A 56358-nucleotide genomic window follows, 5' to 3' on the forward strand; every position below is an offset into this window, starting at 1 on the left:
GACGGATCACGCGTTCCTTCGTGAAACGCCGTGGAACCGGCTTTGCCGGGCCGCTGGCGTTGCCCCCTGCAAGGGGGTTGGCGAAGCGACACGAAGTGCGCGAAGCCTGGGGGTGTGCCATATCAAGAGCTCTTGCGCACCCGCAGATACCACTCGCAGAGCAGGCGCACCTGCTTGGCGGTGTAGCCCTTCTCCACCATGCGCGTCACGAAGTCCTCGTGCTTCTTCTGCTCGTCGGCGCTGCTCTTGGTGTTGAAGCTGATGACCGGCAGGAGTTCTTCGGTGTTGGAGAACATCTTCTTCTCGATCACCGCGCGCAGCTTCTCGTAGCTGGTCCACGCCGGGTTGCGCCCCGCGTTGCCGGCCCGTGCGCGCAGCACGAAGTTGACGATCTCGTTGCGGAAGTCCTTCGGGTTGCCGATGCCTGCAGGCCGCTCGATCTTCTCGAGTTCGGCGTTGAGCGAGGCGCGGTCGAACACTTCGCCGGTGTCGACGTCGCGGAACTCCTGGTCCTGGATCCAGTAGTCGGCGTAGGTCACGTAGCGGTCGAATATGTTCTGGCCGTACTCGCTGTAGCTCTCCAGGTAGGCGGTCTGGATTTCCTTGCCGATGAACTCGGCATAGCGCGGCGCCAGCAGCTCCTTGATGTAGCTGATGTACTTCTGCTCGACCTCGGGGGCGAACTGCTCGCGCTCGATCTGCTGCTCGAGCACGTACATCAGGTGCACCGGGTTCGCGGCCACTTCGGAGCTGTCGAAGTTGAAGACCTTGGAGATGATCTTGAAGGCGAAGCGCGTGGAAACGCCGCTCATGCCCTCGTCGACGCCCGCGTAGTCGCGGTACTCCTGGATCGACTTGGCCTTGGGATCGGTGTCCTTGAGGTTCTCGCCGTCGTACACCTGCATCTTGCTGAAGGTGCTGGAGTTCTCGGGCTCCTTCAGGCGCGTGAGCACCGAGAGCTGGGCCATCATGCGCAGCGTTCCCGGCGCGCAGGGTGCCTTGGCGAGCGACGAATTGCGCACGAGCTTCTCGTAGATCTTGATCTCTTCGGAGGCGCGCAGGCAGTAGGGCACCTTGACGATGTAAATCCGGTCGAGGAAAGCCTCGTTGTTCTTGTTGTTGCGGAAGGCCTTCCACTCGCTCTCGTTGCTGTGCGCGAGCACGATGCCGTCGAAGGGGATGGCGCCGAAGCCTTCGGTGCCCTTGAAGTTGCTTTCCTGCGTGGCCGTGAGCAGCGGATGCAGCACCTTGATGGGCGCCTTGAACATTTCCACGAATTCCAGCAGCCCCTGGTTGGCCAGGCACAGGCCGCCGGAGTAGGCGTATGCGTCGGGGTCGTCCTGGGCGTAGGTCTCGAGCTTGCGGATGTCGACCTTGCCGACCAGCGAGGAGATGTCCTGGTTGTTCTCGTCGCCGGGCTCGGTCTTGGCGACGGCGATCTGCCGCAGCACCGACGGGTAGCGCTTGACGACCTTGAACTGGCGGATGTCGCCGCCGTACTCCTCGAGCCGCTTGACGGCCCAGGGCGAGAGAATCCGGTTCAGGTAGCGGCGGGGGATGCCGTATTCCTTTTCGAGGATCTCGCCGTCTTCTAGCGCGTCGAAGAGGCCGAGCGGGGATTCGTTGACCGGCGAACCCTGGATCGCATAGAAGGGCACGTGCTCCATGAGCTGCTTCAGGCGCTCCGCGATGGAGCTCTTGCCGCCACCCACCGGGCCCAGCAGGTAAAGGATCTGCTTCTTTTCTTCCAGTCCCTGCGCGGCGTGGCGGAAATAGGACACCACCTGTTCTATGGCGTCTTCCATGCCGTAGAACTCCTTGAACGCCGGGTAGATCTTGATGACCTTGTTGGCGAAGATGCGCGACAGACGGGGGTCGTTGCGCGTGTCTACCAACTCCGGCTCGCCGATAGCCTTGAGCATTCGCTCGGAGGCCGTGGCATACGCGGTGGGATCGCGCTTGCAGATGTCAAGGTAGTCCTGCAGCGAGATGACTTCCTCGCGTGTGCGCTCGTAGCGGGCGGCAAAGTTGCTGATCACATCCATGGTCACGCCTCCATCAAGAGTCAGTGGGCTTTTGGCCCGATGGCGTGCAACAAAGGCTTTGCGCAACATTTAAGGTGTGCCTGCCCTTGGCTGCATGCCGCGGAAAACTCCCTTACAACAATCTGCTAACAATCAGCATAAAGCAAAGATTGAACCCGGCAAATCATTTGTTAATTCAGAACCACGCTATCAAGTAAAGTTCCGCGAAAAACAAGGAACAAATTTCCGGATTTCGGCTAAATTCAAGGGCTGACTTTTTGATTTTCTCCGGGTGAAAACGTCTATGTCGAACGGCCATTGGCCATTTTTGATTTTTCTCCGGGAAAAACTCACCTATTGAGCTTCAAGTCTCAAAAAAACCTGCCTTCTTCTGCAATAACGCGCGATCTGCCGTTTGGTTTATTGCTCTAACAAAAAAATATAAAAGCAATCCTTGCGCCACCTCGCGATAGGCGGTTTGCGCCAACTGGCGTGGGAACGCTGCCCGTGCCCGCACCAACTTGGTGATCCATGAAAGACAAAGGGCCGCGATCGCGGCCCTTGTCGTGGATGTGGTGCGGTCATGTCACCGCAGCGGCATCGAGTTCAGCTGAAGAACTCCTTCGCCTTGTCGAACCATCCCTTGTCGGTCGGGCTGTGCTTCTCGCCGCCCTTCTTGAGGGAGTCGTCGAGGTCCTTCAGCAGCTTGCGCTGGAACTCGGTGAGCTTCACGGGCGTCTCTACGCGCACGTGGCAGTACAGGTCGCCGGGGTAGCTCGAGTTCACGCCCTTGATGCCCTTGCCGCGCAGGCGGAACTGCTTGCCGCTCTGCGTGCCTTCGGGAATGTCGATGGCTGCCGCGCCCTTGAGCGTGGGCACGTTGATCTCGCCGCCCAGCGCTGCCGTGGTCATGCTCACCGGCACCACGCAGTGCAGGTTGTCGCCATCGCGCTCGAAGATGTCGTGCTTCTTGAGGCGGATCTCGATGTACAGGTCGCCCGGCGGGCCGCCGTTGACGCCCGGTTCGCCGCTGCCGGTGACGCGCATGCGCTGGCCGTCGTCGATGCCCGCGCGGATCTTCACTTCGAGCGTCTTGTTGCGCTTGATCTTGCCCTGGCCGTGGCACGCGGGTGCAGGGCTCGGGAATGATCTTGCCGCTGCCGTGGCAGGTGGGGCAGGTCTGCTGCACGCTGAAGAAGCCCTGGCGCATCTGCACCGCGCCCGCGCCGTGGCAGGTGGTGCAGGTGATGGGCTTGGTGCCGGGCTTTGCGCCCGAGCCGTGGCAGGTGTCGCACTCGTCCCAGGTCGGGATGCGGATCTCGGTCGTCTTGCCTTCCGCGGCTTCCTCGAGCGTGATCTCCATCGCGTAGCTGAGGTCGCTGCCGCGGAACACCTGGCGCCCGCTGCTGGTGCGGCCGCGGCCGCCGCCGCCGAACACGTCGCCGAAGATGTCGCCGAAGGCTTCCGCGAAGCCGCCGAAGCCTTCCGCGCCCGGACCGCCGCGCATGTTGGGGTCGACGCCGGCGTGGCCGTACTGGTCGTAGGCTGCGCGCTTCTGTCCGTCGGACAGCATTTCGTAGGCTTCCTTCACCTCCTTGAACTTGGCCTCGGCGTCCTTTGCGGTGTCGCCGTGGTTGCGGTCCGGGTGGTGCTTCATCGCGAGCTTGCGATAAGCCTTCTTGATTTCGTCCTCGCTCGCGTTCTTGGGGACGCCGAGGGTTTCGTAGTAGTCGCGTTTGGTGGCCATGGCAGGTCGGTCAGCAGATCAGGGAAGCAGCGGGAACTCGGGTAACTTGAAGCGAGAAAGGCTGGAGCACCTGCGCAGGTGTTCCAGCCTTGCCGAAGGGTCTGAAGATCAGCCCTTCTTGACTTCCTTGACTTCGGCGTCGACCACGTTGTCGTCGGCCTGCGCATGTGCGCCGGCTTCCGCGCCCGCCGGACCCGAAGCTGCCGAGGCGCCGGCCGCGGCCTGCGATTCGGCATACATCTTCTCGCCGAGCTTCTGGCTCGCGGTCATCAGCGTGTTGGTCTTTTCCTCGATCGCGGCCTTGTCTTCACCTTTGAGGGCTTCTTCCAGGTCCTTGATCGCGGCTTCGATCGCGTCCTTCTCGGCGGCTTCCAGGCTCGCGCCGTGCTCGCCAAGCGACTTCTTCACGCTGTGGACCATGGCTTCGCCCTGGTTGCGGGCCTGCACGATCTCAAGCTTCTTCTTGTCGTCGGCCGCGTTCAGCTCGGCGTCCTTCACCATCTTCTGGATCTCGTCTTCGCTCAGGCCCGAGTTCGCCTTGATGGTGATCTTGTTTTCCTTGCCGGTGCCCTTGTCCTTGGCGCCGACGTGCAGGATGCCGTTGGCGTCGATGTCGAAGCTCACCTCGATCTGCGGCGTGCCGCGCGATGCCGGCGGAATGCCTTCGAGGTTGAACTCGCCGAGCAGCTTGTTGCCCGAGGCGATGTCGCGCTCGCCCTGGAACACCTTGATGGTCACGGCCGGCTGGTTGTCCTCGGCGGTCGAGAAGGTCTGCGCGAACTTCGTCGGGATGGTCGTGTTCTTGGCGATCATCTTCGTCATCACGCCGCCCATGGTCTCGATGCCCAGCGACAGCGGGGTCACGTCGAGCAGCAGCACGTCCTTGCGGTCGCCCGAGAGCACCTGGCCCTGGATGGCGGCGCCGACGGCCACGGCTTCGTCGGGGTTCACGTCCTTGCGCGGTTCCTTGCCGAAGAAGGCCTTCACCTTGTCCTGCACCTTGGGCATGCGGGTCATGCCGCCGACCAGGATCACGTCGTTGATGTCGCCCACGCTGATGCCGGCGTCCTTGATGGCCAGGCGGCAGGGAGCGATGGTGCGCTCGATCAGCTCGTCGACCAGGCTTTCGAGCTTGGCGCGGGTGAGCTTGATGTTCAGGTGCTTCGGACCCGTGGCATCGGCAGTGATGTAGGGCAGGTTGATGTCGGTCTGCGCGCTGTTCGACAGTTCGATCTTGGCCTTTTCAGCGGCTTCCTTCAGGCGCTGCAGGGCCAGCACGTCCTTGCTCAGGTCGACGCCCTGTTCCTTTTTGAACTCGCCGATGATGTAGTCGATGATGCGCTGGTCGAAGTCTTCGCCGCCCAGGAAGGTGTCGCCGTTGGTCGACAGCACTTCGAACTGCTTTTCGCCGTCGACGTCGGCGATCTCGATGATCGACACGTCGAAGGTACCGCCGCCGAGGTCATACACGGCGATCTTGCGGTCGGCCTTGTCCTGCTTGTCCAGGCCGAAGGCCAGGGCGGCAGCGGTGGGCTCGTTGATGATGCGCTTGACGTCGAGGCCCGCGATGCGGCCGGCGTCCTTGGTGGCCTGGCGCTGGGCGTCGTTGAAGTAGGCCGGCACCGTGATCACGGCTTCGGTCACGGTCTCGCCGAGGTAGTCTTCGGCGGTCTTCTTCATCTTGCGCAGGATGTCGGCGCTGACCTGCTGCGGGGCCATCTTCTTGCCGCGCACTTCCACCCATGCGTCGCCGTTGTCGGCCTTGGCGATGGTGTAGGGCATCAGGTCGATGTCCTTCTGGACTTCCTTTTCCTCGAACTTACGCCCGATCAGGCGCTTGATCGCGTACAGCGTGTTCTTGGGGTTGGTGACGGCCTGGCGCTTGGCCGAGGCACCGACCAGCACTTCACCGTCTTCCTGGTACGCGACGATCGACGGCGTGGTGCGCGCACCTTCCGAGTTCTCGATCACACGCGTGGTGTTGCCTTCCATGATCGACACGCACGAGTTGGTGGTGCCGAGGTCGATGCCGATGATCTTTGCCATGTTCTTTACTCCTGAAAGCCTGAAAAATATGTTGTTATGAACTTGTGGATAACCCGTCGCGATTCAAGGCATGAAGCGGGGATTTCCTGTGGGAATCTTGTGTGCGGGTGTTGGCTGGGGCCGATTACTTCGGCGCGCTGACCGTGACCAGCGCCGGGCGCAGCACGCGCTCGTTGATGGTGTAGCCCTTCTGCAGGACGGTCACCACCGTGTTCGGCTCCTGGTCGGCGGGCACCACCGAGATGGCCTGGTGCTGGTGCGGGTCGAACTTGGTGCCGGGGGCGGGAGCCACTTCGATCACCTTGTTGCGTTCGAGCGCGCTCTTGAGCTGGCGCAGCGTGGCTTCGGCGCCTTCGCGGATCTGCTCGGGCGTGGCGTCCTTGACGGCCAGGCCGGCTTCGAGGCTGTCGGTCACCGGCAGCAGGCTTTCGGCAAAGGCCTCGACGGCGAACTTGCGGGCCTTGGAGACTTCCTCGTCGGCGCGGCGGCGGGCGTTCTGCACGTCGGCCTGGGCGCGCAGGTATTGGTCGGCCAGTTCGGCGTTCTTGGCCTGCAGGGCAGCCAGCTCGCCTTGGGCCTGCGCCAGTGCGGCGAGGGCATCGGCTTCGTTGGCGGCTTGCGCGGCCTCCAGTTCTTCGGGGCTTGGCTCGCCTTGCAGCATTTGCGAATTCTGTGCGGATTGTTGCGGGTCAGACATTTTTCAAAGAACCGGCGTGAGCCGGAAAACAAACGATAGCCAGCCACTTGGGGCTGGCCAGAAGCATTTCAAGCGAAAAAAAGCAGCAAAAAGCGCCGCGCAGGCATGAAAAAGGCCCGAAAACGGGCCTTGGAGCCGTAGGCGCGAACGCTCAGTGGGCGTCGAGCAGCTCTACGTCGAACTTGAGCGTGGCGTTCGGGGGGATCACGCCGCCGGCGCCGCGGGCACCGTAGCCCAGCGATGCGGGGATGATCAGCGTGCGCTTGCCGCCGATCTTCATGCCGGCCACGCCTTCGTCCCAGCCCTTGATGACCTGGCCGGCACCCAGCGAGAACGCGAACGGGTCGTTGCGGTCGCGGCTGGAGTCGAACTTGGCGCCCTGGGTGCCGTCGTTGTAGAGCCAGCCGGTGTAGTGCACGTGCACGTGCTGGCCAGCCTTGGCTTCGGCGCCGGTGCCGACTTCGGTGTCTTCGTATTGCAGGCCGGAGGGGGTGGTGGGCATGGGAAACGCTCCTTGCGTCGATGTGAGAAGAATGAATCGAAGGCGCGGAGTTTAACGAGGCCGGATTCGCCCGGCCTGTAGTGCGTCAGCCGTGGCTGGTGTCGTCGCCGGGCTGCGCGGGTGTGGGAGCGGGCGCCGCGGCCTGGGTTTGCGGTTCCGGCGCGGGGACGGCAGCGGCGGGCGCGGACACTGCCGGCGCAGCGGGGGCTGCCGCCTTCTTGATCTGCCCCAGTTGCCACTTGCCGGCAAACGCCTGCAGGTCGGACAGCCGCTTGAGCAGGTCCTGTCCGCTGAGCGTGAGGCTGTAGCCGTCGCTGCCGTGGCCGACGATGCCGGCCTCGCGCAGTTCCTTGATGCGGGTGTTGAGCGTGTTGGGAGTGATGCCGCCCACGCTGTCCTGCAGCAGGCGGAAAGTCTGGGCATGACCGTCGCGCAGCGCCCAGAGCACGCGCAGTGCGTAGCGGGCTTCGAGCAGGGCGAGCAGCTGGCTGACGGCTGCGTTTTCCTTGGTACTCATCGACATCATCTCCTCGAAGCTGGGCGGGCCGCCGACCTGGGGGCAGGGGCGATGGCGCGCGTTCTCTTGTATGTGGTTATGAACCGTCAGGGTGGCAGACGACTATAGCGCAAAGGATCGTGATGCTACTAGTTTTATAGCTGTGAACGCAAGCGGCATGCGGGTTGTGAGACAAAGCCTCACAAATTGGAGTAATTGGCCATGGCTTCGCCCAGCCGGATCGCGCGCCCTGGGGACCACTCCGGGTTGAACGCCAGCGCAGGCGCCGGGAACAGCATGACGACCGTCGAGCCGAGCAAGAAACGGCCCATCTCGTCGCCCTTGCGGATGTCGATCTGCTGGTCGTTGTAGCTCCACTCGCGCAGTTCACCCACGCGCGGCGGATTGACCACGCCGTGCCATACCGTGGCCATGCTGCCGACGATGGTGGCGCCCACCAGCACCAGCACGAAGGGGCCGTGCGCCGACTCGAACACGCACACCACGCGCTCGTTGCGCGCGAAGAGGCCGGGCACGCCGCGCGCCGTGGTCGGGTTCACCGAGAACAGGTCGCCCGGCACGTGGATCATGCGCACCAGCCGACCGTCGCAGGGCATGTGGATGCGGTGGTAGTCCTTCGGGCTGAGGTAGAGGGTCGCGAAACTGCCGTGCGCGAACTTGGCCGCCAGCGTGGCGTCGCCGCCGACCAAGGCAGTGGTCGTGTAGTTGTGGCCCTTGGCCTGGAAGATCTGGTCGCCCTGGATCGGGCCGAATTGGCTGATCGCGCCGTCCACCGGGCAGGTCAGGTCGGCCTGCGCGAGCGGGCGCACGCCCGGCTTGAGCTCGCGCGTGAAGAACTGGTTGAAGCTCTTGTAGTGCTCGATGTCGGACTCGAGCGCCTCGCCCATGTCCACGCCGTACTTGGCCACGAAACGCCGGATGATCCACGTCGTGACCGCTCCCCGCTCCTTGCCCGCGACCCAGCCGGCGAAATTGGTCAGGGCCTGCTTGGGGAACAGGTATTGGGGCAGTACGGCGGAGCGGTCGGACACGTGGTGGGGGCCTGGAATGCGAATTGGAGGGGCATTCTATAAAGGGCTTCCCGGGCGCGGCCTAGGAAGCTTCCCTCGGTATTGGCCACGCGGGCCACGGGCGCGGCGTTGCGTGCTAGTCGGCCTTGATTCCCGCGGCCTTGATCACCTGCGCCCACTTTTCCACCTCGGCTTTCTGGAAGGCCGCGATCTGCGTGGTCGTCAGGTCGGCCGGCTCCATGCCGAAGCCCTTGAGCTTGTCCTGCATCTCGGGTGTCGCGAGGATCTTGCGGATCTCGGCGTGCAGCCGGTCGACCACGGGTGCCGGCGTGGCGGCGGGCACGAAAATCGCCTGCCACGACACCACTTCGAAGTCCTTCAGGCCCGGCAGGCCCGACTCCGCGATCGTCGGCACGTCGGGCAGCGAGGCCAGCCGCTTCGACGACGTCACCGCGATGGCGCGCAGCTTGCCGCTCTGGATGTGCGGGCCGGCCACCACCGTGGTGTCGAACATCATGTCGACCTGGCCGCCGATCGCGTCCTGGATCGCCGGGCCGCTGCCCTTGTACGGAATGTGCGTGAACTTCACGCCCGACTTGTAGGCCAGCAGTTCGAGCGCCAGGTGCTGCGACGTGCCCGTGCCCGCCGAGGCCGACGACAGCCCGCCCGACTTGGCCTTGCTGGCCTCCAGGATGTCCTTGAGCGTCTTGTACGGGCTGTTCTGGCTCACCACCAGCACCACCGGGTTGGTGCCGATCAGCGTCACAGGCGCGAACGACTTGATCGGGTCGTAGCCGATCTTGGGGTACAGGCTCACGTTGATGGCGTGCGAGCTGATGGTGCCGCCCACCAGCGTGAAGCCGTCCGGCGCGGCGCGCGCGCCGACCTCCGAACCCACGCTGCCGCCGGCGCCGCCCTTGTTGTCGATGATCACGCTCGTGCCCAGCACCGGGCCGAGCTTCTGCGCGATGAGCCGGCCCAGCACGTCGGTCGTGCCGCCCGCGGGAAAGGGCACGAGGTAGGTGATGGCCTTGCCCGTCGGCCAGTTGCCGCCGCCCTGCGCGAAGGCTGCCGGAAGACCGGCGGCGAGCGAAGAGGCGAGGGCGGTGCGGATGAGTGTGCGGCGTTGCATGGTCTTGTCTCCTTGGATTTCAGCGCGGCTCAGGGCTTGATGCCGAGTTTGGTGATCAGCGCCTTGAAGTACTCGTTGTCCTTGGCCAGCGTTTCCTTGAAGGCGGCGCCGTCGGTGTAGGCGTAGCCCAGGTTCTGCTTGTCCATCACCTCGCGCAGCAGCGGCTCCTTGGCGGTCTTGGCGGCGATGTCGCGCAGCTTGGCCATCACTTCGGGCGGCGTGTTCTTCGGCGCGCCGAGGCCGCGCCAGGTGCCGATGGAGATGTCGATGCCGCGCTCCTTGGCGGTCGGCACCTTGTCGAAGGCGGCCAGGCGCTTGTCGGCCATCACCATCAGCATCTTGAGCTTGCCGCCCTGAACGTAGGTCGACACCTCGGCCGGGCTCACGGCCACCGCGTCGACGTGGCCGCCGAGCAGCGCCAGCACGGCCGGGCCCGCGCCCTGGAACGGAATGTGGTTGAACCTGGCGCCGGTCTTGTCCTCCAGCGCCGATGCGGCCAGGTGCCAGATCGAGCCGGTGCCCGAATTGCCCACGCCCAGCTCGCCCGGCTTCTTCTTGGCCGCGGCCAGGAATTCCTCGATGGTGTTGTAGGGCGAGTCGGCCTTCACCGTGATGGCGGCCGGGTCGGCGTTGAGCTGCGCGATCGGCTGGAAGTCGTCGTAGTTGAACTTGGCCAGGCCCAGGTGCGGCAGCGTCAGCAGCTCGACCGTGAGCACGGCCAGCTTGTAGCCGTCGGGCCGCGAATGGATCACCTCGTTCCAGCCGATGGCGCCGCCGGCGCCGGGGCGGTTCACGATCACGATGCTCTCGGACATGTGCTTGCGGCTCGCGTCGGCGAAGGCGCGGGCCAGCGCGTCGGTGCCGCCGCCGGGCTGGTAGGGCACGACCAGCTCGACCGTGTGGTTCGGGTAGTCGTTGCCGGCTGCTTGCGCGGCGGGCGCCGCAAGGCCGAATGCAAGGCCGACCGCGCCCGAGAGGGCCGCGAGCTTGCGCAGGAATTTCGTCGTCATCTGTCTCGTCTCCGTTGTTGGTCTTGCTGTTGCTGGAAAAAAGCGTTCGCGGTCAGGGCATGTACTGCCCCCCGTTCACTTCGATCACCTGCCCCGTGACATAGCCCGAGAGCTGGTCCGAGGCGAGATACAGGAAAGCGCCGACGCACTCCTCGGGCTCGCCGAGGCGGCCCATGGGAATGCTGGCGCGGAAGTTGTCGAGCATCGCGGGCGTCGAGAAGCGGTCCTGGAACGGCGTCTGAATGACGCCCGGCGCCACCGCGTTCACGCGGATGCGGTCGCCCACCAGTTCCTTCGCAAGGCCGTGCGTGGCCGTGCTCACAAAGCCCTTGGAGCCCGCGTACAGGTACGCGGCCGGCCCGCCGCCGGTGCGTGCCGCGACCGAGGTCACGTTGATGATGTTGCCGCCGCCCTGCGAGCGCATCAGCGGCACCACCTCGCGGCAATAGGCGAGCACCGAGCGCGCGTTGATGTGCATCACCTCGTCGAACAGCGCGTCGTCGAACTCGGCGATGGGCACGCGCTTGACCAGGCTGCCGGCGTTGTTGACCAGCACGTCGATGCCGCCGAACTCGGCCACCGTCTGCTTCACGCTGTCGCGGATCGCGCCGGTGTCGCGCACGTCGGCCTTCACGGCCACTGCCGCGCCGCCCGCCGCGCGGATGGTCTCGACCACCTGGTTGGCCGCGGCCGCCGAGCTGTTGTAGTGCACCGCCACGCGCATGCCGCGCGCCGCGAACGCAATGGCCACCGCAGCGCCGATGCCGGTGCTGGCACCGGTGACGAGGGCTGTCTTGTCCTTGAGGTCTTCCATGTGTGTGCTCCGTACGGGTTGTTCAGGTCACCGGCGCCGGGTTGAAAAGCACCAGCGCGTTGTGCAGCTTCCAGTGCTCGGCCCAGGTCTTCTTGCGGCCGCTGGCCACGTCGAGCATCAGGTGGAACATTTCCCAGCCGATGTCTTCGATGGTGGCCTCGCCGTCGGCGATGCGGCCCGCGTTCACGTCCATCAGGTCGTGCCAGCGGCGCGCCAGGTCGCTGCGCGTGGCGACCTTGATGACCGGCACTTCGGCCAGCCCGTAAGGCGTGCCGCGGCCGGTGGTGAACACATGCAGGTTGATGCCGGCCGCCAGCTGCAGCGTGCCGCAGATGAAGTCGCTGGCCGGCGTGGCCGCATAGATCAGGCCCTTCTGCGTGGCTTTCTCGCCCGGCGCCAGCACGCCCGTGATCGGCGCCGAGCCCGACTTGACGATGGAGCCCATCGCCTTCTCGACGATGTTCGACAGGCCGCCTTTCTTGTTGCCCGGCGTGGTGTTGGCGCTGCGGTCGACGCGGCCCTTCTGCAGGTAGGCGTCGTACCAGGCCATCTCGCGGATCATGGCTTCTGCCACCTCCGGCGTGGAGGCGCGCGAGGTCAGCTGGTCGATGCCGTCGCGCACCTCGGTCACTTCCGAGAACATGACCGTGGCGCCCGCGCGCACCAGCAGGTCGGTGCAGAAGCCCACGGCGGGGTTCGCGGTGACGCCGGAGAACGCGTCGCTGCCGCCGCACTGCACGCCCACCACCAGTTCGCTGGCCGGCACGGTCTCGCGGCGGCGTGCGTTCAGGCGCGCCAGGTGCACCTCGGCCTGCCGCATGATTGAATCGATCATCGACATGAAGCCGATGTGCTCGTCGTCCTGCAGGCAGACCACGTCGAGTTCCGCGTCGCCCTCGGTTTCGCCGCGCTTGTCGACGATGGGAATGCTGCCCGGCGGCAGGAGCCGCTCGGGCTGCAGCTTCTCGCAGCCCAGGCTCACCACCATCACCTCGCCGCCGAAGTTCGGGTTGAGGCTGATGTTGCGCAGCGTGCGGATCGGCACGATGGCATCGGGCGCGTCGATGGCCACGCCGCAGCCATAGCCGTGCGCCAGCGCCACCACGTCGTCCACGTTCGGGTACCTGGGCAGCAGCTCGGCCTTGATGCGCTGCACCGCGAAGTCGATCACGCCGGCCACGCATTGCACCGTCTCGGTGATGGCGAGGATGTTGCGCGAGCCCACCGAGCCGTCGGCGTTGCGGTAGCCCTCGAAGGTGTAGCCCTCCAGCGGCGGCAGGGCGGGGGGCTTGACGGTCGCGACGGGCAGGCCGTCGAGCTCCGGCGCCACCGGCATGCGCATCACGCGCTCGTGCACCCAGCTGCCGCGTGGCAGCGCCTTCTGCGCATAGCCGATCACCACGTCGTAGCGGCGGATGGCCTCGCCTTCGGCCAGGTCGACCAGCGCGACCTTGTGGCCCTGGGGTACGTTGTCCACCAGCCGCAGGCCGTCGGCGAATTCGGCGCCGGCCTTCAGGCCGCCGTCGTTGGCGACGATGGCCACGTTGTCGTTGGCGTGGATGCGGATGTAGAGCGGTGGACGTGAGCTTTCGGGCATCGTGGTTTCCTTTGCTTACTTCACCACCATGAACATGCTGGGCAGCCAGGTCGAGAAGGCTGGCACGAATGTGACCACACCGAGCGCAAAGATCAATGCCCCATAGAACGGCCAGATGGTGCGCATCACCGTTCCCACCGACACACCGCCGATCGCGCAGCCGACGAATTGCGTCGTGCCCACGGGCGGCGTGTTCAGGCCCAGTGCGCAGTTGATCAGCATCACGATGCCGAACTGCACCGAGGTCATGCCGTAGTGCTGGGCGATGGGCAGGAAGATCGGTGTGCACAGCAGGATGGTGGCCGCCATGTCCAGGAAGGTGCCGAGCACGAACAGGATGATGTTGATCAGCAGGAAGATCACCCAGGGCGTGCTCGTCACCTGCGACAGCATCTGGCCCGTGAGCTCGGCCACGCCGTACAGGCTGATGAGGTAGCCGAAGGTGCTGGAGATGCCGATCAGCAGCAGGATCACGCCGGTGGTGCGCACCGCCTTCGAGGCCGCCTTGATGAAGTGTTCCCACTTCAGCGTGCGGTACACGAAGATCGTGAGGCCCAGCGCATACAGCACGGCCACCGCGGCCGATTCGGTGGCCGTGAACACGCCCGAAAGAATGCCCCCCAGGATCAGCACCACGATGAACAGGCCCGGCAGCGCCGCCGCGAACGAGCGCGCCACGATGGACCAGCCCGGGAAGCTGCCGGCCGGATAGCCGCGCTTCACCGCCACCAGGTAGGCGGCTGCGAGGTTGCTGATGGTGAGCACGGCGGCCGGCAGCAGCGCCGCCAGGATCAGCGCCGCGATCGACACCTTGCCGCCGGCTGCGAGCGAATAGATGATCAGGTTGTGGCTGGTGGGCATCAGCGCGCCGACCAGCGCCGCATGGGTCGTCACGTTGACTGCGTAGTCGGCGTGATAGCCCTCCTTCTTCATCATCGGGATCATCACGGCGCCCATGGCCGAGACGTCCGCCACGGGCGAGCCCGAGACGCCGCCGAACAGCGTGCAGGCCACCACGTTCGACATGCCGAGCCCGCCGCGGACGTGGCCCACGAGGTCGCGCGCCAGGTTGACGATGCGGTCCGCGATGCCGCCGTAGAGCATCAGCTCGCCCGCGAAGATGAAGAACGGGATGGCGAGGAACGAGAAGATGCCCATGCCGGACGTCATCTGCTGGAAGCCCACGGCCAGCGGCAGGCCTTCATAGAGCAGCGTGGCCAGTGCCGACAGGCCGATGGAAAAAGCGACCGGCACGCCCAGCAGCAGGAAGAGCGTGAAGGAGAGGCAGAGAATGAGCAGGGGAATGGTCATGGTGGCTCAGGCCCAGGCAGGTTCGACTTCGCGGCCTTGGGCGAGCGCGATGATGTGTTCGATGGAGAACATCACGATGAGGACGCCCGAGATGGCGGCGGGCACGTATTTCCACCCCTCCGAGATCCAGAGCGTGGGCAACCTGTAGTCCCACACCGATTCGGCGAGCGAGGCGCAGTTCCATGCCATGGCAACGCCGAACAGCAGGATCAGTGCATGGATGAGGTATTCCATCTTCAGCCGCAACCAGTCGGGTGCGAGCACGAGAAAGGATTCGAGCCCGATGTGGCCCGCGTCGCGAACGCCCACAGCCACGCCGAGCATGGTGACGTAGAGCACCAGCAGCAGCGCGAGGCTTTCGGCCCAGGTGGGGGTGTTGTTCAGCACGTAGCGGCCGAACACCTGCCAGCTCACGGCGCAGATCACCGCGACGAGACCGAAGATGCCCAACCACATGCAGGCACGTGCGAGGGTGCGGCAAAGTTTGGTGTACATGGATTTTCTTTGCCCTTCCCCCGAGGGGGAAGGAGGGAAGCGGGTCGAACCGACGAGGGCGGGCTTACTTCGTGTCCTGCACGCGCTTGACGAGGTCTTTCAGCTTCGCGTCGGTGATGAACTTGTCGTACACCGGCTTCATCGCGGCCTGGAACGGGGCCTTGTCGACTTCGATGATCTCGGCGCCGCTGGCCTTCACCGTGGCGAGCGACTTCACTTCGCGCTCTTCCCACTGCTTGCGCATGTAGGGCACCGATTCCTTGGCGGCCTGGCGGATCCAGCCCTGCTCTTCGGCGGAGAGCTTGTCCCACACGCGCTTGGAGAACAGCAGCATCTCGGGCGCCATCGAGTGTTCGGTCTTGCTGTAGTACTTGGCCACTTCGAAGGCGCGCGCGCTTTCGTACGTGGGGTAGTTGTTCTCGGCGGCGTCGATCAGCCCCGTCTTCAGGCCGGTGTAGACCTCGCCCATGGGCATCGGCGTGGCGTTGGCGCCCATGGCCTCGAGCATCGACACCCACAGGTCGGACTGCTGCACGCGCACCTTCAGGCCCTTCATGTCGGCGAAGCTGCGCACCGGCTTCTTGGCCGTGAACATCGAGCGCGCGCCGCTGTCGTAGTAGGCCAGCCCCACGAAGCCCTGCTTCTCGCACGACTTCAGGATCTCTTCGCCGATCGGGCCGTCGAGCACCTTGTGCAGGTGGTCGACCGAGCGGAACAGGAAGGGCATGGTGGGCACCTGCGTCTCGGCGCAGATGTTGTTCATGGGCGCGATGTTCACGCGCACCATCTGCAGCGCGCCGATCTTGGTCTGCTCGATCGTGTCTTTCTCGCTGCCGAGCGAACTGTTGTTGAACACCTTGATGCTGTGCTTGCCGCCGGACAGCGCCTTCAGGCGCTCGCTCATGAACTTCACCGCGGTCACGGTGGGGTAGTCGTCGGGGTGGATGTCGGCCGAACGGAACTCGGTGGCGTGTGCAGCCATGGTGGTCAGCGCGGCTGCTGCGCACGCGGAAAGTGCGATCAGTGTCTTCTTTGCGAATTTCATTTGTCTCGTCCTCTGCTTTGGTGGTTGTTGAAAAGGGTTCAGGCGCCGAAGGCCGGCTCGGGCATGCCCTGTGCGCCGGGCCGCAGCGCGAACACGCCGCCGGCCAGTGGTTGGTCCGACAGGTCGATGCCGCCGGGCCGGATGGAGGTGACGAAGAGGGTGTCGAGCCCGGCGCCGCCGAAGGCGCACATCGCGGGCTTCTTCACCGGCACTTCGAGCGAGCGGTCGAGCCGGCCGTCGGGCCTGAAGCGGTGCACCAAGCCGGCGTCGTTGCCGCAGATCCAGTAGCAGCCGTCGGTGTCCATGGCCGCGCCGTCGGGGCGCCCGGGCAGGGGCTTCATGTCGATGAAGAGGCGGCGGTTGCCGGGGGTGCCGGTTTCCGTGTCGTAGTCGAAGGCCCAGACGGCCTGCACCGTGGGGTGCGAGTCCGAGAGATACATCGTGCGGCCGTCGGGGCTGAAGGCCAGGCCGTTGGGCACGACGAGGTCGTCGAGGCGCAGGGCGGCGCTGCTGTCGCCCCTGCCGTAGCTGTAGAGCCGGCCCACACGTGCGCCCGCCGCCATGTCGAGCAGCATCGTGCCGGCCCAGAAGCGGCCCTGGCGGTCGCAGCGGCCGTCGTTGAAGCGCATGGCCGGGGCGGCGTGCTCGACGCGCGCCAGCGACGAGGCGGCCAGCGTGCTGTCGGCCTGCGGCTTGAGCGAGAACAGGCCGCTCTCCATGCCGGCGATCCATTCGCCCGGCACATCTGCGCGCGGCGCGATGCAGGCGATCATTTCGCCGGCGGTCCACTTCGCGTGGCCTTCGCCCGCATGCCAGCGGTTCAGCGTGCGCGCCGGAATGTCGACCCAGTAGAGCGCCTGTTCGCGCGCATGCCACACCGGGCTTTCGCCGGTGCCGTTGCGCGCGTCGAGAACGAGTTCAGCGCTCATCGCCGAACGGGCCTTGTGCCGTGAAGGCGCCGCCCTGGTAGATGGCGTTCGGGTCGGTCGGCGCGACGGGCGGCTGTGCCTCGACCTTGTCGCGGAACACTTCCGAACTGTCGCGCGGCAAAAAGCCCAGGTGCGCGGCGGCGCTGTTGTCCCACCACACGTCGCGGTTGTTCGACATGCCGTAGACCACCGTGTGCTTCACGTCCGGCACGAACAGCGACTTCTCGATCAGCGCGGTCAGGTCGTGGTAGCTGAGCCAGGTGCTCATCATCCGGCGGTTGGCCGGCTCGGGGAACGAGGAGCCGATGCGGATGCTGACGGTCTCGATGCCCCAGCGGTCGAAGTAGAACTGCGCCACGTCCTCGCCGAAGGACTTCGACAGGCCGTAGTAGCCGTCGGGCCGGCGCGGCGCATGCGCGTCGATGTGCTCGCTCTGCTTGTAGAAGCCGATCACGTGGTTCGAGCTGGCGAACACCACGCGCTTCACGCCGTGGCGGCGCGCAGCCTCATAGATGTGGAACACGCCCTTGATGTTGGCTTCGAGGATTTCCTCGAACGGCCGCTCGACAGACACGCCGCCCAGGTGGACGATGGCGTCGCAGCCGTCCACCAGCGCATCGACCGCCGCCTTGTCCGACAGGTCGCAGGGCACGACTTCCTCGTGCGCATCGGCGGCCGGCGCCAGCGAGGCGATGTCCGAGAGCCGCAGCACCTCGGCGAATGGCTTGAGGCGCTCGCGCAGCACCTTTCCGAGGCCGCCGGCGGCGCCGGTCAGCAGGAGGCGGTTCATCTTGTTGTCTTTCATCTTTGCCCGTCCGTGCACGCAGTGGTTGCGGTTTCCGGCAGCCCGCCGTCGTGGTGTCTTGCCGACGGCAGCGGCCGGTACGATGCCGAAAGGGCGAGGTCGAAAGGGCGCTGCATGTCGGTGCCGTGGAAACCGGGAAGCCGCTGGCGGATCGGCCGGCGGCGTCCAGAGGTTATTGAGTGTTAGGTTATCTGTTGTCGTACAACTAGTTTGGGGATTATCATCGTGACCATGGTTCAGTCGACTGCGGGTAATCCCTCGATATCGGAAGCGCCGGCGGAAGCGGCGTTCGTGGGGCGTCCGCGCCAGCGCGCACGCGGCCTCGCGCATGGTCTGGTGGAAGACCTGGGCGAGAAGATCCGCAACCAGTCGCTGCGGCCCGGCGACAAGCTGCCGACCGAGTCGGCCATCATGCAGGCCTACGGCGTGAGCCGCACCGTGGTGCGCGAGGCGCTGTCGAAGCTGCAGGCCGGCGGCCTGGTCGAGACGCTGCACGGCGTGGGCACCTTCGTGCTGCAGCCGCGCACGGGCGGCGTGTTCCGCCTCGACCCCGGCGAGATCGCCGCTTCGGTCGACGTGCTGGCCGTGCTCGAGCTGCGCATCAGCCTGGAGACCGAGTCGGCCGGCCTTGCCGCCAGCCGCCGCACCGACGAGCAGCTCGTGGCCATGCGGCAGGCGCTCGACGACTTCGAGCACAACGTGGTCGTGGCGGGCGACACCGTGGGGCCGGACTTCCGCTTCCACCTGCAGATCGCCGAATCGACCGGCAATCCCTACTTCGCGGACATCATGAGGCACCTGGGGACCACCCTCATTCCGCGCACCCGCATCAGCGCGATCCGCACGCACGAGGGCGGGGCGCCTTACCTGAGCCGCGTGAACCGCGAGCACGAAGAAATCTACGCGGCCATTGCGCGCCGCGACCCCGAATCGGCCCGCGCGGCCATGCGCATCCACCTGACCAACAGCCGCGAGCGCCTGCGCATGGCGCAAGAGGCCGCGCAGCAGCAGAAGGCGAAAGCCGATGCCGTCACCGCCGACGGTGCTGCTTCGGCCGACAACGCCACCTCGAGCTGAGTTTTCTTGTTGTCCCGGCTGGACAACTTGTTTTTGTAGTTGTACGATGACTGATAACTTGATTCGGATATCAGGCACAGTCACGACAGCCAGCGAACAAAAGGAGACAGCATGACCATCAACCGACGCGGCGCGCTAGGGGCCGCACTTGCCACGACACTGGCCGCGAGCCTGCCCGCGCGGGTTCTTGCGCAGGGCAGTGGCGGCAACTGGCCGTCCAAGCCGCTCAAGCTCATCGTTCCGTACCCGCCGGGCGGTTCGTCCGACATCATTGCGCGGGCGATCAGCCAGCCGCTGTCCGAGGCGCTCGGCCAGTCGGTCATCGTCGACAACCGCGCCGGTGCCAACGGCAACCTCGGCGCCGACCTGCTGGCCAAGGCGCCGGCCGACGGCTACACGCTGATGCTGTGCGACCTGGGTGCGCTGGCCATCAGCCCCTCGCTGTACCCCAAGCTGCCGTTCGACCCGTCGAAGGACCTGCGCGGCGTGGCCATGCTGGCCTACTCGCCGCACCTGCTGGTGGTGCACCCGTCGGTGCAGGCGAACACCTTGAAGGAGCTGGTCGAGCTCTCGAAGAAAAGCGATCTCAACTTCGCCGTCACCGCCAGCGGCAGCACCGCGCACCTCGCGGGCATCGAACTGCAGCGCAAGGTGGGCGCCAAGTGGGAATACGTGCCCTACAAGGGCGGCGTGCAGGCGGTGCTCGACACGGTCGCGGGCCAGACGCAGGTGCTGATGAACGGCATGCTCGCCACCTATCCGCAGGTGCAGGCCGGCAAGCTCAAGCTCATCGCGGTGTCCAAGGCCACGCGCATGCCGCTGATCGGCAACGTGCCGACCATCGCCGAGCAGGGCGCCCCCGGCTACGAGTCGGGCACCTGGCAGGGCGTGGTCGCGGGACGCGGCGTGCCCGACGCCGTGATCGCGCGGCTCAACCGCGAACTGGTGCGCATCATCCGCACGCCCGACATCCGCGCCCGGCTCGCCGGGCAGGGCGCCGAAGTCGTGACCATGGCCGCGCCGGAGCAGGACCAGTTCTTCGCCAAGGAACGCGCGCGCTGGGCGCAGGTCGTCAAGGAAGCGAACGTCAGGCTCGACTGACCGGCCGCCTCGCACCCCTTTTCTTTCTCATTCAAAACTTCACTGGACTCTTTCCCATGAACCCGCAAGAACTCAAGACCATCATGGGCTCCGGCCTGCTCTCGTTCCCGTTGACCGACTTCGACGCGAACGGGGACTTCAACAAGAGCAGCTACGAGAAGCGCCTCGAATGGCTCGCCCCCTACGGCGCCAGCGCGCTGTTCGCGGCCGGCGGCACGGGCGAATTCTTCTCGCTCACCGGCGACGAGTACCCCGGCATCATCAAGACGGCGGTGGACACCTGCCGCGGCGTGGTGCCGATCATTGCCGGTGCCGGCGGCCCCACGCGCTTTGCCATCCAGTGCGCGCAGGCAGCCGAGAAGGCCGGGGCGCACGGCATCCTGCTGCTGCCGCACTACCTCACCGAAGCCGGCCAGGAAGGCCTGGCCGCGCACGTCGAGGCCGTGTGCAAGAGCGTGAACTTCGGCGTGATCGTCTACAACCGCGCCACCAGCCGCCTCAAGCCCGACACGCTTGCCGGCCTGGCCGAGCGCAACCCCAACCTCGTGGGCTTCAAGGACGGCATCGGCGACATCGAGGCCATGGTCGCCATCTACCAGAAGATGGGCGACCGCTTCGCCTACCTGGGCGGCCTGCCCACGGCCGAGGTCTATGCCGCCGCCTACAAGGCGATGGGCACGCCGGTGTATTCGTCGGCCGTCTTCAACTTCATTCCGAAGACCGCCATGGACTTCTACAAGGCCGTGGCCGCCGACGACCTGCCCACGCAGCACCGCCTGCTGAAGAACTTCTTCATGCCCTACCTCGAGCTGCGCAACCGCGTGCCGGGCTACGCGGTGAGCATCGTGAAGGCCGGCGCAAAGATCGTCGGCCACGACGCCGGCCCCGTGCGCGCGCCGCTCACCGACCTGAAGCCGGCCGAGATGGAGCAACTCAAGGCGCTCATCGACGCGCTCGGCCCGCAGTAAGCCCCGGCAAAAGACCAGAAAAATACTGGAGACGCATGTGATGCCCGCCATGCGCATGACTTCACGGCCTTCCAGTTGCGCGAATGGACGCGATGGAAGACATTGATCGACACCCGCCACATCACCGCAGACTGAGGCACCGAGCCCGAAGATGACAAGTCCTGAATCCGTTGTTTCCAAAGCCGTGCCGGGTGCACCCGTCGTCACCGGCATGCGCGTGGTTCCCGTCGCGGGCCACGACAGCATGCTGATGAACCTCAGCGGCGCGCACGGCCCGTTCTTCACGCGCAACCTGCTGATCCTGACCGACAGCGCCGGGCGCACCGGCGTGGGCGAGGTGCCCGGCGGCGAGAAGATCCGCCAGACGCTGGAAGACGCGCGCGGCCTCATCGTGGGCCAGCGCATCGGCAACCACAACGCGGTGCTCAACAGCATGCGCAGCGCTTTTGCCGGCCGCGACAGCGGCGGCCGCGGGCTGCAGACCTTCGACCTGCGCGTGACCATCCACGCGGTAACGGCCGTCGAAGCCGCGCTGCTCGACCTGCTCGGCCAGTTCCTCGAAGTGCCCGTGGCGGCCCTGCTCGGCGAAGGCCAGCAGCGCGACGCGGTGCAGATGCTCGGCTACCTCTTCTACGTGGGCGACCGCAAGAAGACCGACCTGCCCTACGAGAGCGACCCCGGCGCCGACAACGACTGGTTCCGCCTGCGCCACGAAGAAGCCATGACGCCCGAAGCCATCGTGCGCCTGGCCGAGGCCACGCATGCGCGCTACGGCTTCACCGACTTCAAGCTCAAGGGCGGCGTGCTGCGCGGCGAGGAAGAAGTCGAGGCCATCCGCGCCCTGCATGAGCGCTTTCCGCAAGCGCGCGTGACGCTCGACCCGAACGGCGGCTGGCTGCTGCAGGACGCCATTCGCCTGTGCCGCGACCTGCACGGCGTGATGGCCTATGCCGAAGACCCCTGCGGCGCCGAAGGCGTGTTCTCCGGCCGCGAGGTGATGGCCGAGTTCCGCCGCGCCACCGGCCTGCCGACCGCGACCAACATGGTGGCCACCGACTGGCGCGAGATGGTGCACAGCCTCTCGCTGCAGTCGGTCGACATTCCGCTGGCCGATCCGCACTTCTGGACCCTGCAGGGCTCGGTGCGCGTGGCGCAGCTGTGCCAGGCCTGGGGCCTGACCTGGGGCTCGCATTCGAACAACCACTTCGACGTGTCGCTCGCGATGTTCACGCACGTGGCCGCTGCCGCGCCGGGCAAGGTAACAGCCATCGACACGCACTGGATCTGGCAGGACGGCCAGCGCCTGACCAAGGCGCCGCTGCGGATCGAAGGCGGCTTCGTGAAGGTGCCTACGCGCGGGGGCCTGGGCGTGGAGCTGGACATGGACGAGGTCGAGAAGGCGCACCAGCTGTACCTGAAGCACGGCCTTGGCGCTCGCAACGATGCGCAGGCGATGCAATACTTGATCCCCGACTGGACTTTCGACAACAAGCGACCGTGCATGGTCCGCTGAAGGAACAACCCTCATGCAGAACTTCGACAACCTCATCGCAGGCGAATGGCGTGCCGGCGCGAGCTACAGCCCCAACGTGAACCCGAGCAACCTGTCCGACGTGCTCGGCCAGTACACGCAGGGCGATGCCGCCCACGTGGACGCTGCCGTCGCGGCGGCTACCGCAGCCTTTCCGGCATGGGCCACGGGCAGCATCCAGGCCCGCTCCGACGCGCTCGACAAGATCGGCAACGAGATCCTCGCGCGCAAGGAAGAGCTGGGCACGCTGCTGGCGCGCGAAGAAGGCAAGACCAAGGCCGAAGGCATTGGCGAGGCCACGCGCGCGGGCCAGATCTTCAAGTTCTTCGCCGGCGAATGCCTGCGCCTGTCGGGCGAGGTGCTGCCGTCGGTGCGGCCCAACATCGGCGTGGAAATCACGCGCGAGCCGGTCGGCGTGGTCGGCCTCATCACGCCGTGGAACTTTCCCATTGCCATTCCGGCCTGGAAGATCGCGCCCGCGCTGGCATTCGGCAACTGCGTGGTGCTGAAGCCCGCGGACCTGGTGCCGGGCAGCGCCTGGGCGCTGAGCGAGATCATCAGCCGCTCGGGCATTCCGGCCGGCGTGTTCAACCTGGTGATGGGGCGCGGCAGCGTGATCGGCAATGCGCTGGTCAATCATCCGGGCATCCACGCGATCAGCTTCACCGGCTCGGTGGGCGTGGGCCGCAACATCGCGATCCAGTGCGTCACCAACCACAAGAAGGTGCAGCTCGAAATGGGCGGCAAGAACCCGCAGGTGATCCTGGACGACGCCGACCTCGCACAGGCCGTGGAACTGAGCGTGCAGAGCGCGTTCTACTCGACCGGCCAGCGCTGCACAGCGTCGAGCCGCCTCATCGTCACGGAGGGCATCTATCCGAAGTTCATCGCCGCCATGAAGGAACGCATGGCGAAGATCAAGGTGGGCGACGCGCTCGCGCAGGGCACCGACGTGGGCCCGGTCTCGTCGAAGTCGCAGCTCGACCAGGACATGGAATACGTCTCCATCGGCAAGGGCGAGGGCGCCACGCTGGCGGCCGGCGGCGAGCTGCTGAAGCTGGAGACCGACGGCTACTACATGTCGCCGGCGCTCTTCAGCGAATCGGCCGCGAGCATGCGCATCAACAAGGAAGAGATCTTCGGCCCGGTGGCAAGCGTGATCCGCGTGAAAAACTACGAGGAAGCACTGGCCACGGCCAACGACACCGAGTTCGGCCTGTCGGCCGGCATCGCCACCACGTCGCTGAAGTACGCCACACACTTCAAGCGCCACAGCCAGGCCGGCATGGTGATGGTCAACCTGCCGACGGCGGGTGTGGACTACCACGTGCCTTTCGGCGGCCGCAAGGGCTCGAGCTACGGTCCGCGCGAGCAGGGGCGTTATGCGCAGGAATTCTTCACTACGGTGAAGACTGCCTATACGCTGGCTTGATTCGTTCGTTCGTTCAGGGCGCGTGCACAGGCCATCGGGTACTCCCCTCCGCGAATGTCCCCCGGCCTGCGGCCTCCTCCTTTATTTCGCTGCGGGGAGCACCCGACGCCCTGCGCACAGGGACGCAGCTTGGGCTTTCAAGCCGAGCCAGTTCCGGGTTCTGCGCTGCGCGCCTTTTCGTTCAGCTGAAACAGTTGGGCCGCTTTGCGAGCCAGGTCGGCCGCTAGCCAGAGCAGGTTGTCCAGCTGCCTGGGCCCGTCGTCGCTGCACCAGTCGATCTCTTCGCCGTGGCACACCCACAGCAGGGCTTCGAGTTGGGAGAGGGTGTTTTCGAGAAGATCGGCGGGGTCTTGGGCGGTGTCTTCGTAAGCTACCGGCGTGCGAGGCCGGGCTATAGTCTTGGTAGCCATTTTTGTGCGGTTCCTTCACGGTGATGCACGAACTTGGTTAGACGGCTGGGGTGCTCGTAACACCTCAGCCGTCGCCTTTTGATACCTCGCATTTGCATCGCTGCTGTCGCACCGACGACCTGCCGCGAGGCAAGCAGCCTTCGAACATACAAGTGGGTTGTGGAGTTGCTCCCCCTAGCGGGGTGTGGAGTGACAGGGGCATTCACTCTAGAGAAGAACCGGGCGAAACAGCCGCACCGCGCTGCACGAAGTCTCGCCAACCGCCAACAAATGCAGCTTCCACAGCGGCGCTCAACGATCAGGCCGATGGGGTGCCTTGCGCAGCGAAATAAAGGAGGAGGCCGAAGGCCGGGGGACATTCGCGGAGCAAGGTACCCCGTCGGCCTGATCGCGCCCTGAACGACACAAGCAAAGCTAGGCCGCAAGCGCCCCGCGCCCGCGCCGCATCCAAAGCTCGATCAACTCGAACAGCCCTTCGCTGACCAAAGCCAACGCAGCAGCCGGCAACGCGCCCGCCATCAGCAGCTCCCGGTCGTTGAGCGCCAACCCCGTCACGATGCGCTCGCCGAACCCGCCGGCACCGATGAAAGCCGCAATCGTCGCCGTGCCGATCGCGATCGCCGTCGCCGTGCGCACCCCCGCGAGCAGCGTCGGCAACGCCAGCGGCAACAGCACCAGCCGCAGGCTCTGCGGCGGCGTCATGCCCAGCGCCGTGCCCGCCAGCCGCAGGCCGTCAGGCACCTCGGCCAGGCCCGTGACCGTGTTGCGCATGATCGGCAACAGCGAATAGAGCGTAAGCGCGATCAGCGCCGGCAATGCACCGATGGCGCCGAGCATCGAGATCAGCACCGCCAGCAACGCCAGCGAAGGCACCGTCTGCAACAGGCTCGCGAAGCCCAGCACCAGCGCGCGCAGCCGCACATGCGGGAACACCAGGATCGCGATCGGCACGCCGATGAGAATCGCGACGCCGACCGACAGCGCCACCAGGAACAGATGCTGCCGTGCCAGCTTCCACAAGTCCGGCCCGAACAGCTTGGCGGTGAAGCCGCGGCGCTCTTCCTTCGGCTGCTGCTGCCCCGCCTTCGCTTCCTTGCCGGAGCTCGCGAGAAAGTCGCGCGCAATCACGTCAAAGGGCACGCTCTGCAGTTCGGCGCGGGCATTCATCGCGATCATCGCGTGCTCGTCCACGCTGCCTTCGAGCGTTTTCAAAGCAGCCCAGGCCTCGGGCAGGCGGTTGGGCAAATCGAGCTTGTAGAGCACCACCGCGTCGTAGCGCGGAAAGTACTTCCTGTCGTCCTCCAGCACGCGCAGGCCCAGGTGGTCGATCTTCGCGTCGGTGGTGTAGATGTCGATCGCGTCGATCTGCCTGGCCCCTATGGCGTCATATGCCAGCCCGTGGTCGAGCCCCGAGGGTGTCTGCTTGAAGCCGTAGCGCTCGGCCAGGCCCTTCCAGCCGTCGGCGCGGCCTATGAATTCATTGGAAAGGCCCAGCTTGAGTTCAGGGTGCTTCGCCAGGTCGCTCAGCGTGCGCAGGCCCAGCCGGTCGGCATCGGCCGCGCGCACCGCGAGCGCATAGCCGTCGTTGAAGCCCAGCGGAATCGCGACGCCCAGGCCCATCGGCGCGAGCGCCGCGTTCATGGCCTCGCGCGTGTCCGCCGGGGAGCCCTTGAGTATTTCCAGCGCGATGGTGCCGGTGTATTCGGCATACATGTCGATCGCGCCCGAGCGCAGCGCCTCGTACACGATGGCCGTGTTGCCCAGGCCCTGCCGCACGACGGGCGGCGACGCGGTGTGCGGCGCGGCGGTCTGCGCCAGCAACTCGGCAAGGATGTACGACTCGGTGAAGCGCTTGGAGCCGACGCGCAGCGTGTCGTCCGCCGCATGCGCGACATTCGCTACATGCGCCAGGCCCAGCCAGGCGAGCGTCAGGACCAGGGCAAGGCGGCGGAGGCAACGGGGCAGATGCATCGCGGCCAGTTTATAGACATCGACCGGATTGGCGTACCCGCCAATCTCCTACACGCCGTCGTGCGCGCAACCGATGGGCCGCGGGCTGCCGCGCGCGCACCATCCGAGTCATGAAGTCCAAACCCGCGAAGCCCGAAACTCCAGAAACGCAAAAGGCCGAAACGGCCGACCCCTTGCCCGCTGCCGATGTGCACGGCCTGCGCGAACTCCCCGGTGTGCATGTCGAAGGCTACAGCCTCCAGTTGCGCGACAAGGACGGCTTCGTGGGCGACCAGGCGAGCCAGACAGCCTTCAGGGAACTGCTCGAGCGCTGGCGCAAGCGCCGCCGCAAGAACGGCAAGGATCCACTCGGAGTGCTGCACTCGCGCGACCTGAGCAAGAAGGCGCTCGACCGCGTGCTGGGCGCGAAGAAGGCCTCGGAGGCCGCCGACGTGATGCACGGCGTGATCGAGGAGTTCACCGAGGAACTGGCGTCCGTCATCCAGCGCTTCCTGCGCCAGCCCTCATGGCAGAAGGTGGAGCGCATCGTCATCGGCGGCGGCTTTCCCGAGAGCGACGTGGGCGAGCGCGCGGTGCTGCAGACGGGCGCCATCCTCGAAGAGATGGGCCTGCACGTGCAACTGGGCCGCCTCTCGCACAACGTGGACGACGGCGGCCTGATCGGCTGGGTGCACCTGACGCCGCCCGCGCTGCTGCGCAAGTACGACGCCATCCTGGCGGTCGACATCGGCGGCACCAACGTGCGCTGCGGCATCGTGAAGACGCGCTACCGCAAGGCGCCCGACTTCTCGCGCGCGGAGGTGATCCGGCGCGAGAAATGGCGCCACGCCGACGAAGGGCCCAACCGCAGCAACATGGTCGAGCACATCGCCGACATGCTGATGGACATGGTGCGCTACAGCGAGCGCAAGAAGATCCGGCTCGCGCCGTTCATCGGCATCGGCTGCCCGGGGCTGATCCGCCCCGACGGCTCCATCGCGCGCGGTGCGCAGAACCTGCCCGGCGACTGGGAAAGCCACGCCTTCCACCTGCCGACGGCGGTGTGGCGCCGCATGCTCACACTGGGCGCCGACCCGATGCTGGTGCTGATGCACAACGACGCGGTGGTGCAGGGCCTGAGCGAGCTGCCCTTCATGCGCGACGTGAAGCAGTGGGGCGTGCTGACCATCGGCACGGGGCTGGGCAACGTGAGCTTCACGAACAGGCCCTGAAGCGGCGGCCTGGCGCTACAGGTCTTCGGCCCGCAGTCCTTCGACGCGCACGTTCGCGGAGGCGGAGGCAACGTTGCCTGCCGCGTCGGCGGCGCGCACCTCGACGTTCGCGGCGCCCGGCCGCTTCGGCGTCCAGGCGCATACGTAGGGCGCGGCGCGCAGCGTGCACGCGGTCCTGCCGTCGACGATGAACTTCAGCTCGGCCACGGCCACGTTGTCGGAGGCGGTGGCGGCAAGCCGCGTCGCCATGCCGGCCGCGACGCCTGGCGGAACCGACAGCGAGACGGCCGGCGGCACGCTGTCCGAAGGCGGATTGACGATCACGTTGGCCGAGGCGACAGCGGAGTTGCCCGCCGCGTCCACCGCCACCACGCGGATCGTCTGCGCGCCGGGCGAGGTCGGGGTCCAGCTGCAGGTGTAGGGCGGGGCGGTGAAGGTGCAGATCGGAATGCTGTCGGGGCCCAGCACCTTGACGCCCCACACCCCCGCGTTGTCCACCACGGCCGGCGCGATGACGGTGAGCTGCCCCACCGTGGCCATGGAGGGGGCGGCGAGCGACACGATGGGCGGCGTGGCGTCGGCGCTGCCGAGCGCCAGGTCGATGGTGAACATCGACTGCCCCTGCACGGCCTTCTGCTCGAAGGCGTCGAAGATGGTGAACCAGCTCGCGCCGGGCGCGCGGTTGGCGGCGCGTGCCTTGGCCAGCAGCGTCGTCTTGCCGACGGCGAAGCAGCTGAAACCGCAGTTCCAGTCGAAGGTGAAGCGGCCCGACGCATCGGCCACGCCGGTCACCAGCATGACCAGCGGCTTGCCGCCGCCCGGGTCCCGCCACACCGAAACCTGCGCGCCGGGCAGCGCGGCGCCGCTGTCGCGGTCGGTCACGCGCACCTGCGTGGCTGTGGTGGCGGCCATGAACTTCGAGCTGCCGAGCTTCGGCCAGTCGCTCCAGTCGGTGTCGATGTTGGCCTTGGTGCCGGCGGTGAAGCGGATCATGTCCAGCGTCGCGACGCGGTTGGCGGCGGGGTCGCGGCGCTGCTCGAACACGGTGCCCAGCAGCGGGTCGAGCCGCCAGTCCTGGCGCGTCCACCAATAGCGGTCGGTGTCGCTCGACAGGGCGAGGTCGGTGATGGGCGCGACGCCGGTGGTGTCTGCCACGGCGATGCCGTTGTAGTACTCGCCCGCGCCGGCGCCGAACACATGCTCCAGCTCGTGCAGCAGGGTCTTGAGCTGGCGGCCCAGGTAGTCCTTCTCGGTGGACTCCGGCGCCGCCGGCGTGATGGCGCGCGACAGGCGCAGCGGGTCGTGGATGGCGATCCAGTTCAGGTTCCAGGCCACGCCTTTCTGCGGGAAGGTCCAGCTGGTCGACAGGCCGCCGTGGCTATAGCCGCGGGTGGATTTCGATACGCAGACCACCACCTCGCCGTTCACCAGGCCGTTGTAGCTGCAGGCCGGCGCGGCGGCGGGCGCCACCAGCTGCAGGTCGGTGGCGGGGTCGAAGACGAAGCTGCGCACGGTCTCGCGGGTGAAGACGGTGTTGACGTCGGCCACGTACTGGGCGAGCCGGCGGCCTGCCTCGGCGGGGCCGATGTCGGCGGCCAGCTCGGGGTCGACGAAGAACTTCAGGCGGTGGCTGCTGGGCGTCGCGCGGCCGACTTCGTCCATGGCGGCGAAAGCGGACGGTATTCCGGACAGTGCGATGAGAACTGGAAGCGCCAGGACCAGTTTCGCGAGATTCGCAAGTGCGCGCGGCGAGAAGAATGCTCGCATCGGATTTCCCCGGATGGCCGGGGCACTGGACTCGAACGGACGGCGCTTCGGGCCGCCGTGTGGCGGCGTCCCGGGCGGGCTTCCCCGCAGGGCGAGGGGTTGCGGGAATCCGTTCGAGCCCGCCTCACGACTGGAAAGTCAGGGGCCGGGCACGCCTGTCAACTACCGAAACCGGTGGATATTTTAGTGTCCGCGTTCGTCTGGTTGCACTTTTGTTGCATTTATGCACCCAAAATTACAGCTGAAAGGCTACCGTGAGCAGCAGCCCTTCGGCCAGGTCGCGCATCAGGCCGGGACGCCGCGCGCGGTAGGGCTCGCCGGCTGATGCGGTGGTCTCGATCCACTCGGCCAGCCAGTCGATTTCTTCCTCGCCGTAGAACACCACCGCCGCCTCGTGGTTCAGCAGCAGGCTTCGCAGGTCGAGGTTGATCGAGCCGCACATCGCCAGCTCCTCGTCCAGCACCACCGCCTTGGCATGCACCATGAACGGCAGCATCCTGAAGTCCACGCCTGCGCGAGCGAGGTCGCGCATGGCGCGGGCGCGCACGAAGTCCGCCAGGCGATGGTTCGACTGCGCGGGCATCGCGATGGTCACCTGCACGCCGCGCCGGGCGGCCAGCCGCAGCGCGTCGCGCAGTCCGTCGCCTGGCACGAAGTAGGGCGTGATCGCCAGCACGCGGTGCTCTGCACGGAAGCAGGCGTCGATCAGCAGCGCGTGCGCGGTGTCCTCTGTCTGGTCGGGGCCGCTCGGCAGGAACTGGGCCATTGCGGTGCCGGGGCCTTCGGGCATGTCGTCGGCGGTGATGGCGCGGGCCTTGCGCGGGCGCACCGAACTCCAGTCGTGGTCGAACTGGCGCGCCGCCGCCGCGGCCACGCTGCCGCGCAGGTCGAACGACAGGTCGCGCCATGGCTGCGGGTGCTTTGCGTTGCCGGTGAAGTACTCGCCCGCGAGATTGCGCCCGCCCGACCAGAGCCAGCCGTCGTCGGCGATGGTGAACTTGCGGTGGTTGCGCAGGTTGCGCGGGCCGATGCGGCGCAGGCTGAAGAAGGGGCGGAACACCGCCACCTCGCCACCCGCCGCGCGCAGCCGGTCGAAGTGATGGCGCGGCAGCGACAGCGCCCCGAAGCCGTCGAGCAGCACCCGCACCTTGATGCCCTCGCACGCGCGCTTCGCGAGCCGGTCGATAACCGCATGGCCGAGCGCGTCGTTGCCGATGATGAAGGTGCACACGTCGATGCGCTCCTTGGCGCCGTCGATCACCTGCCACAGCGCCTCGCGCGCGGCCTCGCCGTCGGCATGCATGCGAATGGCCGAGCGGCCCGGCGGCGCGAGGCCGAAGCTTTCGATCAGGTCGGCCGCCCAGTGGCCCGGCGGCACCGAGCGCGGCGGCCGGGGCGAGCCGGCGGGGCGCAGCTTGCGCTGGCCGAACAGCAGGTACATCGGCAGGATGAAATAAGGCATCAGCACCAGCCCCATGACCCAGGCGATGGCCGTGGTGGGGGCGCGCTGCTCGCGGCGCGCGCGGGTGGTCAGCACATAGACCAGCAGCGCGAAGGTCACGACGAGAAAGTGCTGCGAAGGTGTGGGCAGCCAGTCGAAACGGGTGTTGTGCGGCATGGCGCAATGATGCGTCAGCGCGGAATCAGCGTTGCAGGAAGGCCGGCACACCGCGCCCTTGCGAGGCAAGGAACCGCATCATCGGATCGACCACCGCGCGCACCGCCGGCCTTTCGCCAACGCGGGTGCGCCATGCGAGCAGGCGCGGCGTGGCCTCGGTCATGCCGGCGCCCTTGCGGTCGGCGAACACGCAGGCCATGTAGAAGGCGATGTCCGCGAAGCCGTAGGGCCCCGCGAGGTAGTCGCGCGCGGCGAGCAGGCCTTCCATTTCGTCGTAGTAGCGCGCGCAGGCGGCGCAGGCCGCGACGGCGGGCGCGCTCTGCATCGCGTCCTGCAGGCCGAAGAGCTTGATGACGTGGGGGAAGAAGACCTCGTCGGACTTCTGCTCGAGTTGCCGCGCGCGGGCCCGGTCGGCAATGCCCTCGGGCCACAGCGCGGGAGCCGGGTAGCGGTCTTCGAGGTACTCGAAGATCTGGGTCGAGTCGAAGAGCGAGACCCCGCCGTCGATCTCGTCCACCAGCACCGGCACCTGCTGCTTGACGGGGTTCACACGCAGCACCTCGGGGTGCTTGGGCTCGTAGGCGTCGCCTTCGATGAACGGCACCATGACCAGTTCGAAGGCAACGCCTTTTTCGCGCGCCGCGATCTCGACCTTGGCGCCGAACATGCTGAGGGGGCCGGAGTAGATCCGGGTCATTGCAGCTGCTCCGTTGCATGACTTGATCCGCGATGCATGAAGCCGAGCCGGGCCATTCGGGGAACACCGTGGAACCGGCTTTGCCGGGCCACAGGTGTTGCCCCCGGCGAGGGGGTTGGCGAAGCGACACGAAGTGCGCGCAGACTGGGGGTGAGTCTTTTCATTCCCCCGACTTCAACAGAAACCGCGCGTCAGGTCGAGCCCCAGACCTCCTGCGCGGTCTCTACCACCAGGCGCAGCTTGTTGCGTTGCGCTTCCACCGCGATGTTGTTGCCGTGCACGGTGCTGGAGAAGCCGCACTGCGGCGACAGCGCGAGCTGGTCGAGCGAGGCGTACTTGGCGGCCTCGTCGATGCGGCGCTTGAGCTCGTCCTTGTCTTCCATCTCGCCGAACTTGGTGGTCACCAGGCCGAGCACCACCGTCTTGCCCTTGGGCAGGTAGCGCAGGGGCTTGAAGTCGCCCGAGCGCGCGTCGTCGTACTCCATGAAGTAGGCGTCGAGGTCCATCTCCTTGAGCAGCGCCTCGGCCACCGGCTCGTAGTTGCCGGCGGCGGCGTGCGTGCTCTTGAAGTTGCCGCGGCACAGGTGCATGGCCAGCAGCATGCCCGGCGGCTTCTGCGCGACCACCTTGTTGATGAATGCGGCGTAGCGGTGCGGCAGTTCGTTCGGGTCGTCGCCGCGCTTGCGGGCGGCTTCGCGCATGTGCTCGTCGCACAGGTAGGCGAGGTTGGTGTCGTCCATCTGTACGTAGGTGCAGCCGGCGGCGGCCAGCGAGCGCAGCTCGTCGCCATAGGCCTTGGCCACGTCGTCGTAGAACGCCGGGTCGAGCTCGGGGTAGGCGTCCTTGCTGATGCCGGCGCGGCCGCCGCGGAAGTGCAGCATGGTGGGCGAGGGGATCGTCACCTTGGGCGTGTTGCCCGCGGCCACCTGGCTCTTGAGGTACTGGAAGTCGGCGAGCTGGATGTCCTTCACGTGGCGGACCTTGTCGATCACGCGCATCGCGGGCGGTGCGAGTTCCTCGGTGCCGTCGGGCTTGCGGATGGTGACCGGAATGTCGGTCTTCACGCCGCCGAGCTGGTCGAGGAAGTCGATGTGGAAATAGGTGCGGCGGAACTCGCCGTCGGTGATGCTCTTCAGGCCGATGTCTTCCTGGAACTTGACGATCTCGGTGATCGCCTTGTCTTCGACCAGGCGAAGCTGTTCCGGCGTGATCTCGCCCTTGGCCTTTTGCTCGCGCGCTTCGAGCAGGTATTTGGGGCGCAGGAAACTGCCCACGTGGTCGTAGCGGGCGGGCAGGGCGGCGTGCTGTGACATGGATGACTCCGTCTTGGTGAGGGGGAACTGGCCGGACATCGTATCGCCATCGAAACGTCGGAGGCTGTATACAGCGGCCTCGGTATTTTCCCTATAAATGCCCGAAATGACTGGAAATTTCCGTGTTTCTGTATACATTGAGTATTCATGAAAACGCCCACGACCGCCTTTCCGCTGAACGCCTGGTATGCCGCCGCCTACGACGTCGAAGTGCGCCATGCGCTGCTGCCACGCACCATCTGCAACCAGAAAGTGGTGCTGTTCCGACGCACCGACGGCGAAGTCGCCGTGCTCGAAGACGCCTGCTGGCACCGGCTGATGCCGCTGTCGCTGGGCCGCCTCGAAGGCGACGAGCTGGTGTGCGGCTACCACGGCCTCGTCTACAACAGCCAGGGCCGCTGCACCCACATGCCGAGCCAGGAAACCCTCAACCCCTCGGCCTGCGTGCGCAGCTTTCCGGTGGTCGAGAAGCACCGCTTCGTGTGGATCTGGCCCGGCGACCCCGCCAAGGCCGACCCGGCGCTGGTGCCCGACATGCACTGGAACGACGACCCGGCATGGGCCGGCGACGGCAAGATGATCCGCGTCCACTGCGACTACCGCCTGGTGGTCGACAACCTCATGGACCTGACGCACGAGACCTTCGTGCACGGTTCGTCCATCGGCAACCGCGAAGTGGCCGAGGCGCCCTTCGTGGCCACGCACGGCGACCGCTCGGCCACCGTCACGCGCTGGATGGAGAACATCGACCCGCCGCCGTTCTGGGGCGGCCAAATCCGCCATGCGCGCGGCTACACCGGCAAGGTCGACCGCTGGCAGATCATCCGTTTCGAAGGCCCGTGCACCGTGAACATCGACGTCGGCGTGGCCGAGGCCGGCAGCGGCGCGGTGCCGAAGAATGGCGACGCGGGCGACCGCAGCAAGGGCGTCAACGGCTACGTGCTCAACACCATCACGCCCGAGACCGACAAGACCTGCCTGTACTTCTGGGCCTTCTCGCGCAACTACTGCCTGGGCGAGCAGCGCCTCACGCACGAGCTGCGCGAAGGCGTCGCGGGCATCTTCCGCGAAGACGAACTGGTGCTCGAGGCGCAGCAGAAAGCCATGGACGAGCACCCCGACCACAAGTTCTACAACCTCAACATCGACGCCGGTTCGATGTGGGCGCGCAAGCTCATCGACCGCATGATCGAGAAGGAAAAGCCCGCGCGCGCCGCCATTCCGATCCACCCCGCCGAGCAGCCGGGCGAGAAGCAGGCCGCATGAGGGCGGCCGTGGTCTCCTCCGCCGCGGAACAGCAGCCCGGCGACAGCGGCAGCTCGCAGGCCGTGAAGGCGCAATTGCGCCTGCGCGAAATGATCCTCGCGGGCGAACTGCCCGGCGGCGCGCGCATTGCCGAAGTGGCCGTCTCCGAGCAGCTCGGCGTGTCGCGCACGCCGGTGCGCACCGCGCTGATGCGGCTCGAGCAAGAGGGCCTGCTCGAAGCGCTGCCCAACGGCGGCTACGCGGTGCGTACCTTTTCCGAGCGCGACGTGGCCGATGCCATCGAACTGCGCGGCACGCTCGAAGGCCTGGTGGCCCGCCTCGCGGCCGAGCGCGGCGCCGCGCCGGTGGTGCTGCGCGAGGCGCGCGCCTGCCTCGCGCGCATCGACGAGTTGCTGCGCGAGCCCGCGCTCGACGACGCGGCTTTCTCGCGCTACGTGACGCACAACGAACGCTTCCATGCGCTGCTCTGCGAAATGGCCGGCAGCCCGGTCATCGCGCAGCAACTGGAGCGGGTGGTGAACCTGCCGTTCGCGTCGCCCTCGGGCTTCGTCATCGTGCAGGCGAATTCTCCCGCCGCGCGCGACATGCTCGTGATCGCGCAGGACCAGCACATCCAGGTGCTCGACGCCATCGAGTCCGGCGAAGGCTCGCGCGCCGAGTCGCTGATGCGCGAGCACAGCCGCATCGCGCGGCGCAACCTGCGCGAGGCGCTGCACGGCACGCCGAGCGCCGAACAGCGCCCGCTGCCGGGCGTGCAGCTGATCCGCCGCCGCGGCTGATTCCATTCCTTTCCCTTCCTTCCTGTTGGTGTTGTTCCCCGATGAAAAGCGATCTTCAATGGATGCAGGCGCAGGTGGTTGCGCTGCGCGACGTGACGCCCACCGTGCGCGAGTTCGAACTGCGCCCCGACGGCGGATTTGCCGGTGCCTATGAACCCGGCGCCCACCTGCAGGTGCAGGTGATGACGGCGCAGGGCAGGCTGCAGACCCGCTCCTACTCGCTGGTCGGCGAGGGCGACGGCCGCTGCTGGCGCATCGCCGTCAAGCGGCTGGACGACGGCCGCGGCGGATCGCTCGCGATGTGGCGGCTGGCCGTGGGCGACCGGCTGCAGGTCAGCGCGCCGCAGAACCACTTCGCGCTCGACATGTCCGCGCCCGGCTACCTGCTGGTGGCGGGCGGCATCGGCATCACCCCGCTGGTGCTGATGGCGCAGCGGCTGGGCGAGCACGCCCGGCGCGGCGGCGTGCCGGTGAAGATGCTCTACGGCGCGCGCAACGCCGACGAGTTCGGCTATCTCTCGCATCTGCGCGAAGCGCTGGGCGAGGGCGTGGAGGCGCACGAAGGCTCGGCGCCCATCGACTTCGCCGCGGCCATCGACGCGCTGCCGCCCGGCGGCCAGCTCTACACCTGCGGCCCGGTGCCGATGCTCGAGGCGCTCAAGCGCGCCTGGCATGCGGCCGGCCGGCCCATCGCGGACCTGCGCTTCGAGACCTTCGGCAGCAGCGGCCGTCTGGCCACGCAGGCGTTCCAGGTGCGCATTCCGCGCCATGACCTCGCCATCACCGTGCCTGCCGACTGCACGCTGCTCGAGGCGCTGGACGCCGCCGGCGTGCAGACGCTGTCGGACTGCAAGCGCGGCGAGTGCGGCCTGTGCGCCATGGACGTGATCGCCGTCGACGGCGAGATCGACCACCGCGACGTGTTCCTCAGCGCGCACGAAAAAGAGGCAACCACGCGCATCTGCGCCTGCGTGTCACGCGCGGTGGGTACGCTCACGCTCGACTCCGCCTATCGCCCCGACAGCTGATCCCCGCCCCGGGCGAAAGCCGTCTTGCGCGATGATCGCGCAGTTCATTTATTGATCGCGCAACAATGCCAGCCTCATGAGGCGGGGTAGGTGAATGCCTGCTGCGCCCTTTGTTGCAAAGTGTTGAAAATAGCCCCGGTTTCGAGTTCCGTCCCTGAAGGAAAAAACATGCAAAGACGCCATCTCATCCAGACCGCAGCCCTGTCGGCGCTCGCGCTTTCAATGTCGCTGGCCAGCGCCCAGGACAACAAGTTCAAGATCGGCCTGATCCTGCCGATGACGGGCCAGTCGGCGTCCACCGGCCGCCAGATCGAAGCCGCCGCGCGCCTGTACATGGCCCAGAACGGCGACACCGTGGCCGGCAAGAAGGTCGAGTTGATCGTCAAGGACGACACCGGCCTGCCCGACGTCACCAAGCGCCTGGCGCAGGAACTGGTGGTGAACGACAAGGTCAACGTGCTGGCCGGCTTCGGCCTGACGCCCCTGGCCCTGGCCGTGGCGCCCATCGCCACCCAGTCGAAGACGCCCGAAGTCGTGATGGCCGCCGCCACGTCGAGCATCACCGAGGCATCGCCCTACATCATCCGTTCGAGCTTCACGCTGCCGCAGGTGTCGGTGGCCATGGGCGACTGGGCGCCGAAGAACGGCGTGAAGACGGTCGTCACGCTGGTGGCCGACTACGGGCCGGGCAACGACGCCGAGAAATTCTTCAGCGAGCGCTTCCAGCTCAACGGCGGCAAGGTGATCGAGAAGCTGCGCGTGCCTCTGCGCAACCCCGACTTCGCCCCGTTCCTGCAGAAGGTGCGCGACGCCAAGCCCGACGCGCTGTTCGTCTTCGTGCCCTCGGGCGCCGGCGCGGCCGTCATGAAGCAGTTCCTGGAGCGCGGCATGGACAAGGCCGGCATCAAGATGATCGCCACCGGCGACGTGACGGACGACGATCAACTCAACGACATGGGCGACGGCGCGCTGGGCGTGGTCACCTCGCACCACTACTCTGCCGCGCACCCGTCGGCAATGAACAAGAAGTTCGTCGAGGCCTTCGAGAAGGCCAACCCGAAGATGCGCCCCAACTTCATGGCCGTGGGCGGCTATGACGGCATGCGCGTGATCTACGAGGCGCTCAAGGCCACCAAGGGCCAGGGCGGCGGCGAAGCGCTGCTGGCGGCCATGAAGGGCCAGGTCTTCGAGAGCCCGCGCGGCCAGGTGCTGATCGACGCGCAGACGCGCGACATCGTGCAGGACGTGTACCTGCGCAAGGTCGAGAAGAAGGACGGCCAGCTCTACAACGTCGAGTTCGATGTGATCAAGAACGTCAAAGATCCCGGCAAAGCCAAGTAAAGGGCTCGCCCCCAGGCTGCGCGCACTTCGTGTCGCTTCGCCTTCCCCCTACCGGGGGCAACACCCGAGGCCCGGCGAAGCCGGTTCCTCGGTGTTTCCCGAAGAGACCGCGAGGCGCGGCAAGTGTTTGAGTAGCTGACATGTTGACCATTCTTTTCGACGGCATCGCCTACGGCATGCTGCTCTTCGTGCTCGCCGTGGGGCTGGCCGTGACGCTCGGGTTGATGAACTTCATCAACCTCGCGCACGGCGCCTTTGCCATGGCCGGCGGATATCTCACGGTGTTTGCCATGCAGAAGCTGGGCGTGCCGTTCCTGGCCTGCCTGCCGCTGGCGTTCATCGTCGTCGCGCTGGCCGGGGCCTTGCTGGAACGCACGCTCTACCGGCCGATGTACGGCAAGCCGCACCTGGACCAGGTGCTCTTTTCCATCGGCCTGGCCTTCATGGCGGTGGCCGCCGTCGACTACTTCGTCGGCTCTTCTCAACAGAACGTGCAGTTGCCCGAATGGCTGCGCGGGCGCACCGAGATCGGCGACGGCGCGCTGCTGCTGGGCATGGGGCACTACCGGCTCTTCATCATCGCGGTCTGCGCGGTGCTGACGGTGGTGCTGCAGCTCATCCTGTCGAAGACGCGCTTCGGCAGCCGGCTGCGCGCGGCGGTCGACGACCCGCGCGTGGCGGCGGGGCTGGGCATCAACGTGAACATCGTGTTCCTGCTGACCTTTGCAGTGGGCTCGGGCCTCGCGGGGCTGGGCGGCGCGCTGGGCGCCGAGATCCTCGGGCTCGACCCGACCTTCCCGCTCAAGTACATGATCTATTTCCTGATCGTGGTTTCGGTCGGCGGCACCTCGTCGATCACCGGGCCGCTGGCGGCCGCGCTGCTGCTCGGCATTGCCGACGTGGCGGGCAAGTACTTCATTCCCAAGATGGGTGCGTTCACCGTCTACCTGCTGATGATCCTGATCCTGATGTGGCGCCCACAGGGCCTGTTCACGCGCAAGGGGGGCCGCTGAATGAGCGCTCCTTCTTCCGCCGCCGATTTCCAGTCGGCCCTGCTGCGCAAGGCGCGCTGGCATCCGCTCGAGTTCGTGGCCTGGGCCGTGGCCTTCGCGCTGCCGCTGGTCATGCCTTCGCATTCGCTGCTGGTCAACGAGATCGCCATCGTCGCGCTGTTCGCGATGTCGCTCGACCTGATCATGGGCTACACCGGCATCGTGTCGCTGGGCCATGCCGCCTTCTTCGGCTTCGGCGCGTATGCTGCGGCGCTGTTCGCCAAGCTGGTGATGCCCGACCCGACCGTGGGCCTGCTGTTCGCCGTCGTGCTGTCGGCGTTGCTGGGCCTGGTGGCGAGCGTGACCATCCTGCGCGGCAGCGACCTCACGCGGCTGATGGTCACCCTGGGCACGGCGCTGCTGCTGCTCGAACTGGCCAACAAGCTCGACTGGCTGACCGGCGGCGCCGACGGCCTGCAGGGCGTGGTGATGGGCCCGGTGCTCGGCATGTTCGACTTCGACCTGTACGGCCGCACGGCGGCCTGGTATTCGCTGGCGGTGATGCTGGTGCTGTTCCTGCTGATGCGCCGGCTGGTGCATTCGCCGTTCGGCGCCACGCTGAAGGCGATCCGCGACAACCGGCTGCGCGCGATGGCCATCGGCATCCCGGTGGTGCCGCGCCTGGTCACGGTCTACACCGTGGCGGCCGGCGTGGCCGGCGCGGCGGGCGCGCTGCTGGCGCAGACCACCGGCTTCGCATCGCTCGACGTGCTGGCCTTCGACCGTTCGGCCGACGTGCTTCTGATGCTGGTGATCGGCGGCGTGGGCTGGCTCTACGGCGGGGTGGCGGGCGCCATCGTGTTCAAGCTCCTGCAGACCTGGCTGTCGGCGGTGACGCCGCAGTACTGGATGTTCTGGATCGGCCTGATCCTGGTGCTGCTGGTGCTGGTGGGCCGCGACCGCCTGCTGAAGCCCTGGACATGGTTCGGCGCCGGCAGGAAGAAGGGCGGTGCGGCATGAGCGACACCGTGCTCTCCACCCACGGCCTCGTGATGCGCTTCGGCGGCATCACGGCCACCAACAACTTGACGATGGAGCTCAAGCGCGGCGCCCGCCATGCGCTGATCGGCCCCAACGGCGCGGGCAAGACCACGCTCATCAACCAGTTGACGGGCGTGCTCACGCCGACCGAAGGCCGCATCACGCTGCTGGGCGAAGACATCACGAAGCTCGCGCCGCACAAGCGCGTGGCGCGCGGCCTGGTGCGCACATTCCAGATCAACCAGCTGTTCGACTCGATGACGCCGCTGGAAACGCTTGCGCTGGTGGTGTCGCAGCACCAGGGCGCGGGCGTGCAGTGGTGGCGGCCGCTCGGCTCCAGCAAGGCGATCGTCGAACGCGCGACGCAACTGCTCGAGCAGTTCCACCTGAGCGACGTGGCCCGCCAGCAGGTCAAGCACCTGGCCTACGGCAAGCGCCGCCTGCTGGAAATCGCGATCGCCCTGGCCTGCGAGCCGCGCGTGCTGCTGCTCGACGAGCCGGTGGCGGGCGTGCCCGCCGGCGAGCGCGAAGAGCTGCTGCAGACCGTGGCCGCGCTGCCGGCCGACGTGTCGGTGCTGCTGATCGAGCACGACATGGACCTGGTGTTCAGCTTTGCCGACCGCATGACCGTGCTGGTCAACGGCACGCTGCTGACCGAGGGCGACCCCGAAACCATCGCCAACGATCCCAAGGTGAAAGAGGTCTATCTGGGCCACGGAGAAGCCGCCCATGTCTGAGCTGCTGCGAATAGAAAACCTGAGCGCCGGCTACGGCGAGGCCGTGGTGCTGCACGACGTGGCGTTCACGCTGGGCGAAGGCCAGACGCTGGCGCTGCTGGGCCGCAACGGCACCGGCAAGACCACGCTGATCAACACGCTGGCGGGCGCGACGCGCCAGCACGGCGGCAGCATCGCGCTGGGCGGCCAGGCGCTGCACAAGCTGGCGCCGCACCAGCGCGCGGCGGCCGGCATCGGCTGGGTGCCGCAGGAGCGCAACATCTTCAAGTCGCTCACGGTGCACGAGAACCTCACCGCCGTGGAGCGGCCCGGCAAGTGGAACACCCAGCGCGTCTACGAGATGTTCCCGCGTCTTGCCGAGCGCAAGACCAACCTGGGCACGCAGCTCTCCGGCGGCGAGCAGCAGATGCTGGCCGTGGGCCGCGCACTGGTGCTCAACCCCAGGCTGCTGCTGCTCGACGAGCCGCTCGAAGGGCTCGCGCCGATCATCGTGGAAGAGCTGCTGCGCGCCATCCGCCGCATCACGCAGGACGAGGGGCTGGCCGCGATCATCGTGGAGCAGCATCCGCAAGCGATCCTCGCGATTTCCGACGAGGCGGTGGTGCTTGACCACGGCACCATCGTGCACACCGACTCGGCCGCGGCGCTGCGCGCCCAGCCGCAGGTGCTGGACCGGCTGCTGGGCGTCGCGCGCTGAAGCCTCTTCAGATCGCGCAGCCGTCGGGGCCGCACGCCGGCGGCGTCGCGGTTGTGTCGGTCGCGGCGGGCTGAGACGCCGCGACCAGCGCGGCGAGCTGCGCCTTCCAGTCTTCGGCGCGGCCCAGCCAGGGGCCGATGTCGATGCGGCCCGCGCGGCCGTCGGCCTGCGTCAGCACGAAGGTCGGAAAACCCTGTCCGCCCGCGCGCTGCAGGAATTGCCGGCTCTCGGCAATGTGCTGCGCAGTCGGCGCGCCCGCGAGGCGATCGAATGCCGCGGCGAAAGCCTCGGCGCCGAGACCGAGTTCGGCCGCCAGTGCCTTCAGCACTCCCACGTCGGCGATGCGCCGGCCTTCCACGTAGTGCGCCTGCTGCAGGCGATGCGCCATGTCCAGCCCGCCGCCGTCGCGCAGCGATTCGGCCGCGAGTACGGCGGTGGTCGGCGGTTCGGAGTCCATCACCGCGCCGGTGTCGCGCAGCAGGCCTTCGAAGTAGTTCTCGCCGAAGGGCTGGCCCGTCATCTCGGCGATGCGGTGGTCGTGCGGCAGCACGTAGTCGCGCCACTGCGGCGTGATCTGGCGGCGGTTGGCGCCGGTCATCATGCCGCCGCCGTGGAACTCGACCCTCAGGCCGGGTACGCCGCGCGCCGCGTCGACCAGCGGCGCGGCGGCGTAGCACCAGCCGCACAGCGGGTCGAAGATGTAGTGCAGGGTGGTGCCTTGGTCGGTTGCTGCGTTCATTGCGGCCATTTCATTTCTCCCTTGATGACCTTGGCGCCGAGTTCGAGCGACGAGGCGTCTTCCAGCTTCGGGTAGCGCTTCTTCATTGCGGCGATGAGCGCGGCCGAGTCCTTGGCCTTGGCGGCCTCGGTCTCGAAAGCCTTGAGGTAGCCGCGCGTGAATTTCACCGACGCGATGGTGTACGGCGCCGAGCCGTCGGCATTCGGCAGGTAATGGCCGGGCACCACCGTCTTCGGGTGCAGGGCCTGGATGCGGTCCAGCGTCTTGAGCCAGTCGCGGCGCGATTCGGGCGTTTGCGTGTCGGCCACCCACACGTGGATGTTGGCCGACACGGGAATGCCGCCGACCACCGCCTTCAGCGAGGGAATCCACGCGAAGCTGCGCGCCGGCGTGGGGCCGTCGAGGCCGACGACCTGGATCTTGCGGCCTTCGAGTTCGAGGCTGTCGCCGGACAGCGCCTCGGGCACCACCAGCGACCTGGGCGCGTTGTCCTTCAGGATCGGGCCCCAGTGCGCGAGCTTGCCGTCCTTGGAGGCCTGAATGGCTGCCACCGTTTGCGGCGTGGCGACGATCTTCGCGTCAGGGAAGGCGGCGTGGATCACGTCGAGGCCGAAGTAGTAGTCGGGGTCGCTGTGGCTGATGTAGACCGTGGTGAGCTTCTTGCCAGTGGCCTTGATCTTCTGCACCAGCGCCTCGGCGTCGTTGCGCTGGAACTGCGCGTCGATCAGCACGGCGTCGGTCTGGCCGGTCACGATCTCCGACGAGACCGGGAACATCGACTTCGCGCCCGGGTTGTAGACGTCGAGCTTGAGCGGTTGCGCGGCCGTGGCGGCTTGCGCGGCCAGCGGGGCGAGGCTCAGCGTAATGGCGAGGGCGGCGGCGGAGAGAAGGGCTCTGCGGAACATGGTGCGATCTTTCTGTGTGCGGTGAGGGGTGTGACAGCGCTGATGCTTCGAATGTTAGGTTGCGTGAACCGAAACAAAAACCCGACGAACCGCAATGAATCGTTTCCGATTCCGGTCGAATCGGAGGCCCGGAACATCGGTCAGTCCGTGGCGCAGCGCTGCAGATGCGCCACCAGCAACTGCGCCGAGGGCGACAGCGTGGCCTCGTCCCTGAAGCAGATCGCGAACCGCCGGCGCGCCCAGGCATCGGTCAGCGGCATCAGCCGCAGGCCGTAGGCGTCGGTGAAGGGCCGCGCCACTTCCGCCGGCACCACGCTGATCGCCAGCCCGGCCCGCACCACGCGCAGCGCCGCGTCGAAGTTCGACACCAGCACCCGGTGCACCAGCGGCTTGCCCGCCACCGCCGCCTCGCGCGCCAGCATCAGCTGCACCGCGCTGAGCGCGGGCATGCCGACGAATTCATGGTCGAGCACGTCCTCGAAGCGCACTTGCGCGTGTTGCGCCACCGGGTGCGACGGGTGCGCGACGATGGCCAGGTGGTCGGCGCGGTAGCTGCGCCGCTGCAGGCCTTCGAGGTCGGCCGCGTCCCAGCACAGGCCGATGGAGGCAATGCCTTCGCGGATGCCGCGCACGATCTCCGGGCTCACGCGCTCCTCCATGTCGACGCGGATGTTGCGGTGCGCCGGGTTCTGCAGGAAGCCGGCCACGTCTTCCGCCAGCGACTCGGCCATGACCGACGCCGAAGCCAGGATGCGCACATGCCCGCGCGCGCCGCCGGCATAGGCGGCCATGTCGCGCTCGATGCGGTTCACGCTGCCGAGCATGGCGCGGGCGTGCTCCAGCAGGGTCTCGCCGGCCGGCGTCGGCACCACGCCGCGCCGCTTGCGCAGCAGCAGCGGCGTGCCCACCGCCTCTTCGAGCTGCGCCAGCCGCTTGCTGATGGCCGAGCCGACGATGCTGGCCTGCTCGCCGGCGCGCGCGATGCTGTGCGTTTCGCAGACGGAGACGAAGAGGCGGAGGGTGGTCAGGTCGAGGTCGCGCATGGTGTCTCAAGATATTCCGGTTTGGAAGCGAATGACTTCCAAAATATATCTTCTGGATCGAATTGGAACTTCTAACATCCGGCGCATACCCTCACGACGGAGACAAAGTCTTGATTCACGCCTTCCTGCCGCCCCGCGCGGTCGTCCGCGAAGTGGGCCTGCGCGACGGCCTCCAGAGCATCGCCCGCGTGCTGCCCACCGAACGCAAGCTCGAATGGATCCGCGGCGCCCACGCGGCCGGCCAGCGCGAGATCGAAGTCGGCTCTTTCGTGCCGGCGCACCTGCTGCCGCAACTGGCCGACACCGCCGAACTGCTGGCTTATGCGAAGACGCTGCCGGGCCTGTTCGCGTCGGTGCTGGTGCCCAACCTCAAGGGCGCCGAGCGTGCCATCGCGGGCGAGGCCGACCTGATGATCGTGCCGCTGTCGGCCAGCCATGCGCACAGCCTTGCCAACCTGCGCAAGACGCCGGACGAGGTGGTGGCCGAGGTCGGCCGCATCCGCGCGGCACGCGACGCGGCGGGGTCGAAGACGCTGATCGACGGCGGCGTGGGCACGGCCTTCGGCTGCACGCTGCAGGGCCGTGTCGATCCCGACGAAGTGCTGCGGCTGATGCAGGCGCTGCTCGACGCCGGCGCCGACCGCGTGAGCCTGGCTGACACCGTCGGCTATGCCGATCCGGCGATGGTGCGCAGCCTGTTCGAGCGCGCGCTGCGCATCGCGGGCGACCGGCTGTGGTGCGGCCATTTCCACGACACCCGCGGCATGGGGCTCGCGAACGCGTATGCCGCGCTGGAGGTCGGCATCACGCGTTTCGACGCCTGCCTGGCCGGCATCGGCGGCTGCCCGCACGCGCCCGGCGCCAGCGGCAACGTCGACACGGAGGACCTGGTGTTCATGCTCCAGAGCATGGGCGTCGAGACCGGCGTCGACCTGCCGAAGCTGCTCGACCTGCGCCGCCGCGTGGCGGGCTGGCTCGATGGCGAAACGCTGCAGGGCACGGTGTGGCGGGCGGGTTTCCCCAAGACCTTTGCCGTGGTCGAGGGAGTCGCCGCATGAGCGCCACCGAAGAAAAGAAGCGCCTGCCGCTCGCGGGCATCCGCGTGGTCGAGTTCACCCACATGGTCATGGGCCCGACCTGCGGCATGGTGCTCGCGGACCTGGGGGCGGAAGTCATCAAGGTCGAGCCGATCGAGGGCGACCGCACCCGGCACCTGCTGGGCGCGGGCGCGGGCTTCTTTCCCATGTTCAACCGCAACAAGAAGAGCATCGCGCTCGACCTGCGCAACCCCCAGGGTCTGGAAGCCGCGCTGCGCCTGTGCGCCACGGCCGACGTGGTGGCGCAGAACTTCAAGCCCGGCACCATGGACAAGTACGGCCTGGGCTACGCCGCGCTCGGCAAGCTCAACCCGCGCCTCGTGTACGTCAACCACACCGGCTTCCTGCCCGGCCCCTACGAGCACCGCACCGCGCTCGACGAAGTGGTGCAGATGATGGGCGGGCTGGCCTACATGACCGGGCGCCCGGGCGATCCGCTGCGCGCAGGCACCAGCGTGAACGACATCATGGGCGGCATGTTCGGCGCCATTGGCGCCATTGCCGCGCTGATGCAGCGCGCCGAGACCGGCAAGGGTCAGGAAGTGCAGTCCGCGCTGTTCGAGAACAACGTGTTCCTGGTCGGCCAGCACATGCTGCAGTACGCCATCACCGGCCAGGCCGCCGCGCCGATGCCGGAGCGCATCTCGGCGTGGGCGCTGTACGACGTGTTCACGGTGAAAGACGGCGAGCAGATCTTCCTGGCCGCGGTGAGCGACGCGCAATGGAAGACTTTCTGCGACGCGCTGGGCTTCGACGACCTGAAGGCCGACGCCGCCCTGCAGACGAACAACGAGCGTGTGCGTGCGCGGCCCACCTTGCTGGCCGACCTGCGCGAGCGGCTGGCCGGGCGTTCGGCGGCGGAGCTGTCGGCCATCTTCGAGGCCAAAGGCCTGCCTTTCGCGCCGATCACGCGGCCCGAAGACCTCTATGCCGATCCGCACCTCCAGGCCACCGGCGGCCTCGTGGACATCCGCCTGCCGGACGGCGAGCGTGCCGGCGAAATGGCGCAGACGACGCTGTTCCCGATCACGCTCGGCGGCGAGCGCCTGGGCGTGCGCATGCATCCGCCGACGCTGGGCGAGCACACCCGCGAACTGCTGGCCGAGCTGGGCTATGCGCGCGAGCAGGTCGATGAACTGCTTGCGGGCTCGGCGGTGGCCTGATCCACGCGCCGGCGCAAAATTTCAAAACCATAAAGAGAGACAAAGCCATGAGCGACAAGACATTCCTCCCGATGAACCGCCGTTCGGTGCTGGGCCTCGGCGCCTGCGCCGCGGCGGTGGCCGCATGCCCGGCGCTCGCGCAGGGCTCGGACAAGCCGATCCGCTTCATCCTGCCGATCAGCGCCGGCTCCGGCGTCGACACAATCGTGCGCGCGGCGGCGCCCGCGCTCGGCAAGGCCTTCGGCCAGCCGGTGGTGATCGAGAACCTGCCGGGCGCCGGCGGCATCACCGGCGCGGCGGCCATCGTCAAGGCCGCGCCCGACGGGCTCACGCTGGGCATGGTGTCGAACAACCACGTCATCAACCCGGCGGTGTTCAAGAAGATGCCCTTCGACGCGATCACCGACATCACGCCCATCAGCGTGGTGGGCGCCACGCCGCTGGTGCTGGTGGCCAACCCGAAGCTGCCCGCAAAGAACGTGCAGGAACTGATCGCGCTGCTGCGCACCAAGCCCGGCGGCTACAACTACGCGTCGTCGGGCAACGGCACCATCATTCACCTGGCCGGCGAGATGTTCATGGACGAGGCCGGCGTGAAGGCGCGGCACATCCCGTACAAGGGCACGGGCCCGATGGTCACGGACATGATCGGCGGGCAGGTCGAGATGGGCGTGGTGTCGTTGCCGGCGGTGCAGCCGCACATCAAGAGCGGCGCGCTGCGCGCCATCGGCCTGTGCGGCGCCACGCGTTCGCCGGCCGCGCCGGACATCGCGACCATCGCGGAGCAGGGGCTGCCCAACTACGCGGTCGAAGGCTGGTTCGCGGTGATCGGGCCGGCGAAGATGCAGGCCGCCGACGTGCAGCGCGTGCACGACGCGGTGGCGGCGGCCTTTACCAGCGCCGAGGTGAAAGAGGCAATGGACAAGCAGGGCAACGTCATCAAGCCCACCACGCCCGCGCAGGCCGCGGCGTATTTCCGCAGCGAGGCGGCGCGCTACGCGGCGCTGGTGAAGAAGGCGAACGTCGTCCTGGAATGAAGGATTTGCTCCTTCCCCTTCCGGGGGAAGGCTGGGATGGGGGCATGCAGAGCGCCTGCAATGGGCGCCGCTTTGGGCCTTGCATCAGGGCCTAGGCCGGACCGACCGCGCGGTAGAGCGCCCGCACGAAATCCGACTGCGTGATCATTCCCGTCAGGCGCTTCTCGCCGTCGATGATCGGGATGTGGTGATGCCCGCCTTCGGAGAACAGCGGCACCAGGTCGACCACCGGCCGGTCGGCGCTGGCCACGCGCACCTGGCGCGTCATGATCTGGCCGACCACCTCGGGCTTGTTCGACATCACGGTGCGCGTGGCACGGATCAGCTCGCGCAGCCTGCCCGCGATGCCGTCGTGGTGCTGCAGGTCGAGCTGGCGGAAGAAGTCGGCCTGCGTGACGATGCCGACCACGCGGCGCGTGCGGTCCGTGACCGGCAGGGCCTTGATGCGGCGTTCGTGCATCAGCGCCCAGGCCTCCTGCAGCGGCGTGCCGAACTCCACCGAGACGGGCTCGCGCGACATGATGTCGGCGCAATGCAGCGTGCCGAGGCGGCGCTTGTACGACTCCAGCTCGGTCTGCTGGATCAACGATTCGAGGTCGTCGCGGCTGATGTCCAGCACCTGGTTGTAGCGGGCCAGCACGGCGTCGATGTCGGCCTGGCTGAAACGCGCGTCGGCGGCCGGCGGGCGCGCGACCTGCACATGCGGATAGCGCCGGCCGGTGAGGGTGTTGTAGAGAACGCCCGCCAGCACCAGCAGCAGCGAGTTGGTGAAGAAGGGAAACAGCGCGGACGAGAAATGCGTGGTGTGCGTCAGCACCGCGAGCAGCGCCGCGGCGCCGCCGGGCGGGTGCAGGCAGCGCGCGCCGAACATGAGCGCGACGGCCAGTGCCACGGCCACGGCTGCGGCGATGGTCGGCTCGGGAATCCAGCTGGCGCAGGCGATGCCCACCACCGCCGACAGCGTGTTGCCGCCGATCACCGGCCAGGGCTGCGCCAGCGGGCTGGCCGGCACCGCGAACACCAGCACCGCGCTGGCGCCCAGCGGCGCGATCAGCCAGACGCTTGCGTGCAGCGGACCTGCCAGCCAGTGCGACAGCAGCGCCGCCGCCAGCAGGCCGAGGCCCGCGCCGGCCACTGCGCGCAGACGTTCGCGCGCATCGACGGTGGTGCGTGCCGGCAGCCAGGCGCGCGCGTGGGCCAGCAGGGCGTCGAACCGCATAGGAGCGTGCGCTGCCTGCTCAGCCTTCGTGCGCCACCATGCGCCCGATCTCGGGCCATCGGCCGTGCAGCCACACCCAGGCGACGAGTCCGATGGCGAGCATGGCCATGGAGGTCAGCGCCAGCGCGAGCGTGGAGTGCATCACCAGCGGCGCCACCGCGCCGGCCACGATGCCGTTGGCGGTGGAGCCGATCACCGCCTGCAGCGACGAGGCCATGCCGCGGCGCTCGGGGTGCAAATCGAGCACCAGCAGCGTGACCACCGGCACCATCAGCGCCCAGCCGAAGGCGAACACCGCCAGCGGCCACAGCGCCCATGCCACGTGCGCCTGGAAGAAGGTGTTGGCTACCACGTTGACCACCGAGGTGACCAGCATGATGAGAAAGCCGTCGCGGATCTGCCGCTTGGGCGCCACCTTGCCCGCCATGCGCCCGCTGGCGCGCGCGCCGAGCATGATGCCGCCGATGGTCAGCAGGAAGAACCAGAAGAACTGCTGCGGCTGCAGCGCGAGGTGGTCGCCGAGGAACGCGGGCGCGGCCAGCACGTAGAGGAACATGCCGTTGAAGGGCACACCGCTGGCAAAGGCCAGCAGCAGGAAGCGCGGGTCGGAGCACAGGTCCCAGTAGCCGCGCATCAGGTGGCGCACCTGGAAGGGCTGGCGGTGGTCCTTGTGCAGTGTCTCGGGCAGCAGCTTGTAGTTGGCCGTGAACAGCACCACGCCCACCGCCACCAGGAACCAAAACACGGCGTGCCAGCCCGCGTGCACGAACAGGAAGCCGCCCACGATGGGCGCGATGGCCGGCGCCACGCCGAAATAGATCGTGACCTGGCTCATCACCCGCTGCGCCTCGGCGGGCGGGAACATGTCGCGGATCACCGCGCGCGAGACCACGATGCCCGCTCCGGTCGACAGGCCCTGCAGTCCGCGGAACAGCACCAGCTGCGTGATGTTCTGCGACAGCGCGCAGCCCAGCGACGCCAGCGTGAACACCGCCAGGCCCCACAGCACCACCGGGCGGCGCCCGAAGCTGTCCGACAGCGCGCCGTGGAACAGGTTCATGAACGCGAAGCCGAACAGGTAGGCTGAGAGCGTCTGCTGCATCTCGGCCGGCGTGGCGCCGATCGACTGTGCGATGCCGGAGAACGCCGGGATGTAGGTGTCGATCGAGAAGGGCCCGAGCATGCCCAGCACGGCGAGCAGCACGGCAAGCGCCCAGCGCGGGGCCTGCCAGAGTTTGTCTGCATCGGGATTCATGGAAAGGCAGCTCCGTTGTACTTGTTGTCTGTCTACGAAAAAGAGAACGCCCGCCGCCCGTATGAGGGGCAAGGCGGGCGCTTTGGCTTCAGCGAACCCGGATTACAGGGTGTCGATGAAGCTGCGCAGCTTGTCCGAACGGCTCGGGTGCTTCAGCTTGCGCAGCGCCTTGGCTTCGATCTGGCGGATGCGCTCGCGGGTCACGTCGAACTGCTTGCCGACTTCTTCCAGCGTGTGGTCGGTCGACATTTCGATGCCGAAGCGCATGCGCAGCACCTTGGCTTCGCGCGGCGTGAGCGAGTCGAGGATGTCCTTGACCACGTCGCGCAGGCCGGCCTGCATGGCGGCTTCGATGGGCGCCGTGTTGCTGCTGTCCTCGATGAAGTCGCCCAGGTGCGAATCGTCGTCGTCGCCGATGGGGGTTTCCATCGAGATCGGCTCCTTGGCGATCTTCATGATCTTGCGGATCTTGTCTTCCGGGATCTCCATCTTCGCGGCCAGGATGCCGGCGTCGGGCTCGAAGCCGAACTCCTGCAAGTGCTGGCGCGAAATGCGGTTCATCTTGTTGATCGTCTCGATCATGTGCACCGGGATGCGGATGGTGCGCGCCTGGTCGGCGATCGAGCGGGTGATGGCCTGGCGGATCCACCACGTCGCGTAGGTCGAGAATTTGTAGCCGCGACGGTATTCGAACTTGTCGACCGCCTTCATCAGGCCGATGTTGCCCTCCTGGATCAGGTCCAGGAACTGCAGGCCGCGGTTGGTGTACTTCTTGGCGATGGAGATCACGAGGCGCAGGTTGGCCTCGATCATTTCCTTCTTGGCATCGCGCGAAGAAGACTCGCCTTCGTTCATGCGCTTGTTGATGTCCTTGAGCTGCGTGAGCGGCACCACCACGCGCGACTGGATGTCGGCGAGCTTCTGCTGCAGTTCCTGCACCGGCGGGATGTTGCGCCCGAGCACCGTGCTCCACGGCTTGCCGGCGGCGGCCTGCTTCTCGACCCACTTGAGGTTCAGCAGGTTGGACGGAACGACGTTGCCGTTCTTGTCGAAGCCGCTGAAGTCGCGGATGAACTCTTCCTGCGGGAAGCCGCACTTGTCCACGATGATGCGGCGCAGCTCGCGTTCCTTCTTGCGGACGTCGTCCACCTGCGTGCGCACCAGGTCGCACAGCTTCTCGATGGTGCGGGCGGTGAAGCGGATGGTCATCAGCTCGTCCGACATGGCCTGCTGGGCCTTGGCGTAAGCCGGCGTGCCGTAGCCTTCCTTGTCGTAGATCTTGTGGACCTTCTCGAACAGGGCGGCGATGCGGTCGAAGCGCTCGAGCGCGTCGCGCTTGAGTTCCTCGAGCTTCTTGGTCAGGGCCTTGGAGCCGCCCTTGCCGTCGTCGTCGTCTTCCTCGTCGAATTCGTCGAAGTCTTCCTCGGCGACGTAGTCGTCGGCCTCGTTGGGGTTCGAGAAGCCGTCGACGATGGTCGAGATGACGACCTTGCCTTCACGGATCTCGGCGGCCAGGCGCAGGATTTCGGCGATGGTGGCCGGGGAGGCCGAGATGGCTTCCATCATGGCCATCAGGCCGCCTTCGATGCGCTTGGCGATTTCGATTTCGCCTTCGCGGGTCAGCAGCTCGACCGTGCCCATTTCGCGCATGTACATGCGCACGGGGTCGGTGGTGCGGCCGAACTCGCTGTCCACCGTGGAAAGAGCCGCTTCGGCTTCTTCCTCGGCTTCTTCCACCGTGGTGGCGGTGGGCGCGGTGTTGTTCAGCAGCAGGGTCTCGGCGTCGGGCGTCTGCTCGTACACCGCCACGCCCATGTCGTTGAGCATGGTGACCACGACTTCCATGGTCTCGGCGTCGACCAGCTTGTCGGGCAAGTGGTCGGAGATTTCGCCGTGCGTGAGGTAGCCGCGGGTCTTGCCCAGCGTGATCAGGGTCTTCAGGCGCGAGCGGCGCTTGGCCAGGTCTTCTTCGGAGAGCACGGTCTCGTCGAGGCCGAACTCCTTCATCAAGGCGCGTTCCTTCGCCTTGCTGATCTTCATGCGCAGCGGCTTGACCTTCTCTTCGGTGGTCGTGGCTGCCGCGGGTTCGTCGCCGGCCAGGTCGTCCTCGATGTCCGACAGGTCGATGTCGCTCTCGGGCGCGTCCTTGTCAGCCTTGGGCTTGCGGCCGCGCTTGGCGCCGGTGGTGGCAGCGGCGCCGGCGGCCTTGGGCGGGCGCCCGACTTTCTTGGCGGCGGGAGCGGCGGCTTTTTTGGGATCGTCGAGAGAGGTCGATTTCGTGGGCACGGTTTTCACTTTCGTTGCGGCTGCCGATTTGGTTGCGGCGGCACCCGTCTTAGTTGCCGGCGACTGGCCGGCTTTCAACGGTTTTTCTGCTGCGGGCTTGGTGGCGACGCTTTTGGCAAGTGAAGGAGCAGGCTTCTTTGAACTGGGCATACGACCTCGTTACGGCAAGAAAAGACAAGCGGAATCACAGGCGCGCCGTCACGCGGACAGCGCCACCACGCCCGTGCACAGGCACGGACAAAACAATTGGGAAAGAGGAAGTGATTCCTCAACAGGCAAGATGTCGGGCGAACATTTGGTGTGCAGTCCTTGCGGTTATTGACCCTTTCCGCCGGAATTTACCGTTGGAGTGCGTTGCGCTAGGGGTCGGCCCGGAGGTGCTGCTGTCGCTCTTGCCTAATTTCGCCAGTTGCGAAGCCCTACATTATAGCGCGTTGCGCAAATTTCAAGCACTTTCTGTACCGGACGGGCGCAGGCGGTTGCGCAATTCGAGCCGGCGCGCCTCCAGCGCCTTGTAGCGCTCCAGGGCCTTCGGGTCCTTGCCCACGGCCGCGATGGCCTCGCTCTGCTGGGCTTTCAGGCGGTCGTCGAGCATGAAGTCGAGCACGCTGGTCAGCTCCTTGGCGGCGTCTGCCAGGTGCTGTTCTTCCTCGCCCTCGGGCACCGGTCCGGCTTCGGACACGGCCATGAGCCGCTCGGCCAGCGGCTCGAATTCGAGCCCGCGCAGGCCCTCGCGCAGCGCCGCCCAGGGCTGTACGCCGTGCTCGTGCAACTGGCTGTCGAGCCAGGTGAAGAGGGCGCCGTGGGCGCCGGGCAGCTCGCACAGCATCAGGTGCAGCTCGTGCGAAAGCGCCTCCCACTGCGCCATGTTCGACAGCAGCAGCCGCACCGCCACGTCGGGCCGGCTGGGCGGGGTGCCGCGGCCGCGCAGCGGCTCGATGGGCTCCTCGAACTTGCCGCCCCAGCGCTTGCCCTTGGTGAACTTGCGCTGCGGCTGGAACTTGGGCTTGCTATCGCTTTCATAGCGCGGCGGCTCGTATTCCTGAGGCGGCGGTATGTCGGGGTAGTAGTCGTCGCCGCCGCCCGTGTACATGGGCGGCTCGTTGTGGCGCTGTCCGGCGGAGGCGCCGCCAGGCTTGCGCGGGCCGGGCGTGGAGGCCCACAGTTCCGAGAGCGCCGCCGCGTCCAGCTGCACCAGCGTGGCGATCTCGCCCAGCAGCTGCCGCTTTAGCGCGCCGTCTGGCATGGCGCTCCAGAGCGGGCGCACGTTGCTGGTCATGTGGGCGCGGCCTTCGGCGGTGGTCAGGTCGCAGCCTTCGCGGGCGGCCTCGAGCATGAAGCGCGACAGCGGCGTGGATTCGGCCACGAAGCGGGCGAAGGCCTCGGCGCCGTGTTCGCGGATGAAGCTGTCGGGGTCGTGCTCGGCCGGCAGGAACAGAAACTTGATGCTGCGCACGTCGGTGGCGTAGGGCAGCGCGCCGTCGAGCGCCTTGCGCGCGGCGCGGCGGCCGGCGGCGTCGCCGTCGAAGCTGAACACCACCGATTCGGTGAAGCGGAAGAGCTTTTGCACATGCTCGCTCGTGCAGGCCGTGCCCAGCGTGGCCACCGCGTTCGGAAAGCCGAGCTGCGCCAGCGCCACCACGTCCATGTAGCCCTCGGTGACCAGTGCGTAGCCCCGGTCGCGGAAGGCGGCGCGGGCTTCATAGAGGCCGTAGAGCTCGCGGCCCTTGCTGAACACGGGCGTCTCGGGCGAGTTCAGGTACTTGGGCTTTTCGTCGCCCAGCACCCGGCCGCCGAAGCCGATGCATTCGCCCTTCACGTTGCGGATCGGGAACATCACGCGGTCGCGGAAGCGGTCGTAGCGCTTGGCTTCCTCCTCGCTGAGCTTGCCTTCCTCGTTGTTGACGATCACCAGCCCGCTCTCGGCGAGCAGCGGGTCGTCGTAGTCGGGGAACACGCTGGCCAGCGCGCGCCAGCCGGCCGGCGCATAGCCGATGCCGAACTGCTTGGCCACTTCGCCGGACACGCCCCGGCCCTTCAGGTATTCGATGGCGCCGGGCGCCTGGCGCAGGTGCTTGCGGTAGGCGTCGCCGGCCTTTTCGAGCACGTCGGTCAGCGTCGCCTGCTTCTGGCGCTGGCTGGCCGCGCGGGCGCGCTCGGCGGGGGAGGCGTCGTCTTCGGGCACCTGCAGGCCGTACTGCCCGGCCAGGTCATGCACCGCCTCGACGAAGCCCATGCCCGCATGCTCCATCAGGAAGCCGATGGCGTTGCCATGCACCCCGCAGCCGAAGCAGTGATAGAACTGCTTGGTCGGGCTGACGGAGAAAGAGGGCGATTTCTCGCCATGGAACGGGCACAGGCCCATGAAATTGGCGCCGGCCTTCTTGAGCTGCACATAGCGGCCGACGATCTCGACCACATCGGCGCGCGCGATGAGTTCTTGGATGAATGAAGCGGGGATGGTCATGTAGGCGAAGAGCGGCAAATCATACGCAAGCCGCCGAACGCCCGGGGCCGGGCGGCATACTGGCCGCGACCGAAATCCACGCATGACAATGTCCAACCCCTTGCAACATGCTGCTCCCGTGCTGCGCCACCCCGTGCGATTCGCCTGGGAAGCGCTGAAGGAGTTCCGCGCCAACCAGGGCCTGCTGCTCGCGGGCGCGGTGGCTTACTACGCGCTCCTGTCCATCGTGCCGCTGCTGATCGTCAGCGTGATCGCGCTGTCGCACGTCATCGAGCAGGCCGAATTGCTGCGCACCATCGGGCGGTACCTCGAATGGCTGCTGCCGGGGCAGTCGAAGGCCATCGTGGCCGAGCTGTCGAGCTTCCTGGATCACCGCGACGTGCTCGGGCCGGTGCTGCTGGTGACGATGATCTTCTTCAGCTCGCTGGCCTTCAGCGTGCTCGAGAGCGCAATGGCGGTGTTCTTCCACCACCGCAAGGCCGCACACAAGCGCCATTTCCTCGTGTCGGTGGCCATGCCGTACGTCTACATCCTGTGCCTTTGCGTGGGGCTGCTGCTGGTCACGCTGGTGTCGGGCGCGCTGCAGCTGGTGGGGCAGGAGAGCGTCGACCTGCTGGGCCACAGCTGGTCGCTGTCGGGCATTTCGGGGCTTCTGCTGTACCTGCTGGGGCTGGGCGGCGAGATCTTCATGCTGACCTCGCTCTACCTCGTGATGCCGGCCGGGCGCATGTCGCTGCGGCATGCGCTGCTGGGCGGCGTGACGGCCGCGCTGCTGTGGGAGGCCACGCGGCGCGTGCTGATCTGGTACTTCTCGACGCTGTCGCAGGTGAACGTGGTCTACGGCTCGCTCACCACGGCGATCGTGGTGCTGCTGAGCCTGGAAATTGCGGCCACCCTGGTGCTGCTGGGGGCCCAGGTGATCGCGCAGTACGAGCGCCTGGACCGCACCGGCAGCACCAAGCCGCCAGCCTCGGAGGTCAGCGGGGAGCCAATCGAATCGCTCCGTCCAGACGAATCACCTCGCCGTTGAGCATGTCGTTCTCGATGATGTGCCTGGCCAGCTTGGCGTAGTCCTCGGGCGTGCCCAGGCGGGAAGGGAAGGGCACGCTGGCGGCCAGGGCGTCCTGCACTTCCTGCGGCATGCCGAACAGCATGGGCGTGCCGAAGATGCCGGGGGCGATGGTCATGTTGCGGATGCCGCTGCGCGCGAGGTCGCGGGCGATCGGCAGGGTCATGCCGACGACGCCGCCCTTGGAGGCGCTGTAGGCCGCCTGGCCGATCTGGCCGTCGTAGGCCGCGACGGAGGCGGTGGAAATCAGCACGCCGCGCTCGCCGGTGGCTTCGGGCTCGTTCTTGCCCATGGCGTCGGCCGCCAGGCGGATCATGTTGAAGCTGCCGATCAGGTTGACCGTGACGGTCTTGCTGAACACCGCCAGCGCGTGCGGGCCGTTCTTGCCCACGGTCTTCTCGGCCGGCGCGATGCCTGCGCAATTGACCAGCCCGACCAGCTTGCCGAGCTTGAGCGCGGCGGCCACCACGGCCTGGCCGTCGGCTTCCTGGCTCACGTCGCACTTGACGAACACGCCGCCGATGTCCTTCGCAACGGCTTCGCCCTTGTCAGCCTGCATGTCGGCGATGACCACCTTGCCGCCGTTGGCGGCCAGCATGCGCGCCGTGCCTTCGCCGAGGCCCGAAGCGCCACCGGTCACGATAAAAACCTTGCCGTCGATCTGCATAAAAAGTCTCCTGGGATGAGCCTTTCATTATCGAAGACGCCCGCCAGGCCAAAAAAAAGGCCTCATCCGAAGATGAGGCCCTGAATTGGATCCGTGAGGACCCAAGGAGACAACTGGTGGTGGTCGGCGGCTCAGCGCTTGCGCGAAGCGGTCGCGGTCTTCGCGGCGGCGACGGCTTGGTTCGACACGGCGTTGAAGTTGGCTTCGGCGACGTCCGACGCTTGCTTGACGGCCTTCTGGACCGATTCGAAAGCGTTGTTGGCGGCGGCCACGGCGCTCTTCATCACGGCGACGGCGGTTTCCGAACCGGCCGGGGCATTCTTGGAAGCGCTGTCGACGAGGCCGACGAAGGCTTGCTGGGCTTCGGTGGCCTTGGCTTCGAAAGCCTTGCCGAACTCGGCGCCGGTGCCTTGGGCGATGTCGTACAGGTGACGGCTGTAGGCGGCGGTCTTTTCAGCCAGGGGCTGGAACAGGCTGGCTTGCAGCGTGAGCAGTTCTTGCGCGTCCTTCACGCTCAGGGCGGCCTGGGCGGTGCTCTGGGCTTCGGCCAGGGCTGCCTTGGAAGCGGTCACGTTCAGTTCGACCAGCTTTTCGACGCCTTCGAATGCCTTGGTGGTCAGGCCGAACAGGGTTTCGAGGTTGGCTTTTTGGGCGGCGAGGATTTGGTCAGCGGTCAGGGCCATTTGAGATCTCCAGAAGGGATGATTGGGTGGTCGGTTCACGTTGCGCTGTCTCGCCGTCTATGTTGCGGTG

At 67.0% G+C, this 56358-nt stretch carries 48 protein-coding genes and 2 pseudogenes; 19 read left to right on the forward strand and 31 right to left on the reverse strand.

Annotated elements, in window-relative coordinates; genetic code table 11:
• Positions 1-122 precede the first annotated feature (122 nt).
• From C4F17_RS00010 to C4F17_RS00085, 16 genes and pseudogenes are all read right to left on the reverse strand, one after another.
• Entirely contained in the window at positions 123-2045 is a 1923-nt protein-coding gene (locus tag C4F17_RS00010; protein ID WP_106933825.1) for a PrkA family serine protein kinase, read from the reverse strand.
• A 585-nt stretch (positions 2046-2630) separates the two neighbouring features.
• Positions 2631-3771 (reverse strand): annotated as a pseudogene (dnaJ, locus tag C4F17_RS00015) (molecular chaperone DnaJ).
• A gap of 108 nt (positions 3772-3879) precedes the next feature.
• Positions 3880-5817 carry a molecular chaperone DnaK gene (gene dnaK / locus C4F17_RS00020; protein WP_081268602.1) on the reverse strand — a complete coding sequence of 646 codons (1938 nt, stop codon included), beginning with the start codon at positions 5815-5817 and terminating at the stop codon, positions 3880-3882.
• Positions 5818-5941: 124 nt separating this feature from the next.
• The gene (gene grpE, locus C4F17_RS00025) at positions 5942-6514 is read right to left on the reverse strand and encodes a nucleotide exchange factor GrpE (RefSeq protein ID WP_106933826.1); all 573 of its coding nucleotides are present in this window, start codon (positions 6512-6514) and stop codon (positions 5942-5944) included.
• Between the two features lie 151 nt (positions 6515-6665).
• A complete protein-coding gene (locus tag C4F17_RS00030) occupies positions 6666-7016 on the reverse strand; it encodes an FKBP-type peptidyl-prolyl cis-trans isomerase (RefSeq protein ID WP_056590059.1) in 351 nt (116 codons plus the stop codon).
• Positions 7017-7101: 85 nt separating this feature from the next.
• Positions 7102-7533 carry a winged helix-turn-helix transcriptional regulator gene (locus tag C4F17_RS00035; RefSeq protein ID WP_106937388.1) on the reverse strand — a complete coding sequence of 144 codons (432 nt, stop codon included), beginning with the start codon at positions 7531-7533 and terminating at the stop codon, positions 7102-7104.
• Positions 7534-7712: 179 nt separating this feature from the next.
• Positions 7713-8564, reverse strand: coding sequence for an archaetidylserine decarboxylase (asd, locus tag C4F17_RS00040; RefSeq protein WP_081268604.1), 852 nt, complete (start codon positions 8562-8564; stop codon positions 7713-7715).
• A 115-nt stretch (positions 8565-8679) separates the two neighbouring features.
• Positions 8680-9675, reverse strand: coding sequence for a Bug family tripartite tricarboxylate transporter substrate binding protein (locus tag C4F17_RS00045; RefSeq protein ID WP_106933827.1), 996 nt, complete (start codon positions 9673-9675; stop codon positions 8680-8682).
• 29 nt (positions 9676-9704) lie between these two features.
• On the reverse strand, positions 9705-10685 hold the full coding sequence (locus tag C4F17_RS00050) for a tripartite tricarboxylate transporter substrate binding protein (RefSeq protein ID WP_106933828.1): 981 nt from the start codon (positions 10683-10685) through the stop codon (positions 9705-9707).
• 52 nt (positions 10686-10737) lie between these two features.
• Positions 10738-11499, reverse strand: coding sequence for an SDR family NAD(P)-dependent oxidoreductase (locus C4F17_RS00055; protein WP_106933829.1), 762 nt, complete (start codon positions 11497-11499; stop codon positions 10738-10740).
• 22 nt (positions 11500-11521) lie between these two features.
• A complete protein-coding gene (gene garD, locus C4F17_RS00060) occupies positions 11522-13096 on the reverse strand; it encodes a galactarate dehydratase (RefSeq protein ID WP_106933830.1) in 1575 nt (524 codons plus the stop codon).
• Between the two features lie 15 nt (positions 13097-13111).
• Positions 13112-14407, reverse strand: coding sequence for a TRAP transporter large permease (locus C4F17_RS00065; RefSeq protein WP_081268609.1), 1296 nt, complete (start codon positions 14405-14407; stop codon positions 13112-13114).
• Positions 14408-14413: 6 nt separating this feature from the next.
• Entirely contained in the window at positions 14414-14902 is a 489-nt protein-coding gene (locus C4F17_RS00070) for a TRAP transporter small permease (RefSeq protein ID WP_081268610.1), read from the reverse strand.
• 64 nt (positions 14903-14966) lie between these two features.
• Entirely contained in the window at positions 14967-15947 is a 981-nt protein-coding gene (locus C4F17_RS00075; protein WP_106933831.1) for a TRAP transporter substrate-binding protein, read from the reverse strand.
• Between the two features lie 38 nt (positions 15948-15985).
• On the reverse strand, positions 15986-16876 hold the full coding sequence (locus C4F17_RS00080; protein ID WP_106933832.1) for an SMP-30/gluconolactonase/LRE family protein: 891 nt from the start codon (positions 16874-16876) through the stop codon (positions 15986-15988).
• A complete protein-coding gene (locus tag C4F17_RS00085) occupies positions 16866-17681 on the reverse strand; it encodes an NAD-dependent epimerase/dehydratase family protein (RefSeq protein ID WP_106933833.1) in 816 nt (271 codons plus the stop codon). Before C4F17_RS00085 ends, C4F17_RS00080 begins: the two co-directional genes overlap by 11 nt.
• Positions 17682-17912: 231 nt before the next feature.
• On the opposite strand from C4F17_RS00085, the gene C4F17_RS00090 reads away from it, so the two are divergent.
• The 5 genes from C4F17_RS00090 (at position 17913) to C4F17_RS00110 (ending at position 23790) form a co-directional block, all read left to right on the forward strand.
• Positions 17913-18758 (forward strand): FadR/GntR family transcriptional regulator, encoded by an 846-nt coding sequence (locus C4F17_RS00090; protein WP_106933834.1) that lies wholly within the window; start codon positions 17913-17915, stop codon positions 18756-18758.
• Between the two features lie 111 nt (positions 18759-18869).
• Positions 18870-19859 (forward strand): Bug family tripartite tricarboxylate transporter substrate binding protein, encoded by a 990-nt coding sequence (locus C4F17_RS00095; RefSeq protein ID WP_106933835.1) that lies wholly within the window; start codon positions 18870-18872, stop codon positions 19857-19859.
• 56 nt (positions 19860-19915) lie between these two features.
• Positions 19916-20827, forward strand: coding sequence for a 5-dehydro-4-deoxyglucarate dehydratase (kdgD, locus tag C4F17_RS00100; RefSeq protein ID WP_081268616.1), 912 nt, complete (start codon positions 19916-19918; stop codon positions 20825-20827).
• 151 nt (positions 20828-20978) lie between these two features.
• Positions 20979-22340: a glucarate dehydratase gene (gudD, locus tag C4F17_RS00105; RefSeq protein WP_106933836.1), complete on the forward strand. Its 1362-nt coding sequence runs from the start codon at positions 20979-20981 to the stop codon at positions 22338-22340.
• A 13-nt stretch (positions 22341-22353) separates the two neighbouring features.
• A complete protein-coding gene (locus C4F17_RS00110) occupies positions 22354-23790 on the forward strand; it encodes an aldehyde dehydrogenase family protein (RefSeq protein ID WP_106933837.1) in 1437 nt (478 codons plus the stop codon).
• A 137-nt stretch (positions 23791-23927) separates the two neighbouring features.
• Here the strand turns inward: C4F17_RS00110 and C4F17_RS00115 are convergent, their stop codons facing one another.
• Both C4F17_RS00115 and C4F17_RS00120 read right to left on the reverse strand, forming a co-directional pair.
• A complete protein-coding gene (locus C4F17_RS00115) occupies positions 23928-24200 on the reverse strand; it encodes a hypothetical protein (protein WP_106933838.1) in 273 nt (90 codons plus the stop codon).
• 414 nt (positions 24201-24614) lie between these two features.
• Positions 24615-26171: a glycine betaine ABC transporter substrate-binding protein gene (locus tag C4F17_RS00120; RefSeq protein WP_106933839.1), complete on the reverse strand. Its 1557-nt coding sequence runs from the start codon at positions 26169-26171 to the stop codon at positions 24615-24617.
• 110 nt (positions 26172-26281) lie between these two features.
• Here C4F17_RS00120 and C4F17_RS00125 point away from each other — a divergent pair, with 110 nt between their 5' ends.
• Positions 26282-27382, forward strand: coding sequence for an ROK family protein (locus C4F17_RS00125; RefSeq protein ID WP_234382451.1), 1101 nt, complete (start codon positions 26282-26284; stop codon positions 27380-27382).
• A 15-nt stretch (positions 27383-27397) separates the two neighbouring features.
• Here C4F17_RS00125 and C4F17_RS00130 read toward each other — a convergent pair whose 3' ends face one another.
• The 4 genes from C4F17_RS00130 to C4F17_RS00150 all read right to left on the reverse strand — a co-directional run bounded on the left by C4F17_RS00130 (position 27398) and on the right by C4F17_RS00150 (position 32777).
• Complete coding sequence (locus C4F17_RS00130) at positions 27398-29044, reverse strand: Ig-like domain-containing protein (RefSeq protein ID WP_234382452.1); 1647 nt, start codon at positions 29042-29044, stop codon at positions 27398-27400.
• A gap of 340 nt (positions 29045-29384) precedes the next feature.
• The gene (locus C4F17_RS00135; protein WP_106933841.1) at positions 29385-30767 is read right to left on the reverse strand and encodes a phospholipase D-like domain-containing protein; all 1383 of its coding nucleotides are present in this window, start codon (positions 30765-30767) and stop codon (positions 29385-29387) included.
• A 25-nt stretch (positions 30768-30792) separates the two neighbouring features.
• Positions 30793-31464 carry a glutathione S-transferase family protein gene (locus C4F17_RS00140; RefSeq protein WP_106933842.1) on the reverse strand — a complete coding sequence of 224 codons (672 nt, stop codon included), beginning with the start codon at positions 31462-31464 and terminating at the stop codon, positions 30793-30795.
• A 191-nt stretch (positions 31465-31655) separates the two neighbouring features.
• Positions 31656-32777 carry a 5-methyltetrahydropteroyltriglutamate--homocysteine S-methyltransferase gene (locus C4F17_RS00150; RefSeq protein WP_106937390.1) on the reverse strand — a complete coding sequence of 374 codons (1122 nt, stop codon included), beginning with the start codon at positions 32775-32777 and terminating at the stop codon, positions 31656-31658.
• A gap of 147 nt (positions 32778-32924) precedes the next feature.
• Here C4F17_RS00150 and C4F17_RS00155 point away from each other — a divergent pair, with 147 nt between their 5' ends.
• From C4F17_RS00155 to C4F17_RS00190, 8 genes are all read left to right on the forward strand, one after another.
• Positions 32925-34043, forward strand: coding sequence for an aromatic ring-hydroxylating dioxygenase subunit alpha (locus tag C4F17_RS00155; protein ID WP_106933843.1), 1119 nt, complete (start codon positions 32925-32927; stop codon positions 34041-34043).
• A complete protein-coding gene (locus C4F17_RS00160) occupies positions 34040-34822 on the forward strand; it encodes a GntR family transcriptional regulator (protein WP_106933844.1) in 783 nt (260 codons plus the stop codon). The genes C4F17_RS00155 and C4F17_RS00160 overlap by 4 nt, the downstream gene beginning before the upstream one ends.
• A 41-nt stretch (positions 34823-34863) precedes the next feature.
• Positions 34864-35850: a PDR/VanB family oxidoreductase gene (locus C4F17_RS00165; protein WP_106933845.1), complete on the forward strand. Its 987-nt coding sequence runs from the start codon at positions 34864-34866 to the stop codon at positions 35848-35850.
• 168 nt (positions 35851-36018) lie between these two features.
• On the forward strand, positions 36019-37191 hold the full coding sequence (locus C4F17_RS00170) for an ABC transporter substrate-binding protein (protein ID WP_081268627.1): 1173 nt from the start codon (positions 36019-36021) through the stop codon (positions 37189-37191).
• 140 nt (positions 37192-37331) lie between these two features.
• The gene (locus C4F17_RS00175) at positions 37332-38204 is read left to right on the forward strand and encodes a branched-chain amino acid ABC transporter permease (RefSeq protein ID WP_081268628.1); all 873 of its coding nucleotides are present in this window, start codon (positions 37332-37334) and stop codon (positions 38202-38204) included.
• Entirely contained in the window at positions 38205-39203 is a 999-nt protein-coding gene (locus C4F17_RS00180) for a branched-chain amino acid ABC transporter permease (RefSeq protein ID WP_106933846.1), read from the forward strand.
• Positions 39200-39961, forward strand: coding sequence for an ABC transporter ATP-binding protein (locus C4F17_RS00185; protein WP_106933847.1), 762 nt, complete (start codon positions 39200-39202; stop codon positions 39959-39961). The genes C4F17_RS00180 and C4F17_RS00185 overlap by 4 nt, the downstream gene beginning before the upstream one ends.
• A complete protein-coding gene (locus C4F17_RS00190; RefSeq protein WP_106933848.1) occupies positions 39954-40658 on the forward strand; it encodes an ABC transporter ATP-binding protein in 705 nt (234 codons plus the stop codon). Before C4F17_RS00185 ends, C4F17_RS00190 begins: the two co-directional genes overlap by 8 nt.
• Before the next feature lie 7 nt (positions 40659-40665).
• Here the strand turns inward: C4F17_RS00190 and C4F17_RS00195 are convergent, their stop codons facing one another.
• From C4F17_RS00195 to C4F17_RS00205, 3 genes and pseudogenes are all read right to left on the reverse strand, one after another.
• Positions 40666-41406: a DsbA family protein gene (locus C4F17_RS00195; RefSeq protein WP_106933849.1), complete on the reverse strand. Its 741-nt coding sequence runs from the start codon at positions 41404-41406 to the stop codon at positions 40666-40668.
• A pseudogene (locus tag C4F17_RS00200) lies at positions 41400-42302 on the reverse strand (MBL fold metallo-hydrolase); the annotation flags it as partial. The pseudogene C4F17_RS00200 and the gene C4F17_RS00195, both read right to left, overlap by 7 nt.
• A gap of 140 nt (positions 42303-42442) precedes the next feature.
• Positions 42443-43345, reverse strand: coding sequence for a LysR family transcriptional regulator (locus C4F17_RS00205; protein WP_081268634.1), 903 nt, complete (start codon positions 43343-43345; stop codon positions 42443-42445).
• A 110-nt stretch (positions 43346-43455) separates the two neighbouring features.
• Here C4F17_RS00205 and C4F17_RS00210 point away from each other — a divergent pair, with 110 nt between their 5' ends.
• From C4F17_RS00210 to C4F17_RS00220, 3 genes are read left to right on the forward strand one after another with little or no spacing between them, the layout of a single operon-like run.
• A complete protein-coding gene (locus C4F17_RS00210; protein ID WP_106933851.1) occupies positions 43456-44403 on the forward strand; it encodes a hydroxymethylglutaryl-CoA lyase in 948 nt (315 codons plus the stop codon).
• Positions 44400-45605: a CaiB/BaiF CoA transferase family protein gene (locus C4F17_RS00215; protein WP_106933852.1), complete on the forward strand. Its 1206-nt coding sequence runs from the start codon at positions 44400-44402 to the stop codon at positions 45603-45605. Before C4F17_RS00210 ends, C4F17_RS00215 begins: the two co-directional genes overlap by 4 nt.
• 47 nt (positions 45606-45652) lie before the next feature.
• The gene (locus C4F17_RS00220) at positions 45653-46642 is read left to right on the forward strand and encodes a tripartite tricarboxylate transporter substrate binding protein (protein WP_442805194.1); all 990 of its coding nucleotides are present in this window, start codon (positions 45653-45655) and stop codon (positions 46640-46642) included.
• A 91-nt stretch (positions 46643-46733) separates the two neighbouring features.
• Here the strand turns inward: C4F17_RS00220 and C4F17_RS00225 are convergent, their stop codons facing one another.
• The 3 genes from C4F17_RS00225 to rpoD form a co-directional block, all read right to left on the reverse strand.
• Positions 46734-47861, reverse strand: a complete 1128-nt coding sequence (locus C4F17_RS00225) for an HPP family protein (protein WP_106933853.1) — start codon at positions 47859-47861, stop codon at positions 46734-46736.
• 19 nt (positions 47862-47880) lie between these two features.
• Complete coding sequence (locus C4F17_RS00230) at positions 47881-49116, reverse strand: multidrug effflux MFS transporter (protein ID WP_081268639.1); 1236 nt, start codon at positions 49114-49116, stop codon at positions 47881-47883.
• A gap of 102 nt (positions 49117-49218) precedes the next feature.
• The gene (rpoD, locus tag C4F17_RS00235) at positions 49219-51402 is read right to left on the reverse strand and encodes an RNA polymerase sigma factor RpoD (protein ID WP_234382454.1); all 2184 of its coding nucleotides are present in this window, start codon (positions 51400-51402) and stop codon (positions 49219-49221) included.
• On the opposite strand from rpoD, the gene C4F17_RS33265 reads away from it, so the two are divergent.
• Complete coding sequence (locus C4F17_RS33265) at positions 51395-51724, forward strand: hypothetical protein (protein ID WP_234382456.1); 330 nt, start codon at positions 51395-51397, stop codon at positions 51722-51724. The genes rpoD and C4F17_RS33265 overlap by 8 nt on opposite strands.
• Before the next feature lie 123 nt (positions 51725-51847).
• On the opposite strand, the gene dnaG is transcribed toward C4F17_RS33265, so the two are convergent.
• Positions 51848-53869 (reverse strand): DNA primase, encoded by a 2022-nt coding sequence (gene dnaG / locus C4F17_RS00240; RefSeq protein ID WP_106937392.1) that lies wholly within the window; start codon positions 53867-53869, stop codon positions 51848-51850.
• Positions 53870-53951: 82 nt separating this feature from the next.
• Here dnaG and C4F17_RS00245 point away from each other — a divergent pair, with 82 nt between their 5' ends.
• Complete coding sequence (locus tag C4F17_RS00245; protein ID WP_081268641.1) at positions 53952-54899, forward strand: YihY/virulence factor BrkB family protein; 948 nt, start codon at positions 53952-53954, stop codon at positions 54897-54899.
• On the opposite strand, the gene C4F17_RS00250 is transcribed toward C4F17_RS00245, so the two are convergent.
• Entirely contained in the window at positions 54847-55605 is a 759-nt protein-coding gene (locus C4F17_RS00250) for a 3-hydroxyacyl-CoA dehydrogenase (RefSeq protein ID WP_106933854.1), read from the reverse strand. The genes C4F17_RS00245 and C4F17_RS00250 overlap by 53 nt on opposite strands.
• A 131-nt stretch (positions 55606-55736) precedes the next feature.
• Complete coding sequence (locus tag C4F17_RS00255; protein ID WP_081268643.1) at positions 55737-56288, reverse strand: phasin family protein; 552 nt, start codon at positions 56286-56288, stop codon at positions 55737-55739.
• Between the last annotated feature and the right edge of the window lie 70 nt (positions 56289-56358).

It is taken from the genome of Variovorax sp. PMC12 (genome assembly GCF_003019815.1).
GTDB lineage: Bacteria > Pseudomonadota > Gammaproteobacteria > Burkholderiales > Burkholderiaceae_C > Variovorax.

Coding starts and splice junctions, on each gene's coding strand:
- C4F17_RS00010 (WP_106933825.1), bottom strand. CDS start 2,045: ATGGATGTGATCAGCAACTTTGCCGCCCGCTACGAGCGCACACGCGAG.
- dnaK (WP_081268602.1), bottom strand. CDS start 5,817: ATGGCAAAGATCATCGGCATCGACCTCGGCACCACCAACTCGTGCGTG.
- grpE (WP_106933826.1), bottom strand. CDS start 6,514: ATGTCTGACCCGCAACAATCCGCACAGAATTCGCAAATGCTGCAAGGC.
- C4F17_RS00030 (WP_056590059.1), bottom strand. CDS start 7,016: ATGCCCACCACCCCCTCCGGCCTGCAATACGAAGACACCGAAGTCGGC.
- C4F17_RS00035 (WP_106937388.1), bottom strand. CDS start 7,533: ATGAGTACCAAGGAAAACGCAGCCGTCAGCCAGCTGCTCGCCCTGCTC.
- C4F17_RS00045 (WP_106933827.1), bottom strand. CDS start 9,675: ATGCAACGCCGCACACTCATCCGCACCGCCCTCGCCTCTTCGCTCGCC.
- C4F17_RS00050 (WP_106933828.1), bottom strand. CDS start 10,685: ATGACGACGAAATTCCTGCGCAAGCTCGCGGCCCTCTCGGGCGCGGTC.
- C4F17_RS00055 (WP_106933829.1), bottom strand. CDS start 11,499: ATGGAAGACCTCAAGGACAAGACAGCCCTCGTCACCGGTGCCAGCACC.
- garD (WP_106933830.1), bottom strand. CDS start 13,096: ATGCCCGAAAGCTCACGTCCACCGCTCTACATCCGCATCCACGCCAAC.
- C4F17_RS00065 (WP_081268609.1), bottom strand. CDS start 14,407: ATGACCATTCCCCTGCTCATTCTCTGCCTCTCCTTCACGCTCTTCCTG.
- C4F17_RS00070 (WP_081268610.1), bottom strand. CDS start 14,902: ATGTACACCAAACTTTGCCGCACCCTCGCACGTGCCTGCATGTGGTTG.
- C4F17_RS00075 (WP_106933831.1), bottom strand. CDS start 15,947: ATGAAATTCGCAAAGAAGACACTGATCGCACTTTCCGCGTGCGCAGCA.
- C4F17_RS00080 (WP_106933832.1), bottom strand. CDS start 16,876: ATGAGCGCTGAACTCGTTCTCGACGCGCGCAACGGCACCGGCGAAAGC.
- C4F17_RS00085 (WP_106933833.1), bottom strand. CDS start 17,681: ATGAAAGACAACAAGATGAACCGCCTCCTGCTGACCGGCGCCGCCGGC.
- C4F17_RS00090 (WP_106933834.1), top strand. CDS start 17,913: ATGGTTCAGTCGACTGCGGGTAATCCCTCGATATCGGAAGCGCCGGCG.
- C4F17_RS00095 (WP_106933835.1), top strand. CDS start 18,870: ATGACCATCAACCGACGCGGCGCGCTAGGGGCCGCACTTGCCACGACA.
- kdgD (WP_081268616.1), top strand. CDS start 19,916: ATGAACCCGCAAGAACTCAAGACCATCATGGGCTCCGGCCTGCTCTCG.
- gudD (WP_106933836.1), top strand. CDS start 20,979: ATGACAAGTCCTGAATCCGTTGTTTCCAAAGCCGTGCCGGGTGCACCC.
- C4F17_RS00110 (WP_106933837.1), top strand. CDS start 22,354: ATGCAGAACTTCGACAACCTCATCGCAGGCGAATGGCGTGCCGGCGCG.
- C4F17_RS00115 (WP_106933838.1), bottom strand. CDS start 24,200: ATGGCTACCAAGACTATAGCCCGGCCTCGCACGCCGGTAGCTTACGAA.
- C4F17_RS00120 (WP_106933839.1), bottom strand. CDS start 26,171: ATGCATCTGCCCCGTTGCCTCCGCCGCCTTGCCCTGGTCCTGACGCTC.
- C4F17_RS00125 (WP_234382451.1), top strand. CDS start 26,282: ATGAAGTCCAAACCCGCGAAGCCCGAAACTCCAGAAACGCAAAAGGCC.
- C4F17_RS00130 (WP_234382452.1), bottom strand. CDS start 29,044: ATGGACGAAGTCGGCCGCGCGACGCCCAGCAGCCACCGCCTGAAGTTC.
- C4F17_RS00135 (WP_106933841.1), bottom strand. CDS start 30,767: ATGCCGCACAACACCCGTTTCGACTGGCTGCCCACACCTTCGCAGCAC.
- C4F17_RS00140 (WP_106933842.1), bottom strand. CDS start 31,464: ATGACCCGGATCTACTCCGGCCCCCTCAGCATGTTCGGCGCCAAGGTC.
- C4F17_RS00150 (WP_106937390.1), bottom strand. CDS start 32,777: ATGTCACAGCACGCCGCCCTGCCCGCCCGCTACGACCACGTGGGCAGT.
- C4F17_RS00155 (WP_106933843.1), top strand. CDS start 32,925: ATGAAAACGCCCACGACCGCCTTTCCGCTGAACGCCTGGTATGCCGCC.
- C4F17_RS00160 (WP_106933844.1), top strand. CDS start 34,040: ATGAGGGCGGCCGTGGTCTCCTCCGCCGCGGAACAGCAGCCCGGCGAC.
- C4F17_RS00165 (WP_106933845.1), top strand. CDS start 34,864: ATGAAAAGCGATCTTCAATGGATGCAGGCGCAGGTGGTTGCGCTGCGC.
- C4F17_RS00170 (WP_081268627.1), top strand. CDS start 36,019: ATGCAAAGACGCCATCTCATCCAGACCGCAGCCCTGTCGGCGCTCGCG.
- C4F17_RS00175 (WP_081268628.1), top strand. CDS start 37,332: ATGTTGACCATTCTTTTCGACGGCATCGCCTACGGCATGCTGCTCTTC.
- C4F17_RS00180 (WP_106933846.1), top strand. CDS start 38,205: ATGAGCGCTCCTTCTTCCGCCGCCGATTTCCAGTCGGCCCTGCTGCGC.
- C4F17_RS00185 (WP_106933847.1), top strand. CDS start 39,200: ATGAGCGACACCGTGCTCTCCACCCACGGCCTCGTGATGCGCTTCGGC.
- C4F17_RS00190 (WP_106933848.1), top strand. CDS start 39,954: ATGTCTGAGCTGCTGCGAATAGAAAACCTGAGCGCCGGCTACGGCGAG.
- C4F17_RS00195 (WP_106933849.1), bottom strand. CDS start 41,406: ATGGCCGCAATGAACGCAGCAACCGACCAAGGCACCACCCTGCACTAC.
- C4F17_RS00205 (WP_081268634.1), bottom strand. CDS start 43,345: ATGCGCGACCTCGACCTGACCACCCTCCGCCTCTTCGTCTCCGTCTGC.
- C4F17_RS00215 (WP_106933852.1), top strand. CDS start 44,400: ATGAGCGCCACCGAAGAAAAGAAGCGCCTGCCGCTCGCGGGCATCCGC.
- C4F17_RS00220 (WP_442805194.1), top strand. CDS start 45,653: ATGAGCGACAAGACATTCCTCCCGATGAACCGCCGTTCGGTGCTGGGC.
- C4F17_RS00225 (WP_106933853.1), bottom strand. CDS start 47,861: ATGCGGTTCGACGCCCTGCTGGCCCACGCGCGCGCCTGGCTGCCGGCA.
- C4F17_RS00230 (WP_081268639.1), bottom strand. CDS start 49,116: ATGAATCCCGATGCAGACAAACTCTGGCAGGCCCCGCGCTGGGCGCTT.
- dnaG (WP_106937392.1), bottom strand. CDS start 53,869: ATGACCATCCCCGCTTCATTCATCCAAGAACTCATCGCGCGCGCCGAT.
- C4F17_RS00245 (WP_081268641.1), top strand. CDS start 53,952: ATGACAATGTCCAACCCCTTGCAACATGCTGCTCCCGTGCTGCGCCAC.
- C4F17_RS00250 (WP_106933854.1), bottom strand. CDS start 55,605: ATGCAGATCGACGGCAAGGTTTTTATCGTGACCGGTGGCGCTTCGGGC.
- C4F17_RS00255 (WP_081268643.1), bottom strand. CDS start 56,288: ATGGCCCTGACCGCTGACCAAATCCTCGCCGCCCAAAAAGCCAACCTC.